Consider the following 57,671-nt stretch of genomic DNA (forward strand, 5'->3'; position numbering starts at 1 on the left):
ACAGATGATTGCTTCATATTTTTAAAGAACAGTGTAACTAACCTTGGTTAGCTACCGCAGCGCTTTGCTGCGAAGTGGAGCGCCATATTAACCGCTTCATTTTTAAAGTCAACTAGAAAATTTAATTTTTTAAATCAACCTTTCAATTTAACTTTGCCCTTCACTTTGCATCTCGCTGTTGTGCGTGTCGCTCCGTGTCAGTGGGTGCGCATTATAGGGAACTCCCGAAATAGTGCAAGCACTTTTTTTATTTTATTGACGGTGAGTTTTACAATAGCTTTGAGGGTAGTATGAATGTCTAAAACAAAACCAGAATCGTCAACTTACAACGCGGTATTCATCTCGAATTTACACTATCAAGCAGATTATGCTTTGCTAGCGTTTCTGCGATTAACGTTAAATATTCAGTAACACATAAATAGGCACTTTTAACAAAATGCCTCTCTATAAAAATAATGCTTTCTTTTAAGCTTGGTATCACCATTGGTGATAATCTCCATGGCACCCTCATTATCAAGTGCAACATTGAAATCCGTTATCCCTCGCTTTATATCTAGCTGCATCTCTAGTTCAGCTTGCGACCAAGATTGGCCAAAACCAACTGACAAGTTATCTAAATTTTCGACATCTTCGTTCAACCTATACGCCGACCCCGGAAATATCTGAGTTAAAGTGAGTGCAACAATCTGCTTTTCATGCAATAAAAAAGCGAACATTGGCTTATCTGTTTTATTGATAAATGTCACAGTAACTTTTGCAGACATTGCGATTCCCTCGTTCTGAATAATCTATGTGCAACTATAGGGATATTCAGATTAAAAGCAATTACGGGCCATTACAGTCCATTGTGTAATATGAAGTAATCCGATTGGCTGCCATAGAAATATACAGAGCAGCGAATTACTGGCTTTTCTACAACTGCTTTAAAAATCACTTCAATCAGTGAGTCAAAGTTTGTACAATCAACATTCACGCCGAACGCCAGCTCAACACACCTGGACATTAAAATAAGGTATAACCTGAACACTTTTGCTTCAGAAAATGCCATTCATAAGGGATCACATGACTACAACTACTTTAGAAGCCTCATCAAAAGAAACGACCATAATTATTGCATTGGTCAGTGCAATGCTCGTTTGGGGCTCAAGCTGGATATCAGGGAAAATAATTGCTGATATGGCACCTTCACAAGTCACGGTGTTTTATCGAATCGCATTGGCAGTACTGAGCATGTTGCCAACTTTATATCTGATGCAGAAATTCAAGTTAATTGAATTGCGCTATTCAAATAAAGCACTATTGTGGTCACTACCAGCCGGGGCGTTAATGGCAGTTTACAATCAGTTCTTTTTCATGGGCCTATTAGACGGCCTACCTGGTAAAGGGGGAATGCTTGTCACCACCACCAATCCCATTTTTACTTTTATGCTTAGTTTCATATTGTTTCGTATGACTCTTGCAACGAAACAGATTATGGGACTCGTATTTGGGTTTATTGGTGGTTTATTGATGATTGAGGTTTGGCACTTTAATACCGCAGAGATATTTGCATCAGGTAACGCTTTTTTCTTGCTGGCGTCAATTACCTGGGCGGCGTTAACTTTAATCAGCAAGCAAGGTACCAAATTCTCGGACTTTTTAACTTTTAGTACATTAATGTATCTGTGGGCAACCATACTTAGCTACATATTTGCTTATGAACACAAGCCGTTTAGCAACATCAGCAGTTACTCTAGTACCTATTGGTATCACATGCTGTATTTATCTATTGTAGTGATTAGTATTGCGACAACCATTTTCTTTTTGGCAACGCAAAAGCTAGGGGCAAACCGTTCAAGCTCCTTTATCTTCATAGTACCAGTAACAGCGATGGGTTTATCTGTGTGGTATTTTGGCGAGCAGCTCAGTTTGGCCGTTTCAGTAGGCGGTGCATTTGCGTTATGCGCAGTTTACCTATTGAACCAGCCTTCAAAAAATAAGTGAGCCTAAATACTGACTTTTCGGGTGATGATATCCCTAAACATCACCCAGTCTGCGAAAAAGCTATATAAAGGGTATGTGAACGTCGCAGGTTTGTTTCCCTCATAACAAAAATGACCAAACCACGCAAAACCATAACCGAACAAAGGCGCAAGCAGTATCAAAGCCCAATATTGTGTCATTAAGCAAATTAACAGTACCAACAATACACAGGAAGAACCGATAAAATGCATCCGCCGGCAGTACCGATTCTGATGTTGTTGCAAGTAAAATGGATAGAATTCCCCAAAGTTTTTGAACTTGCGCATCTATTTACCTCGCTAAAATAAACAAAAGCCCCAAATAAGGGCCCTTGAAGTGCCTTGATTCAATGACTATCCACCTGCCCTAGCAGCCCTGCGCGAGAAAAATGCATAGAAGCATGGAAGGACATACAATGTAAATAAGGTTGAACTTATTAACCCCCCAATGACAACCACGGCAATCGGCTTCTGCAACTCCGAGCCAACCCCTGTAGCCAATAACATAGGTAGCAGGCCCAAAGCAGAAGTTAGCGCAGTCATCAACACTGGCCTCAATCGTGAAACCGCACCATCCAGTACTGCATCATGAACATGCTGAGTACCACAACGGCCGTTTATGCTCTCCACCAAGACTACCCCATTGAGTACAGCAACCCCAAACAACGTAATGAACCCTACAGAACTCGCAACTGAAAGGTGTAATCCAGAATAGTACAATGCGAGAATACCTCCAACAGCAGCCAAAGGAATATTGACTAGTATCAGGGCCGATTGCCCAACGGATCCAAATGCCAGCAGCAACAGTAATGCAATCAATAAAATGGACAATGGTACAATCAACTTAAGACGATTTTGCGCTCTTTGTTGACGCTCAAATTGACCGCCTATCACCATCGTATAACCTGCTGGTAAGTCAACGTTATTCGCAACCAACTGACGAATATCCTTTACCACTGAACCCATATCACTACCATGCACGTTTGCTTGAATAACAACTCGCCTTTGCACATCATCGCGCCTAATTTGTGGGGTTCCAGTTCCAAACTTAATCTCAGCAACATCTCCCATTCTAACCCAAGCCCCAGTGGGTGACAGCAAGGTTAAATCTGCAATCGCCGCAGGAGTATTACGAAACTTTTGCGCGAGGCGCACATATATATCGTAGCGTTCATTGCCCTTGACAACCTGACCACTGTGTTGGCCTCCAATGCCCTCATTGACTATCGACATAACATCTGCAACCGATAGCCCAAACTTTGATAGTGCTTGCCGATTTGGGGTTATGATTAGTTGAGATTCGCCTGTAATTTGCTCTAACGCAACGTCCGTAATCCCTTCGACTTCTCTGATCACTTGTTCCAGCTCAGCCCCCTTCAAAGCCAAAACGTCTAAATCAGGACCCAATAATTTAATCGCTAACTGGGCTTTAACACCGGAAAGTAGCTCATCAACACGTGTTGCGATGGGCTGCGAAAAGTTAAGTAAAACTCCAGGAAATACGCTCAGGCTATTTTTCATTAGTCCTTGTAATTGCACTCTATTAGTCGCACTTTGCCATTGCTCTTGTGGCTTAAGGCCTATGTATATCTCAATATTGTTGACAGGTTCGGGATCACCGCCAATCTCAGCGCGTCCGATTCTACTGAGTGCATACGTTACTTCAGGGAATGCCAAAAGCTTTTCTTCCAATTTTGGCGTCAGCGTTAACGCAGTATCAAGGCTTGCTGAGGATGCTAAGGTAACACGCAAATTAATCGTGCCCTCTTCTAATTCAGGTACAAATTCAGTCCCAATTTTAGATGCTAAAGAAATACTGATAGTGAATAGCATACACAATCCTAATATCAGTAACTTTTTGTACGCGATCACTTTGGACAAACTCGCGCGATAGTTTTTTTCTAACCAGTCTACAAGCCAGTTTCGCTTTGCTCTGAAACCTCGACGATACGCAATGCTTGCCAATGCAGGAATACCAAATAGCGCAATAATTATCGCAAAGACAACCGCTAACATAATACTCATCGCCATTGGTTCAAACATCTTCGCTTCTACACCTTCAAAGCTGAATAATGGCGCAAATACGATGAGTATAATCAACGACGCAAAAAAAATAGACCGAGCAACTTCATGCGCCGCGCTAACAATCAACTCCGATAAATTACACTGCTTACCCGGCTCTATATTGCTTGATGCAGATATCTTTTTGATCACGTTTTCCGTCATAACCACAGAGCCATCTACTAGCATGCCTATAGCAATTGCGATTCCACCCAATGACATTAAATTCGCTGACATCCCCAACCATACCATTGCCATCAACGCCAAACCGACCGACAATGGGATAGAAATAAGCACCAGTAACGTGGCTCTCAGATTTAATAAAAATAACGTAAGTACAATCGTGATAAAGATAAATGCTAACCCAAGTGCTTTGACGACCGTCATAACCGCCTGCTCAACTAGATCGGCTTGATCGTAAAATGGGGTTAGTTTCACTCCCTTAGGTAATGCGCTTTCTATGTGTGCTAAACGTGCGTAAATAGCATCAATAGTTTGTTTGCTATTGGCCCCACTACGCTTAAGAACCACACCAGAAACCACTTCTCCCAGCGCGACAGGCTGACCATTTTCATCTCGTTTAGTCATTGTCACGGCACCTTGGCGAATTTCAGCACCAAACTGCACTTTCGCAACGTCTGAAATAGTCACCACCGCACCATTTACAACTTTAACCGGTACTTGTGCTATTTGTTCAAGCCCCTGCTCACCACTTTGAAACCAACCCGCACCTCTTATAACCAGTTGCGCTTGTCCCCTATCCATATACCAACCACCAACATTCACATTGTTGTTCTGCAATGCTGTTTGAATATCAGCCTGACTTAGCTGATATGCTAACATCCTTCTAGGATTCAAGTTCACTTGGTACTGTCGAACTTCACCACCAAAAGATAATACCTCTGTTACTCCTTCGATTGGCATAAGCAGTAATTTAACCAGCCAATCATTCAGACTTCTTAACGCCACTTGGTCGTACCCTGAGTCTGATTCGGCGAGTAATAAATACTGAAAAACTTGCCCTAGCCCAGAGGTATTTGGCCCCAGTTTAGGTGTCCCTAAACCCTTAGGAATGGCTTCTCTGGCATCTTGCAGGCGTTCAAAAACTAACTGCCTTGCAAAATATACGTCTGTATCACCTGTAAAAACTACCGTAACACCTGAAAGCCCCGTTTTAGAGATCGATCTGACTTTCTCTACATTCGGTAACGCATACATAGCGGCCTCAATCGGGTAAGTAATTAGCTGCTCTACCTCTTTGGCAGCAAGCCCCGGTGCTTCTGTGTTCACGACCACTTGAACATTGGTGACATCTGGGAATGCATCTAGATTTAACCTTTGAATAGAAAACGCACTTAAAATTGCCATCAAGACCATCGCAATGACGACTAGATAACGATTTGTGACCGACCACAGAATCAGTTTATTTAACACTGTTTCACCCCTTAATGATTGTGCGGATCAAAGCCGCTTTTTGCGAACTCAGAAGCGATGAAAAATGCACCTTTCACGGCAATTCGGCTCCCTTCGGGTAAACCATTAATTATCCGTAATTGATTAATTTGCGTTCCTAATTGAACGGGTAATGGTAAGAAGGACTTATCCGGCTGTTCAACAAAGACCACCCAATTAAGATCAACATCTTTTATGACCGCAGATTCAGGCACTAGCATCTCTTTGTGTTGAGATGACACAACAAAGCTCACATCCACAAACATGCCCGCATGTAACGTGTCACCTTCATTGGCAACAGAAAGCCTCACTACTTTAGTGCGTGTTTGCGTATCAATCGTGTGTGTTTGTTGTATGATCTGAGCAGCGTAATCACGACTTTCTAAAGATACGAATGCACGCGTTACTTGCTCTAAATTTAGTGTGGTATTTACAGATAGCTTAGCCTCAACCCACAGTGTCTTTTCATCTGCCAATAACATGAGCTCACTGCCAGCTGAAATCCGTTGCCCCTGTGAAAAACTGTCTTTCAAGACCACACCGGCCTGCTTTGCAACAAGCGTGTATTGACCCAATGTATCACTTGCTGGTGATGTTAGTTTTTGTATCGCGGCATCACTCAGCCCCAACGCAACTAGCTGGCCATATGCTGCATTAAATCGTGTTTTAGCAGCCAAACGTTCGCGTTCACTCACCGTTTCAGGGCCCAGCCGAGCAGTTCTTTGCCAGTCATTTTTTGCCAGTAAGTAATCAGCTTGTGCCCGTGCCATTTCTTGGCTAAACAAGGTAACAAGCTTTTGGCCTGTCTCAACTTTCTCTCCTAACACCACATAACGACTCACGACCACTGATTCCGTGCGGGGAGACACGATATAACTGGTATATCCGTTTGCCTTTACTTCTGCAGGTGCAGTATATATTTGCTCATAAAAGTTCGCGTTGATTGGTGCAACTTCAACCTCAGCCAACAATTTTTGCTCTTTACTCAACAAAATACTTGAGTGTTGCACTTGCTCACTGTGGTCGCCTTCTTCGTGAACATGTTGAGGATGCTCTGCGTGTTGTTGATTTTGTTCAGGGTGACGCGTTAATGAGCTTTCATGCTCATCTAAATTTGCTAAAGAAAATGTGCTGTGTATCAAAATAAAAAATATGAAGCATCGCTTTAGTTTAATGCTCATGAGTAGAACCTCCATTTTCCCCCTACAAAGCAGCTTTTGCCAATAAGACTAACTGCAGCCCTTTGGGAGGAATGAAAATCATGCATAACGTAGTCTCTACACCACATATACTGTGCTGCGCTAAGGCATGATTATTTGTACGAACGATCGTTCGTAACACCTTATGTTAAGTCGGGCATAGTTTCTTGCCCATCACTCAACTTTTAAACCATTACTGAGATCTCTTTCCACTTTAAAGGAGATGCTGCGCAGCAATGAAAAAATACAGATGTTAGGACAAAATTGGAGGCTTGAATTTGGACTCAATTCTTTTACGCACCTGTCTATCAGGCGCACTAAATATCGCGAATGAAATATCCAATGAAGAGTGTGTTTGGGTCTCGAAACTCACCCAAGAGGTGTGACTACCGGAACAATGTCCACAATGATGACAATCTTGAACAGCATGTCCATGCTCATCAAATTTAACAGAGGTGGAAATTTGTTCATCGTGCTGGTGAGTGTGACTAGATTGCAGGTGCTTTGCATCAACTGGGTGGAATTCAGAGATAGATGCGACAGACAAAACGGATTGCAATGCAACCACGGTGATAAGTATCGCGTAAATTAGGGCTCTGAAGTTCAATCTCACACCTTAGTATGAACAAAAAATGCAATGCAAATATAAATAGCGATTACCATAAAGTCAACCGGATCGTGTTTAAAAACTCCAGCAAACCATTGTTATGTAATAACATTATCCATAAACTATTGCGTGAATTAAAATATCCTCACATGTTAGCGACACCTCAAAACCCGTCAACCAAACATGCATAACTCACGTATTGACTGTCTGGGCCCAGAATACTCAACGCTTCCCCTTCGCTGGTATTATTTACAAATGGAATGTATCTAACAACACGATCTAACCTGCGCATACCTTTTACGTGTATATTAGGTTTGATCGTACAGAGGGATAAAATGGCTGTATTGCATTACATGTAAACTGCACTATCTCAATACATGCACCAAAATAAAAAAACCTGACGTTGCTAACATATGTAAAAACCTATCTAACTTGAGTTGCTTTTGTGGGCTCGATTTAATGTATAGTACAAAACACTATAGAACCGATGACCACACTCATAATCGAACATTCATCAGTAGTACGCGATAACCTTTTGAGTCAGCCTCAAACATAGGCTCAAACCCAAGTTTTCGATAAAGCCCGCCCGTCAAATCCTCAGTTTGCAAATATAGTGTCTCAATCCCCTTATCTTTCGCGTGCTCAATTAAAAATTGCACCAAGCGGTGCGCTAAGCTTTTGCCCCTTGCTTTAGATGCAACATATACCCCACCAATCCAATGTTCGAATTGAAGATATTCTTCCATTTCATGTAATTTGAGCTCAGCGGTCCCCAAAAGCTCGCCACCTTGGAGTGCAATTACATTTATGGGTAAAGTGCCTTTTTTGAGCGCACTTTCTAGCTTATCAGTCACTTCTTGAAGTGAATATCGGCCACTTTGCTCGCACCATTCTCGATAGTACCACATGGCAATTTTCGGAACATACTGTGGTTTTTCTGCCAAATTACAAAAAACTATTTCCTTGTTCATAAATTAATCCTATCAATTTACTCTAACCATTTGTACATAATATAGCTATCAACTAAACCAAGGCGTGCATGACGATATGCGTTGGGAATTGTGCCAATGATCTCAAACCCTAACTTTTGCCATAAAGAAACGGCTATTTGGTTACTTGAAACAACCGAGTTGAACTGCATGGCACGAAACCCAAGCGCTAATGCCTGCTGCTGAGAATGTTCACACAAAGATCTTGCTAAGCCTTTTCCCCGAGCTTTAGGAGAGACCATATAGCCACAGTTGCAAATATGATCACTCGGCCCCATCCCATTGGCCTTTATGTAATAACTTCCCAACACTTGATCATTTTCTGCATATACGAATGAATTGAGGGATTGTTCACACCACAGGCGATACGCGAAAGCTTCATCCATTTGTGGATCAAATGCGTAGGTTTCTTGCTGGACGATAACCTCTTTGAAAGTTGGCCAAAATGCAGCAAAGTCTTGCTCCGTCATCACCCTAATCATGGTTAAATACTCCTAAATCCAATAAAATTATTACTGTGCTATTTGCGCAGTTCAGACTAAATAATGCACATAGAATCAGATAAATGGCAAGAAACAAAGCGCGATATTAGGAGAGTGCAAACAACCTGCATAGGTGGTCAAGTTGCTTGCTTAAAAAGCGGCGTTTATTAAGTCTGGTGCTGTTGTAACCATCTGTCCAAACAATTGGCAAATTGCTGTTTTTCCCCTTGGCTTAATGGTGGAGGACCGCCAGTTTGTACGCCACTACTTCTGAGGGTATCCATAAAATCACGCATGTTAAGGCGACCACGAATATTTTCAGGTGTATACATTTCACCTCGAGTACTAAGTGCCAGCCCCCCTTTCTCAATGACTTCAGCAGCAAGAGGAATATCACTCGTCACCACTAGATCGCCAGCGGCCATACGCTTAACAATCTCATTGTCTGCCACGTCGAATCCTGCACTCACCTGTAACTTACAAATGTAAGGAGATGCGGGTGTTTTTAAATATTGGTTGGCAACTAGAGTTACTGTCACTTTCGTTCTTACAGCAGCTCGAAATAACATTTCCCTTATCACAACAGGGCACGCATCAGCATCAACCCAAATAGCCATACTTTTTCTCCTCTACAAAAGCGGTGGGCTGTAATTTATCCGGCATGATACGCATATTTGTAACATCTGCATATAGTCGCTTTATCGCGTCATAAGGTGAACTTCGACAGTAATGCCTCCTGTTCATGGGATTGTTCTGCCAATTCTTGACTCGCTTGATACTGCTGACTGGCAAAGCTGTCCACTTCCACGCTGATATCATTAATGTTTGCCGTGTTTTTATTTATCTCTTCTATGACAACACTTTGCTCTTCAATTGCTGTCGCGATCTGAATATTCCTATCCATGATGTCTTTCACTGATTCAGAAATTTCATTCAGCATTTGTGTGGCATGTTCAGTTTGTTCCACACATTGAAGTGTTTTATCTCTGCTTGCCCCCATGGCATTTTGTACTTGGTTTGAAGATACTTGTATTTGCTCAATCATACTCTTAATTTCGGTAGTAGACTCTTGCGTTTTGGTCGCCAAAGACCTGACTTCATCTGCAACGACTGCAAACCCCCGCCCTTGTTCACCAGCACGTGCGGCTTCAATGGCTGCGTTTAAAGCCAGTAAGTTTGTTTGCTCTGCGATACCATTAATCACAGATAAAATATTTTCTATACTATGGCTATACTCTGCTAGCTGAGTACTCATTGCATGCGATTCATTAATTTCTTCAGACAGCGCTGAAATTTCGTTTTTAGTTTCTAAAAATACCTGTTGGCCGTCTCGAGTCTTGTCATTGACAGTCGTAATTGAGCTTGCCGCATTTTGCGCACTGCCTGCTATTTCACTAGATGTCGTGCTCATCTCATGCATCGCTGTAGCCAAGCTTTCTACGAGACCTACCTGTTCCTGTAATCTGGAACTAGATTGTGTTGACAACTCTCTCGCCGCTTCACTGCTAGATACCACAATGTCGGTACCTTGTTTCACCTGCGTCACTAACTGATGCAACGATGCAAGAAACACATTGAACTGCCTCGCTACTTTGCCGCATTCATCATCATTTTTTATTTTGAGCCTCTGCGTTAGGTCGCCACTGCCCGATGCAATATTCGTAATCGCCGCCTCAAGCTCTTTGAGTGGCTTCAATAGATGAACCGCCAGTGCTCGAATACTCAAGGACCCTAGAACAATGCCTAATATAGCGATGATAAATGTGTTAAATGTCAAACTATTGAGCGCTTTATAGACTTTGTTTTTGTCCAACATAACCGCCAAATACCACTCGTTTCCATACTGATCATCCAATGGATAGTAGTACATAATTTTATCGTCTCCAGCCACCTCAACTTCTAGCACGGTCTTAGTTTTAGATAGTGATAAGTTGGGTGAGATATCCTTGAGAGTTTTGCCGTTTAAGTCTGTCTGCTGGTGAGAGATAATAGTGCCTTCTCTATCGACTAAAAATGCAAAGCCCGTATGGTCAAAATCTACGGCATTGATACTGTTTGCGATGGTAGCTAGGCTAAGATCACCACCAATCACGCCTCGAAACGACCCAGTATGATTTACTGGAGAAACAACCGACAATAGCAATTCTCCCGTTGCCGCATCGATATAGGGACTGGTAAATACTGTTTTGCCACTTTGACGAGCGAGCGAATACCATGGACGTTGACGAAAATCGACTCCGGGTGGGTTTTGTCTGTTGGGATTATTCGATCTCAGCCCTGTTTCATCTTCAACCGTGCCGAAAGCCAGTAAAAATGAGTCTTTAAAAAATGGTGTATCCAGCGCCAATTGAAACTTTTCTGTACTGAAGTCGGCATCTAGTTGTGTTTTAACCACATGAATTTGCGATGCCTTTTGAGATAACCAATTGTCTATGCCTATTGCCAGTAGCTTGGTGGTATCTGCCACGTATGCCGCTGTTTTTTGCTTCATGGAGTCATTGATAAACCAATAGGTCGTGCCACTGATCACCAGAATAATGAGAAACACCACCAGCGCAGAAGCGACTGAAAACTTGGTTCTAATCTTCATATTTGTTCGCCAGAAAAAAAATCAGTCAACACCGCAAAGTGTTGTCTATAATTCGCTTTATCGCAACTAATTGGTTTAAAGACTATGAAAACAGCGACTCGCTCTCTTATTGCCGTTTTGCTCTCATCTTCATTGGTACAACAATCTCTAGAAGCAAAAGAAAATAGCCCAGTCACCATGGAAGACATCAAAGCACTAGAAGCCCAGCTCGCTGAACTAAAACGACGATTTTTACAACAATCTCCTCAGAAACCTGAACCACAACCAAAACCAATCAAAACCAAACAACCCTCAAAGACACTCCATTCAGTTGATGTATACGCCACTATGCGTCCTACATTTGGTCGCATTGAAGACCGTGGTGAAAATCAATACGACGTTAGAGATGCACTGTCCCATGCTGGAGTCAAGGCAACGCACCGATTCAACGACGACTGGGCAGCGGAGTTACATGGAGAATGGAGTATTGATGTACAAAACACAGGCGAATTTGGCCGCTCTAGACGCGCTTATACAGCCCTGATTACCCCCATAGGTCGTTTCGGTATAGGTAAACAACGCCCGGCCCAATATTTGTTTATCGCCGAGTATGTAGACATATTTAATCATGCCAATAGCCCCTACGCGTATGACCCTGAAAGTATCTTTTTTGTTGATAACTTATTGAGCTATAGAGTAGAAAGTGGTCCTCTGACTTTTGTGGCCGTTGGTCAGTTTGATGGCGCTGGCAATGACAATAACAATGATCTGTTCAATGCGGGATTAAGCTATGACAAAGATGGGCTGCACGCCGCTGTTACATACCAAATGAATGAAGTATACGATCAACAAACACACCTAGGAGAAAACGCTATCTGGGCCGCCGCATTTGCCTATGATTTTACCGATAGATTCTACGGTGCAGTTGCCTATCAAGATAAAACCTACGAGCGTCACAATACCGCAGATAGGGATGGCTCTACGTTTGATTTATCATTTGCTTATAAACTCAGTAAATTTTACAAACTAAAAACAGGCTACTTTGATTTTGACGATGGCTTTGGCGATGGTGACCCGAATAACCAAAGCTTTGACGGGTTTAATATCACTTTAGAATGGTTGCCCACACCGCCACTGCGTGTCCACCTAGAATACTTAACCAAGTCATATGCCAACGATCAAGACTTTGATTCATTGTCAGTTGGCTTTAGATATGATTTTAGGACCTCTATACAATATTAAATACGTATTTTGTTCGGCTGTGGTCCACTATAGGCGTGTAGATCAAGCACATTAAATTTTGCTGCGTATACTTACCCATGGATACCGGACACAGTAAAAGTATCCGATTTAACAGGCGCGCGGCCTATGGCGCGCCTTACGATATAGAACTTCCTTGCCTATAAAAGCTGCGCCCACGCGCATGCTTCTGGCTGATTAGTCAAAAGGGACAATAATTCCCCTTCAATTACTCTCTCTTGTTCAGGTGGTTTTTCATTTCTCCACATACCCTCTTAACTCAGTGCCACACAGGTGCGCTAGACCAAGTCAAACCGAATTAATTATCGGATATGGTATCGCATGCTATCAGTATTATCGTTTTACACCACATTTAATGCTCTCAGTGAAGGCTGTGGTTAAACAAAGTTAATCGACGACACCCAATGCACACACTCAATCTCATCGGCCCCTGAAAAAATTAATAAATGCGTAAGAAAATCAGGTCAATGCCCTGTGACTTTTGTGCGTTTTACGCCAAGCTGCTGGCGTCAGTCCCATATGTTTTTTAAACTGGCGAATAAAGTGAGTGGTATCACTCCATCCCAACTGCTCTGCAAGTTGACTCACAGGAAGCGATGTATGTAACAGCTGTGCGCATGCTTGAGACAAACGTTTTTGCGTGATCCACTCTCCCACAGTAAACTCTGTTTCACTTTTGAATAATGAAGCCAAGTATGGCGCACTGAGATGAATTGCGTCACTGACTTCTCGAAGCCCGATCGGCTGCAAGTAATTCGCCTGAATGAAAGCCATAGCCTGCTCTATTTTATCGTTGTATCTGACGTGCTGTACCTCTGAAGCACACGCTTGGCTTAACTCATTCAAAAGCAGAATCACAAAACTTCGTTGTACCTCTAGGCTTAACATCTGATTGTGTACTGTTATTAACTCTTTAAATAATGACTGAATAAACTCGCGTCGTGAAGGGTCTGTGTTAAAAGCCGGCAATGCCCCACGCTTGACATTGTCATATGGCACCATCAGATCACTTTGCGCCAAATCCAAACAATCAGGGCAAAAACTTAACCACATTACATGTAACCCTTGCCCTTTAAGTAACGAATGAGGCACACCAGGCGGGACCACGCTAAACATCCCTGACGAAACTTCAAAAGGTTGGCGATGTGCAATGGTCAAAGATCCTGACACTAAAAACGATAAAACGCATTCGGCATGTGTACCGTGCTTTTGTGACACAAGCGACGCTAGTCGCTCTTCACCAACAGTCAGTGCATGCATGCTCACCTCCAAAATATTAAAATAAGCCGATCACTGCCAAAAAACAGCCATTTTTTACCCTATTACGCGAGGATAAAATCATCACATCTTAAAAAAAGCTGATCTAAAGGTATATTATGCTGGATACATCAACAACCATAAACTTCTCTATTGCGCTGATGGGACTCACCTTACATATTTTAATTTGGGAAAAGCTACCTGAATGGGGAAGCTGGTTTAATAGGCTTATTGCACATTTGCCCAAACCACTAGCCTATCTTTATGAATCTTGGCATTACCCCTATTGCTTTGGCTTTTGGGCAGCATTGGCGCTGCATATGCTTACAGGGCAATACACGCTAAACTCGCTTCAAGCATCGCCTATTTATTTAGGTGTAGCAACACAACCAATAGCTTTGTTTCTCGATGCGTTAGTGTCTGCCTTGCTAATCTTTGTGGGAAGTCTACTCATTAAAGCGCTCTCTGGACCCGCACTTGAGGGCCATCAAAAAACGATGGCATTTAAACAGGTCCAGCGTACACAAAACAACTAAATTTAAACTATCGACAACATTATCGTGCAGTATGACCGTTGCTGCCACGATACAGGAGGCACGGTATGAACACGCTCTTTTCAACCCCTCGTCTGGATTTTTATTGTTGTAAATCTTTACTTTGCAGGCCGGGTAACGCGCATTACATCACCAGTATATTGTCAGCGCGAACGACGGCTTTTCTACCCAAAGACTGGCAAACTAGTCCAGAGGCGGACAAAGCGTTTAAGTGGTTAAACGAGAAATTGCTGGATAGCGAAATTTTTATCGCACTGCCTCGTAATACACTAAGTAACAATGCAAAAACTTTGAATGCACCACCTCTCGGTTTATTCATTGCCCACATTGAGCAGGCGACCGCACACATTGGTTATTTGATCCACGCACCGTTTTGGCAACAGGGATACGGTAGCGAGTTACTTTCAGGATGTATCGACTATTTTCGAACTCACGCCCTAGCCAAAACCATCTATGCTGGGGTCGCCCCCAATAATCAAGGCTCAATTCGAGCACTGCAAAGGTGCCACTTTACGTTAGTCAGCCAAGGTAACCAAGACACAAATGCCTTTTACCAATTACAACTATAAAGCATGCAAAGCTTGAGACAGGGCAACGCATTTGGTACTTTGCCAACGTTAAACTGCCTACTTAGGAACAACCTTGCACTCTTTTAATCGCGCACTCACCATCACGGCAACGACCAACATCACAATAGACAAGCTGTATGCTGACTATTTAACACTCGATGATGATTATCAGATACTCGTTCAAGTTTTAGCGGTCATTTTTAAATCTGCTTCCACAATCAAAATCAAGCAAATACTGAAAAAGCTTACCGAAGAAGGGGTTATCCAACAAGGTCGACCAATGTCTGCGCTCAGCTCAGAACTTGGCACTTATCTAACGCAAAAACAACTCGCCAGTAGTGACCATTTAAACCTTCAAATTAACCCTTTGGTTGCTAACCTCGTCACCCAGCATGCTCAAAAACTAGGGCGTTTATTACCAATATTAAAGTGTGCTGAGGAATATATCCCCGTCCTCAATGCGTATGAATGGGAAAGAGATACAGAAGACGAAAACCGACTCACCCGCGACTTTTTACTGCTGGGACAATACCCCAAAGCGAAAGCGAGGCTTGGGTTTAGTAAAAACCCACAATCACTAAATATTCAAAGTAACCTCCCCTTAGCGCACTTTGTATTCTTGCCATTTCAATTAGGCTCCTTCAAAGAGCTACCAAATGACATGCAGTATCAAGCCTTTGCAACACTGTGCACTCTCCAGCATCAGTATGGCGCTGATATCAGCCTAGTCAGTGATATGCTGAAGCTTGCCGTCGAACACAATCCACGTAACCAAAACCTGCGGCTGTTACTCGCTGAGCAACTACTACTACAGGGTGATATTGACCAGGCAAGCCACTACACCAAGCCCTGTGATGTCTCCAGCTATGGACTGCAGCTAAAAGCGACCCTGTTACTTTTTAACAATGAAATGGCCTCAGCGTGCACACAGTTTAATGCCGCTTTGCAAGCACAACAAAAATACTCAAAAAAGAAAGGGCCTTATTTGAATGGCGTATTTGGCTGGTTTCATATGATTGCCTTACTCGCAACTGCGAACGGCGAAAATGATCATTACGACAAAACGATGCAACTGGCCAGTAACCAACTGACCGACAAGAAAGGCACAAAAGCTAATTACTATTTCGGTCAAATTTTTGAATGTCTTGCTGAGTCACTGTCGACAGGTGCACCTTTCATTCTCCAGTTACAAGAGCATGAACACGCGTTACAAAATAGTCCCTTTGATTACTATTCAAGTCGGTTATTTTCGTTACTCTCACTCCACTGGTGTAAACACACACTTTCAGCTGAAAATAAGAATTTATTGGCGCGATGCACTCACTTTTACCGTACAGCCAAAATACATCTACTCGAAAGGATCTCCTCCCAACTCATACCACAGGGGGATGTAGTTCAAGGTCAAATGAAGTTACTTGTGGACTTTCCTGCGCTTATTCAGCAGCAATCAGAATGGGATTTAGCGTTAGATAGGCTCTTAGCTTTGGCGCCCAAGCCTCACCATGATACTGAAAATGTATCGGTATACTCACAACAATTAATCTGGTTATTAGACGAGCACAATGGCCAAGTGAGTTTTTCCGCCAAAGTTCAAAAACGCATTCAATCAGGCTGGAGCAAAGGTAAAGCAATTTCTCTCGAAGCACTGTATTTAAACCATGCACAGATGCCTTACTTATCGGAGAGTGATATGGCGTTTGTGCAAGCAATTGACGTGGAGAAAAATTGGCATCAAACCCTCTATAGTCTTGGTGGCGTGCCCGCACTCAAAGCAGCACTACACGCTCAAAATGTATACTTGCCCAACGATTTACTTGAACCTTTAGAGATAGTTGAGCAACCTGCTCAACTATCTTTATCGCAACAAGGTGAACAACTATATTTGACGCTGCTAGATCTGCCCGATGATTTTAGGACTCGTAACTGCGTATATACGTTCAAATTCAGCGCTAGAAATAAGGGAGTATTCACTCACTTTGATGCTAAACATCTCAAGGTCGCACATATCATCGGTGAAAACGGACTACTCATTCCCGTTGCTGCAAAAGCCAAACTCATGGCGAGCATCCAAGCCGTTGCACCATTGATGAATATACAATCAGAAGTCAGTGATATAGAAATCGGCCTAGAAACTATAGAAGCTCAAACGGAACTTGTGATCAACATTAGCCCCTATTTACAAGGACTTTCTTTTTGTTGCTTCAGCATGCCTTTTGGCGAAAAAGGTCCTGCATTTCACCCCGCCGTGGGCAACGCCAATATTAGCGCAGAAATCGATGGCAGGCGTGTGGCAACAAAGCGTAATCTCGCCGCTGAGCAGGATCTATTAGACAGTCTGGATGCAAGATGTCCTGCCTTTTTAGCCATGGCAGACAATCAACTTAGTATTGCTGATTTGCAAGATGCATTAAACGCGCTTGAGCAACTAGAGCAAGCAATTAACAGTGATGCCCCTATAGCCTTTAAATTACGCTGGCCTAAAGGCAAAAAAATACAACTTTCCAAGCCTCTAGAAGCGCATCATTTGCAATTGGCCATATCAAAAAAGAATCAGTGGTTCGATATTAATGGCGAGCTGCAAATTAATGACCAACAGGTTATTGAGTTAAAAACACTATTAAAACTTGTTGAGCAAAGTCATGGTCGTTTTATTGAGTTGGACTCGCAACAAGTCGTTGCCCTATCTCACTCTCTCCATGAGCGCCTCACCCAGCTTAATCAAGGCACCGAACTCGGTAAATTTCACCCATTGGCGAGCCCACTCGTCAGCGAGGCTGTAACGGGAATGAGGATGAAAACGCTCCATGCATGGGAGCAGCAATCACAGCGAATGCAGCAAGCAAACACCTTGAACATCACCCCACCCGCAGACATGCAAGCCACTTTAAGAGATTACCAAATAACTGGGTATGATTGGGCTATGCGCCTTGCACATTGGGGCGCTGGTGCATGTTTAGCCGATGACATGGGGCTAGGTAAGACATTGCAATCGTTAGCCGTTTTATTGGCAAAAGCTAACAAAGGCCCTAGTTTGATTATTGCACCAACTTCTGTTTGCTTTAACTGGCAGCAAGAAGCAACCAAGTTTACCCCGACTCTACGGCTATTTACATTGGCGCACTTTAAATCAGGTGAACAAAGAACAGGGTTATTTGAACAGTTAGGCGCAAACGACGTACTCATCGTCAGCTATGGACTCTTGGTGCAAGACCTGACTCTACTAAAATCCATTCATTGGGAGAGCATCATAGTAGATGAAGCACAGGCGATTAAGAACCCGCTGTCAAAACGCGCTCAAGCAGCATGTGCTCTGCGAGGTCAGTTTAAAATGATCATCACGGGCACACCGATTGAAAACAACTTAACTGAACTTTGGTCGCTTTTTAGGTTTGTAAACCCGGGTTTATTAGGCAATTTAAAGCGCTTTACAGAACGCTTTATTCAGCCCATTGAAAATCGAGCAGAAAAGCCCATCGCAGCAAGGTATGCCCAACAAAACCTAAAAACACTCCTACAACCTTTTATACTTCGAAGAATGAAACACCAAGTCCTCACGGAGCTGCCAGCGCGTACGGAAATCAATCTCAACATTGAATTAAGCGATGAAGAGCAAACATTGTATGAAGCATTGAGACAAAACGCCATTGCCAATATAGCCCTCGCAAACGAACAAGAAGACGCCGGTTCTCAACACTTAACCATGTTGGCAGAGCTGACAAAGCTTAGGCAGGTGTGTTGTAATCCAAACCTCGTTGCACCAGAGTTAATGCTCAATAGCGCTAAATTAGCCAAACTTGAAGCGCTACTTGATGAGCTACGAAGAAATGGCCACAAAGCCCTAATTTTTAGTCAATTCGTTGGTCACTTACAATTGCTCAAACAGCGCTTAGATGAATTAGGGTTAACTTACCAATACCTTGATGGCTCAACTCCCGCAAAACAACGGCAACTAAGCGTCAACGCGTTTTCCAAAGGTGAAGGTGATGTCTTTCTTATTAGTCTTAAGGCAGGTGGCTCGGGGTTAAACTTAACTGCTGCAGATTATGTTATCCATATGGACCCCTGGTGGAACCCTGCTGTAGAAGCGCAGGCTTCAGATAGAGCGCATCGAATTGGCCAAATCAGACCAGTCACTATTTACAGAATGATTGCATCAAACACCATTGAAGAAAAAATACTCGCCATGCATGACCAAAAGCGCGACTTAGCCCATCAAGTGCTCTCTGGCAGTGATGCAACTCAAAAGCTCTCGGTGAAAGAAGTATTAGAGTTGCTCAAAGATACACTGTGATCAAGTGCAACGTGAATCTGAGTAGTTTGAATTGGATTGCAATAAAACTGGCGCCTGTAAAAATAAGCGCCAGTCTTCAACGATACTCAGCGCTTAGGTAAAGGCTGAGTTCATTTAACCTGTTTAAGGGAATGTCACCGTCAGAGGCGCTTGTTTAAATGCACCTGCTTTCGCTTCTTCTAGCCCTGTCATTGTCACGGACGCTAATTGCGATTGCAGCGCATATTCCGCTTCGCTATAGCCTTGTTCAAGTGCATCCTCTAAGTGACCTAATCGATTTACTTCAAATGCAAAATTCATCATCAGGTAAGTGTTATAGTCACGCATATAACTCGCAGGGTCTAAAAACTCTCCGTGTTCCATTGGAATATCCCATGCGATGTTGGTAACCACTAAACCCGTCACAGGATCATTGGTGTAACTCAGTGTGAAAAACCGCGACAAAAATGCTTTAGCGTTGCCCCGTAATGCCCCAAGCTCAAATAGACCGTCAAAGGAACTCCACAAACTAAATTCAGTCGGCGCCAACCTCATATCAGCCGTTATATCCTCTTTAAATAGTATGCGAGTGATGTAACCATCTACCGAAAACTGACCTTTAAATGGCAGTGCAATACCAAGATCGTTAAAAGTAAAATCGTGATAACGCGGATGATCCTCGATTGAGTAATCACACTCCGAAAAATTGCTATTTAAGCAATATATAATCCCCTGTTCAACGCGCCCATTTACTAGATCAATTGGATGTTCAATGGCGAGGTCATAAGGTAAACCAAGAGAAACATCTTTTTTCAAAAGCTTTTCAAGTGCTGGTTTATGATATTTTAGGCGAGAAAAAGAGCGCTTTTCTTCACCATTTACTAGGTGAATTGAATACATTTGAATTGCAATGTCATTGCTCGTTTCCAAATGAGATAAGACTTCCTCAACTGGCATATTGATAGCCCAAGATGACCTTTTATGCTCCCCCCCTCCAAAAAGACGTCCACACATCAAGCTTGTTCTGTCAGTCCTAACAAAGCCGAAACCCATTTTAAGATCTTGCGCCGCAAACCTCGCGCTTAAGTGCTTAACGCCTGCTACATCAACAATATCAAAGCCTAAAAATCTCACTCCGTTCTCAATTATCTGCGTATTACTCAATTCAATGCCTGTATCTAAAAGACCTTCATCAGTATGTAAACCACTGGCAACCCTAGAACATTGATTATCAACGATGGTTAATTTGGCATGCCCAAACTTCGCAAAGAATAAAAGAGAAAATATAAAAATACCCTGTATAAATTTCATTGTCTGATCCTTGTATAAAACACAAATAAAATTTCCATAAGTGCACTTTACTACCGCACTCCCATCTAGGGTACAGAATTAAAAACCCAAAATACACATTAAATACATATTATATTAACCAAATTCATACACTGAGTTACCGCTACTAAAGCGCTTGACAAACAATCTAGCGGACGCACAACATTTGCTTTAAATCAAAAGCTTACGCTAGCAGAGTTCCTACCCAACTGATGCCCGCTGACAAAAGTAATAGAGAGGCGTACAGGCGCAGAGTTACATTCAGGACCGAGCGAACCTGAAACTCAGTTGCTGTGTCAGGCCAAACCATAGTCATATGACCATATTAATAAATTTTTAATTTATCCTGACCAATTTAAACTCAAGTGTTGAATTTTGATTCACTTATTGAAACAATAAAGAACAAAATAACAATTATTCCTATTCTCATGAGCCTTCTCGCTATTATCCCTATCTGGATTGCATCAATGCTGTTGTACTTAGCTAGTCCAAAACAGTACTTGCTGAACAAGCCACTTCCCAAATGGCCAAGCTATTTCATGGCCCTGGGCCTATATGTTTTTGCCAATATGCTCTTTGTGCAAACTTATCCTTTGGTATCCGCTTTGCTCGCCAGCTTCGTCGTATTGATGATGGGGCTTGTCAGCGTCACCGTTTTGGCCGGTAAATCAAAACGCTTGTTTGTAACAACATCCATGTTGCTGCTGATAATATGCTCAACCGTTGGGGGCATCAACTATGTGGCCTAAAACCTTACTCGGCTTTCTATTTGGTTTGTTGATCTCAGTATCTGTGGCACTGAACACCAACCTTATTTTACCGTTTGCAGAAGATACGCGACTGTTGATTGGCCTTATTTTGGGGTTCCCTATTTGGGCCAGCATTATGGTGTGGGTGTATGCGTTTGAAACAGCTCGTAAAGCGACAAAGTACATGCTCTTAGTACTCTTACCATCAGCGCTCCTCAACGTTTTTTTAATGGTGTAACGCAATGAAAAGCCAAACCTTGAAATCATTAACAAATGCACATGCATGGATAGGACTGATCATTTCATTTGTCTTATTTATAGTGTTTATAGCCGGTTCAATCAGCTTATTTAGAGAAAACATTGAAACTTGGGAGAAGGTCACTCTGATTGGTGAACATTCTCCTCATACTAGTCAAGTTTCATATGACACCGTGCTCGCTAAATTAGACGAAAAATACGAGATTGATACCCATCATCTTTTTTATCTTTATCAACCGACAGAAAGAAACCCCTTTCTGCAAGTCTATTTTGCAATTGAACTAGAGGAACCTCACCCAGTCACAGGTGAAGATCATCAAGACATGTACCTATTGCTAGACCCAGTCAATGGGGACATCATTGCCGATGCCAACGAGTTTCAATTTGCTAACTTTGTCTACCATTTACATTACGATTTGGGCGCTGGGCGAATTGGTTTATATTTTGTTGGTATTATCACCCTATTCTTTTTTGTTGCGCTGATAAGTGGTGTGGTTATTCATTGGCGCAAGCTATTCAAAAATTTCTATCAATACCGTTTAGGGGCCAACAAAGATAAGTGGCTAGATGCACACAACCTCATCGGCACAATGGGCTTGCCTTTTCATATTATGTACGCATTTACAGGGCTAGTATTTAACCTAGTGATCATTTATCAAATCTCATATGCAGTATTACTGTATCAAGGAGATCAAAGCAAAGTACTGCAAGCGGCAGGCTTTAATGAGCCACATATTGAAGAAGTGGATATCAGAATGCCTATGCAAGGTATAGACGAGCTATACACTAAAGCAATGAATGAACTGGGCGATGTCACCCTACGTCGTATGATGATTGAACACTTTGGCGACCAAAGTGCCGTCTTGGTATTTATGGCGAAAAGTAATGATGAATTCTCAAATGACGTGGAAGTGCGTTACGCCATCAAGGATCAGCAACAAGTTTATATTACGAGAGATAATTACGACAACAATTTGAGAGGTGGCTTAGCGACCATCGCAAGTCTACACTTTGGTGATTTTGCGGGATATGGTATGCGCGTAGCCTTCTTTATTCTTGGTTTAGCCACTGCCTATATCATCATTACCGGAAACTTAATGTGGATAAGTAAACGCGCAAAACAGAAAAAGCAGAGTAAGCGTAGTCTAGCTTTTGTAACACGATTGACATCAGGCGCTTTTATTGGATGCATGCTGGCAATCGCACTAGGTGCCGTTGCTGCTAAATTAATCCCTTTGGACGTCGCGGGTCGTATGTCGACAATACACTCTATTGTGTATGTAAGCTTCTTTTTGTCTACTTTAATTTCGCTGTTTATTAAACATCAAGACCTGTTTTGCAACTACTTACTCAAGTTTTCAGGGTTGGCTTATGCCATTGCCGCACTGCTGAATATACCTAATTATATTCAGTTTGGCGGTATTCTATCTGGTCATGTTGTTGCTGATTTGGTCATCGTTGACATTATGCTTTACACCATCGCAGCACTTTGCTGGTACAGTGCGCAAAAGTTTGAAAAGCGTGCAGAGCAGTTACAGCAGGAAATTAACACAATGGGCTCAGAAACAGCTTTGAACTCATAAAGCAAGAGAGCAATTAAAGTGAGGGAGCCTTTGAGCTTCCTCACTTTGATTATTTACAGCGCATTACCTGCTTTGTTAACAGCGTCAAATTGATGGCCATCAGGTCCTCCATCTCTGCTAGGAATAAGAGCATTGATTTCATTACTGCCGGCTAGTGCTTTAGGATCCGTTAAAGCACGCAAAAATGCAGCCAGGTAGCTTACCTGCTGTGGCGTAAAGCCACGAATAATCGCATCATCACTTCTGTCAGACGCTGCACGATTTTGTGCATTGAGGGCCAATACATAGTCATCTGCATCGCCTACAATATGCGCACACTGCTCAGCATTTAAATGCTGAAACTGTGGTAAACCACAGGTTTCATTTTCACCATAAAAGCGCTCTAATGAGCCAGTAACATCAGAGTAGTGCTCAATGACACGCTCCAAACTAGCAAATACCCCTTTATCACCATACGGTGCGGTAATACCAACATTCAGTAAACTTGGCATTCTAAACTGGTTTTTAAAGTTACCATCAGCGACACCGTGCGCACCAATTTGAGGGTATAAAGGCCCTCTTGTCCGCTCTGGCGTGAACATCACACCATCATGGCAGTTGGCGCAACCTGCACCCGTATAAAAGAATAGAGCACCGCGTTTTTCTTCTTCACTTAACTTATCATGTTGACCTTCAATGTAGTTGAAGAAAGGGTTGTCTATAAATAAGAATGACGCTTGGTACGCTGACATGGCTCTTGCAATGCGCAGGAAGCTCACCTGCTCATCACCAAATGCGGCTTTAAAATATGGCTGCCACTGCTCACTCAGTCTCTGAGCAATAAATTCTCGATATACTTGGGGAGACTCAAACCCTGAAGGATCCCCCATTTCTGCCGGTGTGGTGATTGGAAAGTGAGCTTGCGCCATCAGCAGTCGTAGTGGATCCGTATTTGCAACCTCATCATTCATTAACCGAGTGACTTCCAGCTCTGGCGTCTGAATATCAGCGGTTGAAACAGTGCCAACTTCACTGTCTCGATTTGCCTCACGAAGACGCACACGCTGATCCCAAAACATGCTATCTACCCACAGTGCTGAGTTACATATTTGTGGTGAGTTTCTACCCACACTTGGTAGCACAGTACCATCGCTTCTACCCAAGCCCATTAAGTCTGTATTTTCGGCATTGACGCCAATAGATAAAGACAGCCCATCGCTACCACACCCTTGCGCGGGATGATGACAAGATGCGCAGGATGTGTCGTAGTTTTGGCTCAGCGCTTTGCTAAAGAATAAGCGCTTCCCCAATTCAATTAATTGCGCATCTTCTTGACGACGATAACGTGCTACATACGCCTGCATATCTTCAAGTCCTTGCCGAAGGGTATAGTGATCAATGAGCTTATCCATACACACATCCAGCTCACTGTCGGCTATCGTATCCAAATCATTGGTTCCGCAGTGATCAACTAAACGTGCAATCCCCACTCGGATAATTGATCCATTACGCATGCCATCATTGACATCAGAGCCAAGTGTTTTTGCGATATCCTTGTTAGAAGGCAGACTAGATAGCTTATTTTTGCCTCTGGTAAATGCTGTTACATGGTAAACATACTCAGTATTGGGGGCGGCTGTCATATCAATGTAAAATGTGACCTTTGTCCGGCCAATGCGCTTGCCATCACGAAACACTCTATAACCGGCAATGTCCTCAACATCCGTTGGGGCTTGCCAACTCAAACCAACTTCGGTAGCTGAATGAACTTTTGCAATCAGTTGCTCTGGTGCAGATACCTCAATAGGCGTGCTGGCAAACGCATAGGTAGATATCATTATTATTGGAACCAAGGCGAGGTGCCTTAGCAGGTGCCGGTAGCTATTTCCAAACATCGTATTTCCTCCGTAACGACTTATGTACTCTTAGAGAGTGAGGTAATGGTCTACCAGCCCGTGTGCCCGCCACTTAATAAGACAACAAATAACCGCCCCCTTTAAAAGGAACAAAATTACTTAAAATCAAATAATTAGACTGGTAGACGCATTACTAGATAGCTTGAGTCTGAAATAAGGAAAAAATATGGAGAAAATGAAAAATAACAACCATAAAGAATTAGATAAAAAGTATTTAGTACGTAAAAAGGTTCTTACTCCGACATAAATAGCACAACGAAGTTATGAAAAAATTGAACACGTATCACCCTCAACGATTAAAGCTCTACTGGAAACAACAGACCATCTTATGGAATAATGGCCCTATATAAGAAACTAAAGAACACCCTTGCAACATGGAATTGATACACCATAAGGATTCAGCACTCGCACTGGTGTTGTTGCTGTTTATCGTCACACTGCTTCCAGCAAAACTCACAATACGTTTTATTGACCCTGATTATGGGAGCTTAGCACGCTGTGCTGTGGCAGTGCTCATTATGACAATTACCCTGATTTTCTCGCTACAAGCCCTCGAGTCATTAGTCAGTATCACATTAGTATTTTTATGGATAATGTTTGTTTGTAATCGAACTTTAGGATTATCAAAGTCTTGGAGCTGGATATTCACGCTTTGGTTGGGGTTAATCCAGCTTGCAGCCCTGCACGGGCTGCAACAAGTTGGATTTCATATTTAGACTAAAAATGAAGCAATGGTCGCATTAGTTACGGTTAAAGAAACGATAATAGACAAAAACATACGACTTATATTCCGGTAGAGAAAGCCTAAACACATCCTGTCTAGAAAACACAAATGTTCGATACGCGTTCAGTTGGGCAAGATGGCTGTGAGCTAGGTCTTGAAAATGAAATTCTGCCCAGGTTTTTTTACCCGTTCACTGATATCCATGTAAGTAAATATTTAACTGACCGCAGACAAATGTTTTGCATTTTCTGGGATACTCCCTTTAAATAGTCCGTTTTCATCTGTCTGGGTGTACAGCCTCTAGTTGAACAGATTTGTCAGCTGCTTTTTAAATTATTGATGAAAGTGAATTATTCTCTGGAGTAGAGTCCGCAGATGAGCCACCACATCCACTTAAAAAGAATAAGACGGTGGTGCTAATTAAAGAGCGATATAGCATTTTGCTTTTCATTATACATCCCCATTTAAATTACCGCGCGATATTAGCATATTCAGTGTCGTAAAAATTTTCCAAGACGAAAATACTCCTTATTAGTATCCTCTCTATGTAAACAAATGTAGCGCAGCAAGAGTAAATTACAGATGCCAACATAATGATCTTTGATTGGATACTATAATTGCCTATTCATTTTTTTGTTGCCTTACATTGAATGTTCAACACCTGTCCACTGTCCGGCTAAATTTCACTGTCCGCGTACTGTCCGCTGTCCGTCCGCCCATTACTAAAACCATTCAAAAAACAAACAAAAACATCATAAAATCATAAGCTTAAAAGTTGGCACATGTTTTGTTCTATGGATTGAAACGATTTTAATTTTTCAAGGAGTTTGATGCCATGATCCGAAGTACATCCAATCAAGACAAGGTAATCACCAAAAAGCCAACCTCAAAAAAGTGGCTAATAGCCGGTATGACAGGTATTGGACTGTTAAGCGCTGTCGCATTATCTCTAGATAACTTTTCACAATTGTTTTCTGCTGAGCAAGTCGTTTCAAGTCAACAACTAAAGACTGCAAAAGTGAAGCGTGGCGATATCATTCAGGATGTGCGCGTCGAAGGAAGAACCCTCGCTGCAGTCAGTCCATCACTTTATGCTATTGCATCTGGTACGGTGACCCTACATGTTAAAGCCGGAGATACAATTAGTGCAGGACAGGCGTTAGCAAGCCTCGATAGTCCTGAACTTCGCAATCAACTGTTACAAGAGAAAGCAACATTACAACGATTGGAAATGGATGTTAAACGTCAGCAAATTGCGATAAAGCAACAGCGGCTCGACAATACTCAAGCAATGGAGCTGGCAAAAGTCGAGTTAGAAGCAGCCCAGAGTGAAATGGCGCGTGCAAACGCCAGTATTGAGAAACAAATCATATCTAAGCTAGAGCTTGAGCAAACTATGGTAGAGCTTAAGCGCGCAGAATTGAACGAGCGCCATGCAATAGACAGCTTAACGTTGTCACAAGAGCAACTTAGCTTTGAACTACAAAGTACCCAGTTGGATCTAGATCGCCAACGCCACCTAGTTTCAGATTTACAGCGTCAAGTCGATGCTCTCACACTCACCTCTCCTCTCAACGGTATTGTGGGTAATTTAAATGTGCAACAGAAACAGCATGTACAAAGAGACACAGAACTCATGTCACTGGTCGATTTAAGAGAACTCGAAGTCGAAGCTTATATTCCAGAGAACCTTGCCGATGATCTAGGCATTGGTTTGGCTGCACACGTACAGATTAATAATCAATACTACCCTGCAACATTGATGGCTATTTCCCCAGAAGTCGAAAATGGCAGAGTGTCTGGTCGCATACGCTTCGAACAACAACCAGATAACTTAAGGCAGAACCAACGGGTGAATGCCCAAATCATCATTTCCCAAAAACGTAATGTGCTGAAAGTAGAACGCGGCGCATTTGTCGAAACGGGTTCTGCCAGATTGGCATACCGCGTTTCTGATGGCAATGCGTATAGAACCTCGATTCAACTCGGGATCAAAAGTATTCGAGAAGTTGAAGTGAAAGATGGCTTACAGGCTGGTGATACCATAGTAATATCTAGCCTATCTCCATTTGGACAAGCCCAACAAGTCATCTTAAGCGAATAAAAATAAAAGGAAAAACCATGCTAAAAATGAATGATATCAGCAAAATTTATCGTACTGACTTGGTGGAAACACACGCGCTTAGCGGCGTAAACCTAACAGTTGAAGAAGGCGAGTTCATTGCTGTAACGGGCCCATCGGGATCGGGAAAAACCACTTTCTTAAATATCACAGGGTTGCTTGAAACCTTTGAAGAAGGGCAATACTTTCTAGACGGTGAAGATGTGAGTCAGTTATCTGATAAACACTTATCTCGCTTACGAAACGAAAAAATAGGATTTATATTCCAAGGCTTTAACCTGATCTCAGACCTAAACCTCTATGACAATATAGAAGTGCCCTTAATTTTCCGAGGTCTCAATAAGCAAACTCGTAAACAGCGCATTGAAGAAAGCCTTGAACTCGTTGGCCTTGGCAGTCGAGCCAACCATTTTCCAGCACAATTGAGTGGTGGACAACAGCAACGCGTAGCCATTGCACGCGCACTTGCAGGAAAGCCACGCTTTTTACTTGCAGATGAACCAACCGGCAACCTCGACACCATGATGGCCCGCCAGGTCATGGCATTATTGCAAGAGATAAACCGTCAGGGAACCACATTAATTATGGTGACCCATGACAATGAATTAGCACAAAGAGCCCACCGTAACATTCAGATATTAGATGGTCAGTTAAGTGATATTGCCAAAAGTCAGCTTACTGATTTGGCTGTGTAAAGGAGGGCACTATGAATGACTTACTTCACCTTGCATGGCAAGGGTTTAGACAAAAATCGAAATTAACATCCTTGATGATAGCGAACCTCGTGATCGGCATTACCTTGCTGTTGACCATGGGCACAATCATTGCTCAAAGTGGACACTCCGCAATTTCGCACAAATTGAACCAGCTACACCATATCAGCTTGAACTTTATGGATGCTGAGTTTGATAGAAGAAACGCGTTTAGAACACCTCCATTGACGTATCGCGATACTCAAGCATTAACGCACGCATATCAGCAAGATGATTTTGAACTGGAAAGCTTAAGTTTCAGCTATACGACATCGTTTGTTTTGGATGTAGAAGACGACACGGCAAGACCCATGGATGCCACCAGTTCAGCTGTGGACAATGCCTTCTTTCCCATGATGCAAATTCCCTTTTTATTTGGCGCTGCGTGGGGTGACAATATGTCAGAAGAGGCAATTATCGTGCTAGATAAAAAAGCCAATGATCACCTTTTCGCTGGGCAAAACTCAGTAGGCAAGCGTGTCGTTATCAATAATCAGTTACTCGAAGTAGTTGGCGTTGTAGACTTATCCAGCCACACATACCGCTTTCAAAATATCAGCTTCAGCAACCGGGAAAACGATCTTGCCTTTGTACCGCTGGGCTATGCGATTAACCACAACCTGCCCCGTGTCGGTTACATGCCCTGCAAGACGAAAGAAGAACCAGCACGTCCTAGCTACCGTCAAAGTGATATTAACGGGCTAAAAACCGCAGAGTGTGGCTTTATTCACGCATGGGCCGACGTATCTTTATTGAACAGTGATGAACAGCTTGAGAATTTAACATTGTGGCTCAGAAACTATACAAAGCAGCAAGCTTCGCAAGGTCGATTCACACACCTTGAGAGCTACTACGTTCAGTCACTAAGGCTATTCCATGACACAATTTATGGGTTTATGGACTGGGAGCGAGTGTACCTTAACTTTGCCTATTTATTATTTGCCATTACTTTGGTGAATACTGTGGGTATTTTACTGGCTAAAAACCAACATCGCGCTAAGCTGGTGTCTCTTTATCGTGCCTTGGGTGCCAACCGTGCCTACATTACCCAAATACAAATCATCGAGCTATTTATAGCGGCTTCTATTGCCATCACTCTAGGCCTAGTTGGTGCTCAGATTGGTTTGTACGTCATGTATTTACTCGCATTATATCAAATGGATTATGTAGGTGTTGCCGACCAAGTACTCAAACTGTACTCAATGGATATGTTGTTTGCCCTCAAAGCAGCTGGCGCTATTTATCTGACAATTATAATCGCAGGCTTGTACCCTATCATTAAAGCCAGTCGCATTGCACCAGCTTCACAATTACGAGGGTAGTATCATGGCAATCAAACATATCTTAAAATTGATCTTTAAACACAAGAGTATTTCGCTGTTGATCACTTTGCAAATTGCCATAGCGGTGACCATTGTAGGCAATACCAGTTTTATCAGCTACCGTACACTCCAAAATTGGCTCATTCCGTCACATATGGCTGAAGAGCAAATTATCAATGTTTACACTCGTGTTTTTGATAAAGACTTAGATCAAGGCGCATTAATAGAACGAGACCTACAAAATCTGCGCGCTTTGCCAGAAGTAGAATTCGCAAGTTATGCGGCAAACGAACTCGTCCTCGCAACGGTTAATGGTCGCAACTTTGTGCACAATAGCTTAGATAGAGAAAAACAAGGTGAGCGCCTTGCTTTATTTGCACAAACACCTCAAGGGGTAGAAGCGCTGGGCGTAAAGTTAACCCACGGGCGTACTTTCTACGATACCGAATACATGTTCACATCAACGGGACCACAAGCACAACGAGCAAGTGTTGTTGTAATTAGCAATACACTTGCACAAGCCCTCTTCCCTGAGCAAAATGCACTTGGTCAAACGCTTTTCCTGCACACTGAGCGGCTGCCCTATCAAGTCATTGGTATTTATGAAGACATGATGCTGGGAGAAAATGCTGTCTACAACAATAGCTGGTACCACTCAGCCATCATTCCTGAAGCGCACTATGGGCAAAATAGTCAAGTTAACTATATATTGAAAGTACATACCGACGGTTCAAAACGTACGCTTGAAAATATAGAAAACCTGTTGTTCAAAGAAGAAGGCCGCATTGTTAAGCAAGTCGAATATGCTGCACGTGCTAAAAAACGCCTGTGGGACGGCCGCAGTACTTTTGCGTTTATCATGATGGGGATTAGTGGCATCGCAATTTTGGTAACGGGTGTCGGGATCATTGCGCTCGTTTCATTTTCTATTTCCGTAAGAACGAAAGAGATAGGTGTACTGCGGGCACTTGGCGCAAGCCAGAATAGGGTTTTACGCACACTACTACTTGAAAACAGTATTTTGGCATTTGTTGGAATTGCCGTCGGGCTGTTCGCGGCATTGTGGCTCAACCAGTATTTTGTGACCAATTTGAGGATCCAAGGTCTGATTGTGCCATGGCTCGCTGCAATTGTTGCGATTGCCGTTTGGCTGCTAAGTGCTTGCGCTGTCTATATTCCGGCTCGTAAAGCCGCTAAGATAGCCCCTGCTCAAGTAACAAAAACGAGTTAAAAAATAATAATTAGCCAGTACATTAAGTGCTGGCATCAGAGTAACGACGTTATGCAACATAGAATACTTGTTATCGATGACAACCGAGATGTTATCAAAGCCCTTAAACTGCTCTTTTTGCTCAATGATATAGACTGTGACGGCGCAACCTCTCCAGAGCAAGGGCTTGATATGCTAAAAACATCTTCCTATGACCTTGTCATTCAAGACATGAACTTTAGCTTGGATACAACCTCAGGCGTCGAAGGTAAAGCCCTGTATCAAGATATCCGACAGCTCAATTCCGATTTACCTATAATTCTGCTCACCGCATGGGGTAATCTAGAAATGGCTGTCGAACTCATCAAAGATGGTGCAGCCGACTACTTAGAAAAACCATGGCGTGAAGAAAAGCTACTTGCATCAGTCAATCAGCTGATGGAAATGTACCGATTAGAAAAGGCACAATTTAAGCAGCAAAAGCAGTCGCTGGCACGCACGACGAAGTTAGCCGATAAGTTTGATCTTGCGGGCCTTGTATACGCAGATCCTGCCATGCTCAGTTTACTCGAAGTCGCCACGCAAGTTGCCCACTCTGATGCCCCAATCTTAATCACTGGTCCAAATGGCGCAGGAAAAGAAAAGATAGCCGAGGTCATTGTCGCCAATAGCCCTTATAAAAACGCACCGTTTATCAAAGTCAATGCAGGAGCCCTGCCTGCTGACTTAATCGAGGCGGAACTATTTGGTGTCGTCAGTGGCGCCTACACAGGCGCAACAAAAAGCCGCATTGGCCGCTTTGAAGCCGCTGACGGAGGCACATTATTTTTAGATGAAATAGGGAACTTACCACTTTCAGGTCAGCAAAAACTGTTAAGAGTATTGCAAACGGGTGAATTCGAACCTGTGGGCAGTAGCCAGACTAAAAAAGTAAAAGTACGCGTCATAAGTGCCACCAATGCCGAGCTCTCTAAGGCTATTTTACAAGGGAAATTTAGAGAAGATTTGTACTATCGGCTCAACATGATTGAGCTTAACTTGCCACCATTGACTGAACGACCCGAAGATATCCTCCCCCTTGCAAAGCATTTTATCGGCGAAGACAAACAACTGAGTTCGGGCGCTATACAAACCCTAAAGCGATATAATTGGCCGGGTAATGTACGAGAACTGCAAAACGTGATAGGCAGAGCAAAGCTGCTCGCGCAGGGTAATATCATTGAGTCAGGTGACCTAGGGCTCAATATCAAACAATCAAGTAGTGCAGCAGCATCTGAATTTACCGCCCAGGATATTCAGGCTGCGTTGAGTTCCCATGATGGAAATGTAACGCATGCAGCTAAGAGTCTGGGGCTAAGCCGACAAGCAATGTATAGGCGAATGGATAAATTTGGAATTGAACGCGAATGAAACTTAATTGGTGTTCACTTTCTGGCAAAATGGCTTGCTTTAGTGCTGGGTTTGTTTTGATACTGGTGGCGATGCAGTTTGGGCTTACCTTACTTGGTGTACCTTTTGAAATTGCGACGGGAGTATCATTACTATTGGTTCTTCCGGTTGTTTTTGTTTGCTGTGAGATGGTTTTTCGACAACATAAACGAGCCATAGATACACTCACTAATGGACTAAAGAGCATTCAAGATGGTGACTTCTCAATTCGGCTTTCAGCTCAACACAGTGCTGATTTAAAAGAGGCACTTGTAATGTATAACAAGCTAGCCCAAAGCATAAAACAGCAACGTCAATCGATAAATCAACGAGAACTCTTACTCGATAGTATTGTTCAAGCCTCTCCTATGGGCATTGTTTTACTCGACACCTTTCATCACATTGTGTATTTCAATAATGAAGCCACTCAACTATTGCAACGTCCCAAGCTCGATGGCATACCTTTGCATCAGTGCGTAGACAAATTACATCCCAATTTGCAAAGGGCTATTGCAGAGCGGCAAACAGGGCTTGTCAGTTTTGAGCAAAATGACCGTAAACAAAGTTATTACTTAAGCTTTAAAAAGGTTATGTTGAATCAAAAGCACCATCAACTCTTGGTTTTTAAGAATGTTTCCAATGAATTGATTCAAGAAGAAATCAACATGTGGAAAAATGCGATTCGTTTGATTAGCCACGAATTGAACAATTCTCTCGCACCAATTAGCTCCCTTACTACTTCGGCAAAAACGATGGTAGAACAAGGCAAACATTTAGATATGTTGCCAGATATTTTGCACACCATCGACCAGCGTACTACGCATTTAAGTTCATTTATCGCAAAGTATGCACAATTTGCGAGGTTGCCTAAACCTAATATGAACTATCATGAGCTTACACCTCTTTTTGAACAAGTGCGCCAGCTCTATCCGTTTCAATTATTGGCGCCCTTGCCAGCTGAACGCGCCTTTTTCGACTTAGCTCAAATGGAACAGGTATTGATCAATATTCTAAAGAACGCACATGAGTCAGGCAGTAAATCCGACGACGTCGCAATCAAGGTCGTCAAAGATTATGCTCGCCTTCGAATCGCTGTTGTTGATCGCGGCTCTGGGATCCTCGATGGTAACCACCATCAGGCTTTACTGCCTTTTTACTCAACAAAAACGAATGGGACAGGTTTAGGTTTAAGTCTTTGCAATGACATTATATACGCACATCAAGGTCACATTAAGCTCAAAAACCGCCAGCAAGGAGGGTTAATGGTTGAATTTGATATCCCGTTGCAGGACACTACTACCATATAAAGGATTTGCACCTGTCTTTACGTTTGGGTGCCTTCACGGGAAAGACTATGACACCAATATACCGCCAGGGAATTGCATGTATAAGTTTGCTAATACTGATGGGTTGCCAAGCAACACCCAAACTTGACATCAAACAAGTACAAAAACCACCGGCACCCTGCTGGTTGCAATCACCGGTTAGTCAAAATCAAGTGGGTTTTATCGGTACTGCAGCACCTTTAAGCGCAACACAATATGGTTCAATCATCGCCAGCAGACAACGTGCATTAACATCACTGATCACACATTATAAACTGCCACTCATTGAACTGGAAACCAACAAAGTGACTCACACAGCGTCGAAAATCACGCTGAACAATGGAAAAGAAGTCTACTTTTCAGAGCCATACTCAACCGCTGATACACTATATAGCTACGCCAGCACCACGCCGATAAAAACCAATAAACAGTGTCTCGAAGTTCAATGTAATTTTGTCCAATGTCAACCATCATGGTTGTGTCAAGGTGCCCAAAATAGTGTTATAGGCGTGAGCTATTATACCGCTTTTGCCCACCAAAAGCTCCCAATGAGTGCGCATAATGCTAAGACACTTGCCGGCTATCTTGCACAGGCTAGAGTTAACATGAATGAACAATTAAGTGAAAGCTTCAAAACGAATGAGCTAGCAGATAAGCAACATGCCTTTACGCTCTCTCGCCAGGGAGATATCACTGGAAGCAAGTTTGAAGAACAGCTGCTTATGACAAATAGCTGTAACTATGGTTCAACACTTTTTGCAAACTATCAACTCTCAGAAAAAGTCACCCCTACGGTACAGCCCATTAATTGGCGAGACAAACAGTTGCACGAGGGTAAAAGCGTTGTGTTGGGGAATTTTGGTGAAAATGGCACAATTGCGCCTGATAATTTGTTAAGCAGTGCCATTAAATACGCAATACGAGATGCATTAGTTGAACTTGCCAAAGTTAAAGGTGTAGAGGTGTCATCTCACAGTACACTCGTGCAAAACAATGGCCGATACTACTTGAATCACGCACATTACACCATTCAACAAACCGTATCAGGTCGATTGCTCGATATTCAAATAAACTATAAAGACGGTCTGCCAAACGTCTATGTTTGGTTACTTGAAGAGAGCTGAGTCATCGAGAATCAACTCAGTAAGGTGCCAAAATGTCCCTTACTGAGCTCCTTGCGAAGTTACCTTCCACCGCTACACATTAAGCTCAATCCTCTACAGCTATAACTAACCTCTTCTTCCTCTAAACCAGAGAAATCCAAAATACTGTAACCACCATCTGTTGGCGTAGAATGAGATGAGTTGCTCGTATCGCACTCCCCCTCTACTTGCCACATAGCAGGTGAATTCGTTGGGCTCATATTTTTATTCCAATAATGCGCAGTGTATATGATGCCATTAAACGTAACCCGCTCTCCACCTGAATATGGTTTGTTTTGATACCACTCCTGAGGACACGCCGGGGCTCTGCCTGCATGCAAATATTCAAGCGCTTTGGCAAAATTAGGCAGGCCGTATCCATACACATTGTCTTGTCCTGACGTGCCTAAATCGTAACTCGTCTCTTTAATGGCATTAATAATTTGCGTGCGACTCCACTGAGGGTTTTGAGACCAAAGTCGCGCAATGCCACCAGAGATGATCGCAGTCGCTTGGGATGTGCCAGCACCTACCACATAATTACTGTGGTAACTGTCTAGCTTTAATGTGACATTTGAAAAGTCGCTGACACCGGGCCATTGATGAACCAATAAGGTTGGAAACTCAGTGTAATGATCTAGCCCACCCACATAACCTACTGTACTGTGGGGATAATTGACGACCATTACCTTACCACCCGCTGATTTACAGCTATTTTCGGCATGATTCAGAGCCACCCGAGTATCGTACGATAATGTGCGATTGGCTCTTTGCAGCTGCGCATCTGCTGTCGACAATGTGTAGACACATTGCTGAGGTAGCGCGGTTTGCATGGCGTGGCTGTGTATGCCAACGTCTACTTGAGTGTAGCTCAATGGCGCTTCTGCTAATGCGCCTTGCTGTAACGTCACTTTTTGTATCGCATAGTAACTACGGTTAGCAGTAGAAATAATCTTACTACCAGGCGCGACTAAGTCAATTTCCTGATTCGCGGGTGAAAAAGATGCTGCAATACCATTCGTATCGAGTGCACCAATAGAAAGTACGTTGTGATAAGACGCAGGGTAATGTAATGCATCATTATGCAAACCACTCAACTTCTTTATTTGAGAACCATGGTTTCCAGCGGCTGCAACAAATATTACACCTCTATCATAAGTTAGCCTATCAATAACAGACATCGTCATCGGAGAGTATTGATCTCCGCTCAACGACATATTGATGACTTTCGCACCTGAGTTAGCACACACTTCAATTGCTTCAATTAAACTGCCACCCGTTATCGATGAGTTTTTACCATGTGCAGTTCTGATCAGTTTATGTACCTGTAATTTTGCAACCCCTTCACTAAGTGCACCTTTTACGCCGATGCCATTACCTTGTGCTGCAATAATCCCCGCCATATGCGTGCCATGACTCAACGCATCCTGATTCCAAAAGCCTGAATAAACACTGTGATATCCATTTATGTCACTTGGTAAGTCAGGGTGTGCGCTGTCTACACCTGAGTCGATAATACATACTGGAATTTCATTGAGTGCGACAGGTAAGTCGTTTATGCCAGTTGCACGCAACCAATAGGGTTCAAGTTCACTCGTATTGAGTGCTTCCAGACTGTGTGTGTGATTACGAAGGTAATCGAGAGAGTTATTACTTAGCGACAAACCATAATCAGGTTCAAGTACGACCCCTGCAATTTGTTCTAACCCACTTACCTGCTGAGCAGATAAGTAGCCTTGTGCGATAAAGTTATCGCCATTACGCCCAATCACTTTTAAAGAGCTAAGTACATTGGATGAAATTTGACCCTGGGCATACTCAACCAAATAATCGCCACTGGCACCTTGCGCATGTACAGATGCCATCAGACTCAGTCCTGCTGAAACACCAGCGATTAAAAAACTTTTCTTCGAACAGACCATACCACCTCCTAACAAAGCGATGTTGCTACTTTTATTTATTATTTTGAACTTGTTATATTTTTTTATCTTTCAACGCTGCAATTGTTCTTACCGGCAAAACAATCCGTTTCAATGTGTCTGTCTCAATCGCACCTTTTCTATAACGCCACACAGCTTTTTAATGTCGCGTTCTCATGTCGCTTAGTGCTACTTTAAGTACAATCTATACCTAACCCATCCTGCTTTAGACACCTTACTATATAATTGCAAATATCGTGACAGAGACAGGCGGGATTTTTAACATTATTTAACTAAACAGCCCAACTTGACCAACTCCTTTTTCGCTCTTTTGTTGCTGTTCTTTATTTCATAACCGAAATTCTGCCGTAAAAAACAAGTTCCCTATACTAACAAACGAAAAATTGATTAAAAAATAACAAAACAAACTCATTCAGCGTAAAAAAGAGCAAAAAAAGGTAGCTTTATAAAATATTTCATAGTAGGAAATTTAAAATCTAAGCTTTATCATGCACTTTACTAAAAAGATGCTTAAAGACAACCGAGAAAATCCCACAAACTTGAATAATATTCATAACTATTTGTACGATTTGCTAAATTTAATTTTTTCATCGCAAATGTTATTTTTTGCATTGAATCGAGGTTGTAATAAGAAGTGAGCTGTAGAAAACACGATGGTGCGATGACTCTACACGAATTAGTCACAAATCAGTTGCGCACAACAAGCGCAGTACTAAATAATAAGAGCAAAAAATGATACACATCCTTTTGTCTGATAAACGTTATACCTATAGCCCTGAGTTCAGATTTATAAAACCTAAAGATCAACAAAAGGTGAAGGTTAAGTTCGCTAACGATTTAGTACTCGCGCTGGGATATAAATTTAAGGAACAAAACAATTATTTTACGATGGCAGCAGAAGCTGCTTTTATGTCCCTAAACCCTCTTGATAGACAACAGCAACAGTTTTTTATCGAACTCAAGCTCACGTCAAGCAACCAAGAAACCATCAACCTGCAACAAGATAGTACTAGCATTGGCCTAGGCTATGCACTGGGATGTGCTTTAGCTTATCGCAGCCACCTTAACAAGCATGTTCAACTGAACGAAACGCTATTTGCAACAGGGGAAGTCTCTCCCAGCGGCAATGTGCATAGTATTGGCCACATAAATAGTAAGATAAAAGGTGCTCTCTATGCGATGGAAACGCGACACGCTGGTCCCTTTACTATTTTCTACCCCACAGCCAACCACAGTGACATTGAAGCAAAACTGGTCGACCAAGTTGCAGATAGAGGTGGCAAGCTATGCCCTATCGACCACATAAATCAGGCACTTTTTGAGATTCTGGGCGAAGACTTTGACGGCGAACAACACAATGGCACATTAACATTCAAGGGACTTTGCAGTTTTGACCCACATGACGCGTACTATTTCTTTGGTCGTGAAGCGCTTACAGCCAAGCTCCTAAGCTTATTTAAGGAAAACCCTGCGCTGATAAAGGTGCACGGTGTTTCCGGTAGTGGTAAATCAAGTTTAGTGAAAGCGGGCCTTTTACCCGAACTAATCAAGCAACAAGATAACTTAAAATGGCAAATAGGCTTACCAAAACAATTCTCAGATAGCCAATCGTTACTCGCCCACTTTATCCATTCTGATGACGCGGGATTTTCAAGTGTGCTGCAAACCATGGCGGTAGACCCTGCTAAGTTTATCGAAGAATTATTGCGACTCAACAAAACTTATCTTGATGAACTATCACTGCACTTAAGCGCTCATAATGCCACATATGTGTGGTTTATCGACCAGTTTGAAGAAATCTACGAAATTGATCCCAACAACCGTTTGCTGCAAAGTTTAGCTTTACTGGGAGAGCACACGCCCATCAAAATTGTCACCAGTATTCGAAGTGAATACCTGCACCAAACAGATATGGTAGGCAGAGACTTTTATGTTCCTCATAGCTTATCAGCTCAAGACTGGCTGAAAATCATTAATAACCAAGCACTTGCGCTTGGGATTGTATTGGAAGATGGACTCGCTCAAGCAATTCAAACGGAAGCACTCAAGCTATCTCACGCCCTGCCAGCGGTTGAATACTTGCTCGCACAAATGCATGCATTGGCCATCACCAGTGAGCAGCCCAAAATGCTTACCTTTGCCCAATACAACCACCTCAATAAACTGACCGGAGTAGTTTACAAACAAGCTGAGCATATTCTTGGACAGTTTGAACCCTTAACGGAACAATTTTTTGAGTTATTTGTGGGTGTGAATATTAATGGCACGTGCTACGCCAGGCATGTGGATTTTATCGCCCTAGAGAAGCAAAACCCAGAGCTACTTGAGCTAGTCAATGCCCTAATTGAAAAGCAGCTCATCATTCGTCATCAGGCACAAAAGTTGCCACCTTATGTCAAACTCACCCATGATTGTTTGATAACGATTGCTGATAACTTATCTCTCGACCAACAAATTTGGCCACGTTTTTACATTTGGCTTACCGCTCGAAAAGAGTACTTACAATGGTTTCATGGTGTAGAAGCCAAATATAAGCAGTGGAAAAACTTCACCCATCGACCAGAAGAACAATGTCAATTCACGCTCACAAAACATGAGCTATCCGATGGCACGAAATACCTTAGCCAGCCCGGAACAGTCGCTGTTGAGGCCGTTAAAAACTACATTATTTCGTCACAAAGCCAATATCAATCCTCGCTTGAGCTACAAAACAAAGCGCAAAAACGTCGTTTGTTTACAACCAGTATATTGTTTGTCTGTGCGCTTAGCACCGCAACCTTTGCCTATTTCCAAAAACAACAAATTGAGCAAGAACAAACTAAAACAGCGCAAGCGTTAACGCATTTAAAAAATAATGTTTTACTTAATATAGATTCTATCGAGCCTATTCTTGCGCAATACTTACCTACTTTTCAGCGCAAATACCTCAATACCCATCTCTCAAAATTGGTGGATAGTGTCGATAATATTGGACTGGATGAAGTTGATAAACTCAGACTTTTGCTAATAAAAATAAAGATTCTTCGTCAAGATGATTCAACTCACATAGATGAGGTCATTAGCACCGTCAGCGCCCTTGAGAGCAGGTTAGCCTCCGTGAGTGAAAAAGGCGCAAAAGAGCAGCGACTGGTTATCGCATTTAAATACGAACTAGGTGCCTTGCTACTTAAACAAGGTAGAACAGAGGAAGCTAAATCATACTTTCAACGTGCTTTAAAGCAAATTGAATATTTACCAGAGGACGAATCGCTCACACTCACCAAAGCCAAAGCTACTTCACAAATCGCATCTATCGCGTTAGATGCAGGTGAAGTGCAATTTGCACAAACGCAACTCAATCAGTCACTGCAAATATTGAATAGTTTAGTGCCTTCGCAGCAGTTAGAGCAAGCCTATAATATATTAAGGATCAATGTATTTAGAGAGTTGGCTAAGGCTTCTGCATCGCAACAAAAATCGAGTGACCTATTGCTTCAGGCCAAAACCATTCTTGAAAAGCAGCTGAGCCAAGACCCCAATCATTTAGTGTCACAGTACAACTTACTTCGTACCTATATCAATTTGGCTGAGTACAGTACAAGTCGAGCGCAAGCAATGAACTACTATCATCAAGCTGACGAGCTGGCGCGTAAGTATGCCATTAAAGACCCTGATAATGTATACGTTCAAGTTGCTCAACTTCTTTTGGCTAGTCGATTAGGAAAAAGTAAATTAGCACAGGGTTACCTCGTCGAAGCACAAGAACACTTTTTAGTTGGCCTTGATATCACAAGAAAATTGCGCCAATTGAACGCGCAAAACACAGATTGGCAAGGCCATAGTATTGAACTGTACACAGCTTACGCGGGTTACTTTGAGGAGTCTGACCAACCAGAACAAAGCACTGTGTACTATGAAAAAGCATTACAAGCGGCCACCCAGCTGGCTGCCCAAGATACTGACAATTTGGACTTCAAGAGCCTATTGCAAGGAGTACATTCTAAAGTTGCCTCTCATTTGTATGACCTAGGCGATAAAAACGGCGCACAATCGCACTTAGAGCATGCTCGGCAGCTTGCTTTTGCTTTAACGCAAATACGCCCGAGTAATCATGGGTACCAATTGAGTTATCGTAAGAAGTTATTCAACCTTGGTTATGTAGCCTCTGAGCTAGATGAGATAGAAGCCGCGTGCAATTACTTCAAGCAAGGAAAAACATTTTCAGAAGCGTATCTAAAGTCAAATACGAGTATTAAATGGCAAAAAGCAAAAAACAAGTTTGAACATTATATTGAATTATTGAAGTGTAACTAAAAAAGCAACAAACTTTGATAGCATTAGTTGGAAGACGTAAAACATTGTGCTGAAACTTTATCAAAAGTTGTTATACCGCAATTAGTTATGAAGTGACTCCTATTAGAGTACGTCATACAATAGGCGGCCATAAGGATACAACAGCAACGACAAAGGGGGTATTGATGTGGTTTGATAACAAACAAGCCGTACAAGAAGCGTATAGATTTATTAAGTTTTTACTTAGAAAAAAGGCAATTACGGACCATCGAATCGATACCGAAGCACTTATTCAAGAGACTTTATTGAAAGTGATTAAAGCAACTAAGCAAGAAGTCGAACTGAATAAAGAGTCGCAACCGGATGCGCAGAAGCTCAATGCCCAAAGCGATTTTAATCACGTTTTGAAAGCGTATACATACCGCGCTTTTGAAAGCGTTTATTTGGATATGGGTAGCAATGTAACGTATAGAAAAAAATCGGCTTCCGAACAGGCAAAAGCACCTGATGAAGGCCGGTCAGTGCAAATCATTCATTTATATGAAACCAGTCAAGGCGATGACAAGGCGAGTAACATTTTTGAGTTGATGCCGAGCAGCCAACCAACGCCTGACCAAGTAACCAAAATGGATAAAAATGCACGATTATTTATAAATTTATTGTTAGAAACAATTGCGCAAGAAGAAGACAAACAAAAGCAAGCGCTATTCTATGACTTTTTTTCCTTATCTTTTAGGCAAAATGCGCTGACGCAAAAGCAGCTCGGAGAGCGACATGGATTTAAAGGGAATGCGGCAATTACATATATTTCTAGATTTGTAACAAAGTTGGCAAAACGCGTTGAAGAGTCGGGACTAAGCCTAGAGTTAGGTGGCAATCCACAAACAGATTTCGACGTTTACTTTCTCACTCACAGCAATACATTAAATGAGACGATATCAGTATGAATAAGGTTAAGATCACAGACAAGGTATTAGAGTCGCTAGAAGATCACCTCATTGCAAAATCAATTACCGAGTTTGAGTACGAGGATAACAGTGCACTCACGCCGCAAGAAATGGCAATTATTGAACACATATACAGTCAGAATAAAACTACTCAAGTAGCCGATCATGAGCGCAGCTTCGAAGTACAGTTACTTGCTGCCAGTGCAGATCAAGTGAGTGTCGATAAACCATGGTGGGACTTTGACACCATTATCAATGACACATTTCAACTCGCCGTATTTAGCTCTTATGGCCAAGATCTCAGCAAGTATGTCGACTTTGAACTCAACCCACTTAAAGGTAAAGAGCGGGAGTTTAATGACTACTTCGATACATTTAGAGGCACGAAGCAAGGCATTCGTATTTATTGGGCTAAGAATCGCCGTCAAGTGGTGATGGAAGGCGAACTCGTGCACTCATTTGAAGGGGACTGCGTCAGCGGGCAAGGTAAAATTGTATCTAGTGAGTACTTTGGCAATGGGCATTTTAAGTTAATGTTAGAATTTTTCTCCTTAGCAGGCGAAGAACAGCCATAGTGCCCATTTGCTGTGAGCACCTTATTCATTGTGGGCACTGCCGCCCACAACGATGTGTCACTTGTCATTTCTGATAAGTGACTCTCTCCTGCCGACAAGCGGTATAACCGCTTCTGATAACGTACGATGTAACTCACGCGCCCACGCTTCCAAATACGTATCGATCCTAACCGCGACATACACATAGATACAGCACCCAGCCACAATATTTGGTTTGCCCCCTATTTTGAGTTACCAATAAAGAGAAAGCCGCGTAATGCCGCACAGCACTGTTAGATCAAAAGGTGTTACTGAGTTTCTGATCTCCTTTACAGCCTCATACGCTGCTGCTTACCATAACACTGCGGTTGACACTAAGCCCCCCAAAATGCAAACCCACAGGCTGCATAAAAGATATGTTGCCACACCATTGCGTCTAAGAATGTGTCCATCAGCATGCTTATTTAGCGTTATTCGCGGGCTTTTGATAAAGGGGGAAACTCAAGGTTTCAGCATGATACACGCGTCGACGATAAAACCATACATGATGATTAAGCGTCAAAGCTCACATGTTATCTTGGCGGAAAAATGCATCAGATATTTGAAAATTAGAATACCGCAGAAAAACTAATGAACAAGCCAGTTGAGTTATTGAATAAGTAATAATCTGTGCTTAATTATGAAGCAGATGGTGCCCGGGGCCGGACTTGAACCGGCACGCTGTTACCAGCGAGGGATTTTAAATCCCTTGTGTCTACCAATTCCACCACCCGGGCATCGGATGTCTATAAAATAGATACTGTGGAAGTAAATGGAGGCGGAACCCGGAGTCGAACCGAGGTAGACGGATTTGCAATCCGCTGCATGGCCACTCTGCCATTCCGCCATACTCTTAGAAAAGAGTTGGAGCGAGTAACGAGGTTCGAACTCGTGACCTCGACCTTGGCAAGGTCGCGCTCTACCAGCTGAGCTATACTCGCATTTTCACTTGTAAACAAGTGGTGCCCGGGGCCGGACTTGAACCGGCACGCTGTTACCAGCGAGGGATTTTAAATCCCTTGTGTCTACCAATTCCACCACCCGGGCATCGGGTCGCAAAAGCCAACCTTAAAGTAAAGTTGGAGCGAGTAACGAGGTTCGAACTCGTGACCTCGACCTTGGCAAGGTCGCGCTCTACCAGCTGAGCTATACTCGCACAATAAATGGTGCCCGGGGCCGGACTTGAACCGGCACGCTGTTACCAGCGAGGGATTTTAAATCCCTTGTGTCTACCAATTCCACCACCCGGGCATCGGGTTGCTTTCGCATGTGGATGTTGTTGAGAAAATGGAGGCGGAACCCGGAGTCGAACCGAGGTAGACGGATTTGCAATCCGCTGCATGGCCACTCTGCCATTCCGCCATACTCTTCAAAAGAGTTGGAGCGAGTAACGAGGTTCGAACTCGTGACCTCGACCTTGGCAAGGTCGCGCTCTACCAGCTGAGCTATACTCGCATTGCAATTAAAACCTTTAAACTGGCCTTAACAACATTTCGTTTTGATGACTGTTGTCTCTCAACACGGACGCATTCTACAGAACTTCTTGGATGCGTCAATATAAAAAATGAATGTTTTTAACTGTTTGCTTATTTTTTATCTAAAGCGTACTGTAATTGCTCAAGATCAGTTAAGATTTAAGCAACTCACCTCTGGCAGCAAACAAATATTGCAGCATAGACACAATGGTAAGTAAGGTCGCTATCGCTAATAACGCATAACTTAGCATAATCATCCAAGGTGCAAATTGCCAAATCAGGCCAATAATTGCCAGCATTTGTGCTGCTGTTTTGAATTTGCCCAAATTCGATACCGCCACACTGGCACGTTTTCCAATTCCAGCCATCCACTCTCTCAAAGCTGAGATGACGATTTCGCGACTAATAATAATAACAGCAGCCAAAGTAACAAGCACATTTTGATAATGTGCAGCAATAAGTACCAGCGCAACACTGACCATGACTTTGTCAGCAACAGGATCTAAAAACGCACCAAACGGCGTAGATTGATTTAATTTTCGAGCCAAGTATCCGTCGAGTATATCGGTGATAGACGCCAACCAAAAAATAAAGGCGGCAGCAAAAAAGGCCCATGAGTATGGCAAATAAAACACCACGGCAAATACGGGGATGAGAAACAACCTAAATGTTGTAAGCGTGTTTGGAATATTCCACATAACTACTTAAAGAATTCTTTTTTTATATGTTCGCACGAAGCATTAAGCTTTGTCATGCAAATGATTAAATATCTTTTCAGCCAACTCAGGGCTGATCCCAGGCACTTGCCCTATTTGTTGTAGATTTGCTGATTTTACTCCCTGCAATCCCCCTAAATATTTGAGTAAGGCTTGGCGCCGTTTACTGCCTACCCCTGCAATCTCCTCTAATACTGATTGCGTTCTTTGTTTCTGTCGCTTGTTGCGATGCCCAGCGATAGCAAATCGATGCGACTCATCTCGAATATGCTGTATGAGATGCAAAGCAGGTGAATCGCTTTGTAGATTAATGGTTTTACGCCCACCGTCAAATAACAAAGTTTCTAAACCTGGCTTACGGCTCGTCCCTTTTGCGACACCGATCAACATGGGTAGCTTGTCCAAATGCCACCCTTCAAAGAATGCTTCCGCCCTAGCAAGCTGACCTTTACCACCGTCAATAAAGACAATATCAGGCACCTTTTGCTCATCAGTAATTTTGGCGTAACGTTTATTCAAGGCAAAGTCCATTGCTGCGTAATCATCGCCGGGCGTAATCCCAGTGACATTATACCGACGATACTCTTTTGTATTGGGGCCTTGTCCATCAAAAACAACACATGATGCGACAGTATTTTCACCCATTGTATGACTGATATCAAAACACTCCATACGATTGATGTCGCTCAGTCCTACGGCTTCTTTCAACAAAGAATATCGCTTGCTAATTGCATCTTGCGCACTTTGCTTAACCATAATGCTATTGTGTGCATTTTTATTGGCCAATGACAAATATTGTGCCCGCTCTGCACGAACATTAACCCTTAGCTGTACTTTCCTTTTCGCTAGCTGAGTCAAACCATTCGCCAGCTCGGTGCGTTCCTCAACATCAAACGGCAATACAATGTCATTGGCGATACGAGCATTCGACCCGTTAGAGATATAATATTGGCCAATAAAAGACGTCAGGATTTCATCATCATTGGAATCTTTGGGTACCTTCGGAAAATAAGTTTTGCTACCCAATATTTTATGATCTCGGATCATCAGCATATGGATTGCACATAACCCATTGTGTTGTACAAACCCAATCACGTCCATTTCAGCAAAGTTACCCGCCACAGACTGCTGTTCTTGCATTTGCCTAAGTAACGCAATTTGATCTCGATACTTTGCCGCTTCTTCAAAGTTTAACGATAAGCTTGCCTGCTCCATCTTTGTGACCAAGGCCTCGATAACCAAATGAGACTTACCACTGAGAAACTGCCTGACGAGATCAACTTGATTTTTGTACTCATCGTCGCTCACTTTCTCTACACAAGGCGCTGAGCAACGTTTAAGCTGATACTGCAAACAGGGACGACTTCTGGCACGATAATAAGCATCTTCACATTGGCGAACAGGGAAGATTTTTTGCATAAGCCGCAAACTTTCAGATACAGCGCCACTGCTTGGAAATGGACCAAAGTACTCGCCTTTCTGCTTGCGCGATCCTCTGTGGAATGCCAACCGAGGATGACGATGATCGGTCAATAAAATATACGGATATGATTTGTCGTCGCGCAGTAAGATGTTGTATCTGGGCTGATACTTTTTAATAAGATTGTTTTCTAACAGGAGCGCTTCGGTTTCGGTGTTTGTTAACGTGACTTCTATGTTGGCAATATTACTGACCAAAACCTGCGTTTTGCTGTCTGAAATATTGCTACGAAAGTAGCTGCTAACACGCTTTTTAAGGTTTTTAGCTTTACCAACGTAAATAACCTGATGCTCACTATCGTACATTCGATATACACCAGGCTCAGTTGTCAGCGTCTTTAAAAACGATTTATGATCAAATACAGCCATTAAATGGTTAACGAGAACTATCTATGTCGATCATTTTATGACGAATTGCCAAATGAGTCAGTTCAACATCACCACTGACATGCAGTTTTTCAAACATTCTGTAACGATAGCTGTTTACTGTTTTAGAGCTCAAATTTAACCGCTCAGCGATATCTTGTGCTTTTTCACCCTTGGTGATCATCAACATTATTTGCAGCTCTCTATCAGACAGAGACTGGAAAGGGTTCTCATCTATCTTACCGCTAAATTGTGCTAACGCGATTTGTTGGGCAATTTCAGGTGCGATATAACGCTGACCCGAATTAACTGAACGAATGGCATTGATCATCTCATCGGGACCTGCACTTTTAGTCAGATACCCATGCGCACCAATCTGCATTACTTTGCTTGGGAAAGGATCTTCACAGTGCACAGTTAAAACAATCACTTTTACATCTGGACAGTAGCGACAAATCTTTTTCGTTGCTTCTAACCCGCCGATCCCCGGCATGTTCATGTCCATTAATACGATGTCAGGTTCATTCTGACGGCAAAAAGTAACCGCCTCTTCCCCAGTTTTAGCCTCTCCGACCACCTTGAAACCACGCACATCATCTAAGATGCGTTTGATCCCAGTCCTCACAAGTTCATGATCATCAACTAAAAGTACGTTAATCAATGGAACATCCTCACGCTAGCCCTTGGTAATTAAAATCTTTGCGATTCGCTTTGCGAGATTAACACATAATTCCGCAAAGCATAATCAATTACATCATTCCATTTTATAAATATACGAATTTACTATTAATTCGTCGTTAAACATCTATCCCTTTTCGGAAAAGCGGTTCACCCATAATGCGATAACACCGTCACCCGTTACATTACATGCAGTGCCAAAGCTGTCCTGAGCAAGATACAACGCAATCATTAACGCGATAGCACTCTCGTCAAACCCTAACATGGATGTCAGTAAACCCAGTGCAGACATCACTGCACCACCCGGTGCACCCGGTGCTGCAATCATGACTACGCCCAACATGAATATAAATGGCAGCATGTCAATCAATGATGGTACAGCCATGGTCGGTGACAAAAACATTACAGCCATTGCACAGGTCACAATTGTGATTGTGGAACCAGATAGATGAATTGTAGCACATAAAGGAACTGAGAAATTCGCGACTTCTTCAGATACACCGTTCGATTTACTGGCCCTTAATGAGACAGGAATCGTCGCTGCGCTCGACATCGTACCTATCGCTGTAAAATAAGCAGGCAGCATATTTTTGACCAACTCAATTGGGCTACGTTTCAACATTATACCAGTCACAACAAACAGTGTTGTTAACCACAACCAGTGCATCGCCACAGCAGCAATTAACACCACACCAAAGGTGCTTAATGTATCAACAACCGTGCCAGCTACGGCCATTTCCGCAAACACACCCGCAATATAAAACGGTAATGCAGGGATAATCACCTTAGCCAACAATGCATCAATGACATCGCGGCCTTGATCGACAACATCTTTTAACTGCACTAAATTTAACTGGCTGATGCCAATACCAAAAATAAACGCCGCAGCAAGCGCCGTCATGACACCCATAATTGGTGGGATCTCTAGCTGGATATAGCCTTTGAGTTGCGCACCCTCTGCTGCTTCATAGGCAACGCTACCTTCGAAAAAGCCCGTCGCAACCAAAACTAACAAAACGGCCAATGTCCCTGCAATCACCGTTGAGCCATATGCAAAGCCCACAGTTTTACCCAGTAAATGCCCTGATGTCTTAGGTAATCCAGCAATACCAGAAGCGATAAAGAACAAAATAATTAACGGAATAGTAAAGCTAATTAATTGACCAATAATTACTTTTGCGGTGTAAAGTAATTCAGTTATACCCAGAGGCAGATACAAACCCGCCAAAATACCACCTAATATCCCGGCGATAAGTTTTATTATTAGAGACATGTTTTGCCCGATTCATATTAGTTTGAGGCCCTTTTTATCATGTTTTTACCTCTAAGGTATACAAATACGATACTTTATCTGCATATGGTTTACCTCATTTCACCTGAAATTAACGCAATCTAACGAGAAAGAATTGTCGCACTTATACTATTATTATTAAATTAACACCTCGTTCGACTGAGTATTAGTTTTTCATCATGTTAAGAAGTACTAGCTACATCTGTGCGCTTGTGTTGTCAATGAGTGTATTCGCAGAAAAAGCAACCATAGATATCCCCTTTGTACCAGAAGCCGCAGTGATTGATGGCCATGTACAAGAGGCAGTATGGCAAAAAGCAAAGACAATCCAAATTGACAACGTCACTTGGCCTCACGATAACATCGCCAGCCCAGTAACAACCAAAGCCCTAGTCTATGAAAATGGCAATTCGCTATTTGTCGCATTTATTGCCAAAGACCCAAACCCAGAACAAATTAGAGCTCACTACCGGGACAGAGACAAAATTTGGAATGATGATCTTGTTGGGCTCAAGATAGACTCTCTTAACACTAGTCGAAACGCCTATCAGTTTTTTATCAACCCATTAGGTGTACAATTAGACTCAATTGAAGATGAACTCACCAAAAATGAGAACGCGTCATGGAATGGTATTTGGTCTAGTAAAGGCGTGATTTCAAAAGCAGGCTATACCGTAGAGGTTGAAATACCTTTGCGCGTCCTAAATTTTGACGATAGCCAAAAAATCAAAACCATGGCGATGGAATTTCTGCGCTTTTTACCCAGAAATGAACGCTTGCGCATTTCAAATATGCAACTAGACCACAGCAATAGTTGTTGGATATGCCAAATGCCTCTGTTCAGTGGGTTTGAGAAAGCCAAGCAAAGCAGTAATATCACCGTCACGCCTGCGCTTGCCATCGCTAACACACAATCTCGAGATATTGATGGCGATACGGTACCGGATTTCACTGATGAAACAGACTATGAACCAGGCCTTGACGTAAAATGGGCGATCACCCCAGATACGACCTTAAACTTGACGCTCAACCCCGATTTCTCACAAGTCGAAGCAGACACCGGTCAATTAAGTGTAAACAATAGCTTTAGTTTATTTTTTCCTGAGAAACGGGCCTTTTTTCTTGAAAATGACGATTATTTTTCATCTCATCTGAATCTAGTACATACCCGTAATGTGGCCTCACCAGACTATGGCGTTAAACTCACGAGCAGCAAACAAGGACATACTTTTGCCGGATTTGTGGCCAATGATGAAATCACAAATGTATTGATACCCGGTAACTTGGGTTCGAGTATTGTTTCACTTGAACAAAAGAGTGAAAACGCAGCGTTTAGATACCGCTATGATGTAGATAACACCCTGTCTATTGGCGCCACCAGCACGGTGAGACAAAGCGAAGATTACCGCAATCAAGTAGTCAGTATAGATAGCAAATATCGTCCAACTAAACATGACACGGTAAAGCTGCAGGCAACCGCGACGGATACGGAATATGACCAACATTTTATCAACGAATTGTGCGACGATGACCCTCTAGAACAATGCGACAAAGACGAAAGCGTTTTACGCGTGCTCAATGATGAAGACAAGCAAGGTATGGGATACCTCGCAAGCTATGAACATAACCGTAAGCACTGGCGTGCATTTGCATCTTATAGAGCATATGAATCTGCGTTTAGGGCAGATATGGGATTCTTATCACAGGTTGACTTCAACAAATTTGTCACGGGTTTTGAGTATCGCTGGTATGGAGAAGACAATCATTGGTGGAATCGTGCAAATTGGTATACAGATTGGGACATCACACACAATGAAGACGGCGAGTTACTTGAAAAAGAAGTACAGTCGAGTTTCAAGCTACAAGGTCCATTACAAAGCATCATTGAAATTGGTGTCGATCATCGTAAACGTACCGGTCTAAGGCATGATGAGTCTTCACTGGCCATCGATGGCAATACCGATTTATTCACTGAAAATACCCAATGGGCGTACTTTGAAATGAAGCCCAAAGCAGGTGTGTTTGCAGCGCTAACCCTAAATACAGGTAATCGAGTGGACCTAGCAAACAATCGGTTGGGACAAAGGTACTTGGTCAAGCCCACACTTAACTTTAATCTTGGTCGACATTTCGAAGTAAAATTACGGCATACCTACGAGCGCTTCAAACATCAAGGAGAAGACGTTTACACGGCAAACCTGTCTGATGTGCGCTTCACCTATCAATTTGGTATCAATAGTTATGTCAGGCTGGCGGTTATCAATTTGGACATCGACAGAAATCAACAAAAGTATATTGACGATGTTGATAGTACTTACAAAAAGCTGAGCACACAGCTGCTCTATTCTTATAAGTTAAACCCAGAAACAGTGCTTTTTGTTGGTTATTCAGACAGTGGATATCAGGATGATGACCTGACAAGTATCACCACAGACAACAAAACCTTTTTCGCCAAATTTAGTTACGCTTGGTTACTTTAAATACAACACGCTGTTAATTACGCTGAGTAATTAACAGCTTATTTTATATTCATTCTAGCTATAAGCTTTTTTAATATATCTTATAGCCATTCTTTACTTCTTGTTTTGTTTTCTGACCAGTAAAGTGTGACTATATTCATTATTACTTAATAATAGTCCTAAGCTTATTCAAGGGAACACTATGTCTAAAGTATTTTCAGATAACAGCCTAGCGATAGGTCAAACGCCAATCGTGAAATTAAACCGTGTTACGGGTGGTAACGTTTACGCCAAAATTGAATCTCGCAACCCAAGTTTCAGTGTAAAGTGCCGTATTGGTGCGTCGATGATTTGGGAAGCAGAAAAGCAAGGTCTTTTAGGAGAAGGCAAAGAGCTTATCGAGCCAACTTCTGGTAATACCGGTATCGCACTTGCTTTTGTTGCTGCATCTCGTGGTTACAAACTGACACTGACTATGCCAAATACAATGAGCCTAGAGCGTCGTAAGCTACTAAAAGCCTTAGGTGCTAACTTAGTACTAACTGAAGGTGCTAAGGGTATGAAAGGTGCAATTGAAAAAGCAAACGAAATCTTAGCAAGCGACCCTGAAAAGTACGTGTTACTGCAACAATTCGAAAACCCTGCTAACCCTAAAATTCACTTTGAAACAACAGGCCCAGAAATCTTTGACGCACTAGAGGGCAACATCGACTATTTCGTAGCTGGTGTTGGTACTGGTGGTACAATCACGGGTGTAAGCCGTTTCTTGAAACAAGAAAAAGGCCTAGATATCAAAGCAATTGCTGTTGAACCAACGGATTCACCTGTTATTTCTCAAACACTTGCTGGCGAAGAAACTAAGCCAGGTCCACACAAGATCCAAGGTATTGGTGCTGGCTTTATCCCAGGTAATTTAGATCTAGAATTAATTGATGGTGCCGAGCAAGTATCTAACGAAGATGCAATTGCCATGGCACATCAACTAATGAAGGACGAAGGTATCCTCGTTGGTATTTCATCTGGTGCCGCGGTTGTTGCAGCGAAACGTATCGCTGAAAAGCCAGAAAATGCGGATAAAAACATCGTGGTTATCCTACCGAGTGCAACAGAGCGTTACCTATCCAGCCCAATGTTTGCTGATGAGTTCAGTGACCAAGAATTGGTACAATAATAATTCTCTTCTAAGGCCAGCAAATTGCTGGCTTTTTTCATTTTATTTGCAAAAAACTCGCTCGCCTTTTTCGGTTTTCTTACTAGACTAAACTATATCCGCTCAGCCTCATATATCGCGATTGTAGGGTGAGACGCATGTGCAACAACAAATCATACCAGTATCTGGTCAAAAATTTGGTTAAATCATGACTCATTAAAGCGTACGTGTAGTATCTCGCGTCAATCGCAATATAAGATCAAGCAGACGGGCTGCTGATTTAAGTACCTTATTTGTGTAAGGATAAATAAAAATGAAAATGCTAGTTTATCTTATATTAGGTTATATGGCCCTATTTGCATCGCCTTCCCATGCCAGCCTCCAAGTTGGTTTTTTTAAAGCTGGGCAATATCAGATGATCATGGGAGAACCACATAAAAATGGTTATTTGTTCAGCAAAAACCCTTCTAAAGAACAACTCCATTTGGTCACTTTAGACTGGCCACCTTACATCGGTGATCAGCTTTGTAATAAAGGATGGGTTTTCCAGTTTACGGTATCTTTACTCGTCAATCAGGGCTACCCCGTCTACATTGAATTTTTGCCTTGGGCAAGAGCTGTCAAAGCAGCTGAATCGGGTAAAGCTGATTTACTGTTTCCCGAGTACTTTATTGAAGATGCGTCTCCTTCAGATAATTTTGGGGGTAAAACGCGACGAGAGTTACTGGCGTTATCAAATGCTTTTCCAGGCGGTGAAATTGGCTTTCTCAAAAGGCGCGGTGAAGCCGACAAGTTTGAGGGCAATCTTAATGATTTGAAAGGCACCACCATTGGCGTAGTCCGAGGATATCAAAACACCCCAGAATTTGACGCCATGATGGACAATGGCGAATTTATTATTGTTGAAGCGGTTGATGATTTGCAGCTGGTGAAGTTACTGGTTGGTAAGCGCGTTGATCTCATTATTGGTGACCCAAAGGTTTTGCGCTTCACGGTAAGCTACTCTGAATTATCAAAATCTGAAAAAGTGACGCTGCTACGCGGGCTTGAGGACGTAAAACCAGCACTGCGCTACAACAACTTATTTTTTGCACTGAGTAAAAAGAAGCCTAAGTGGCGTGCAGTGCTCAATGATATCAACAAAGGGCTCTACTTATTCAATAACAGTGGCGAAACTGAACGCATTATTGAAATTGGCAGCACGGAATGTTATTAGCATTAAAGGGCATGAACATGCCGCCCTTTAATTGATTCCGATATACTTATGTACCTGAATAGACAACCGCCAATTCTTTTTTACACACGTGTCTATGGCCAGTTTAGTCGCTTTTGCTTTTTGGCTGATTGGCTGTAGGTATATCAGTTTTGGCCGCACACCGGTTTGCTCGAACAAAGCTTCTAATTCATCAATATGTTTTTGCATCGCTACCGGGTGCTTAATTTCATCGGCACGCTGCATAGCAGACGTCAGTACTTCATATCCGCCACGCATGTTGATTTTTGGTGAGACCGTCACCCAAGTCTCCTCAGGTACGAGAATTTCAAAGGTGCCACTGGTCTCTACTTGTGTTGAATACCCGGCTTTGTGGAGCGTTTCACATAGTTCCGTTAAATCATACATACAAGGTTCACCGCCGGTGATCACAATATGCTTAGCAGTGTATTCACGCGCATTGAATAGCTCTACAATCTCTTGGGCAGTCGCATTTGCCCACCACTCAGAGTCAGATTTTTTTTCTACCGTTTTGTCCAAGCTTACCAAGTAGGTCGGATTTACGTCCCACGTTTGCTTAGTATCACACCAAGCGCAACCCACAGGGCAGCCCTGTAAGCGAACAAAGATTGACGGCGTCCCCGTAAAACTTGCTTCACCTTGGATGGTTTCAAAAACTTCATTAATTTTGTACAAACTAGCTCCAGACTACTCAATATATTTTGCGAAAATAACCTGCTAAAATTGTCATTTTTTCAGCGGCCGTGTAGTATATCGCGCCCTGAAGCAAACCTCTATTAAAATCGAGGCAAAACCTGAGGCATTCATCCGAGGTACCCCTTATGAGCGAAAAAGTCGTTGTTATCTACTCTGGAGGCATGGATTCTTACACTGTGCTTAACAAAGCCCTAAAACAGGGTCACGAAGTCTATGCGCTGTCTTTTAATTATGGGCAACGACATGTTAAAGAGCTAGAAGTAGCAAAAAATGTCTGCGATGACTTGAATGTGCCACATAAAATTGTTGATATTTCAGCAATCAATCAGTTATTGGCTGGTTCTTCTTTGACGGACGACATTGAAGTGCCAGAGGGACACTACGAAGAAGAGAGCATGAAAAGCACCATTGTGCCAAACCGCAACATGATTTTACTCTCTCTTGCAGTAGGTTATGCCGTGTCACTGAAGGCAAACAAAGTATTTTATGGCGCCCATTCCGGTGACCATGCTATTTACCCAGACTGTCGGCCAGAGTTTGTGAAAAAGATGGATGACGTATGTCGCATCGCAAACTATGACGAAGTGGAAATTGTTTGCCCATATTTAAATAACAGTAAAATTGACATTCTTACTGATGGCTTAAAGATGGGCCTAGACTACAGCCAAACTTGGACCTGTTACAATGGTCGCGAGAAGGCATGTGGAAAATGCGGTGCTTGTCAGGAACGTTTAGAAGCGTTCGAGCTGAACCAGGCCACAGATCCTCTGTCGTACGAATAACCTTATCTGCGTACCCAATAACTCTTTTGGGTACGTTCTTTTTCTTGCCCTCTTGTCGCCTCTTCAACTTATGCGCCTTATCGCCTTACCTGACAGTTGTCACTATACCTACAACAATTATCAACTATGATTAGAGTAGATAGGCTTAAGGAGATATATGTATGTCGGGCACGACGATGGTATTTTTAATCGTACTTGTAAGCGTTGGTTTTGGTGTGATAAGAGACTTGTATAGTAAGTACTTACAAGCTAAAAAGATGAGTGGATTAAACAAACAAGAAAGTGAACAGCTAAAAACTGAAATCGAACAGCTTAAAGAAAGAATTGCGGTTTTAGAAAAAATTGTCACCGATGAAGGCTATCAGGTAGACAAAAAGATTAAGAGTCTCTAGTTGTATTAGTGGCGCCAGTTTAAACTGGCGCCACACGTTATGAAACTGTCTGACACGTGGACTTTCCTATATCGGCTTTATCTTGCTTAGATACACCAAATAGGATACACAATACCTTAATACGTTTAATCAACTCAAACCCTATCATGCACCCAAGTACAGTCAATGCAGTGATGATGATGCTTTCAATACTCGGGGCGATCTCGAATGGTTTTAGCCAATAAGCACACACAATAATTAATGTTTGATGCAGCATATACCATGGTAAAATCGCCGTTGTCGCGTAGCGTAAGGACGGACTTGGACGCGTCAAATAAGTCGCGCAATAACCGATTAATGCCAAAATCCAGGCCCAGTGGTTTATACTCACAATCATGCCATAAAAACTTTTCACCCAGATATTGGTCTCGAAATGTTGAGACAAGAAATACAAATACTCATACTTGTCCAATAAAATAAGCGTATAGCCTATGAGTGCAACAAACATCAGTTTGTGTCGATTTTTTACAACACTCACTTTTAGATGTCTCAACAATGCAAAGAGATACCCCATCAGAAACACTGAAAAAAACTTGCCATGATTATACCAATCATCGAAAAGCCCATGAGTTGAAGGATATGCATGTTTTAGCGTCATCCAAACCACAAACAAGGTGATAATTGCCACCCCCAATGCCATTACGGCAGAACATCTAGCTTCAAGTATCGTCAAGAACGCTCCCATGGGGACTACTCGTACCCCGAATAGCAGCACCAAGCAATAAACCCAAAGATAGGCTAAAAACCAGAGATGATTCCAAGTCAATAACCCTATTTCTGATTGATATTGCGCCAACAAAGATGTATTGGGATTGATGTAAGCAAGCCAAAAATCAAAAAAAGACATCGAGATTTGCCCTTTATCTAACAGCTCAATGTACATTTGCGGTGCCACCAACACATACATACCAAAGAGTAATGGCACAAATAGGCGTAGAGTTTTCGCCTTGACTAGCTGCCTAGTGCCCATTCTTTGGTGACAAAAAGCTAAGACAACCCCGGAAATGAAAAATAACAATGACATACGCCATTGATTACTAAGCAGCATGAAGTTTTGTAGTAACTCTGACGTGTATGGGCTTTTTATGTGCCAGCTCCAGTCTGCCACATAATACATGCCGACGTGATACAAAATGAGTATACCGAACACCAAAACCCGTAGCCAATCTAAGTCCCATTGGCGCGCAAACTGCGAATTTGTCATAGTCACTCCTAGCATGTTATTTTTTTATTGTGTTTATGTAGTAAACTCAGTTAACCACCCATGCTATTGAAATTCATGAATATAGTGATAAGAGGTGGGAATAAGGGACGAACTGTAATGTGGTTAGAAAAAACAATACAACAACATACGACACTGTGTGGGTACATTGCCGCTACGATATACATATTTATCAACAACACGGTGAATGCTTTATCTACTTGGACCGAACACAACCGTAAAGGCATATCGACGACACAGCTATGGGAACCCTTTGTATGGGAGTACACAAGTGCACTTTCACTGCTTGTACTTATCCCAATGTTAGTTGTCATATTTCAGCGCTACCCAATTAAAACAACGCCCCCTCTGCAGCAAGTGATGATCCACATTGTCTCATCGTTGTTATTTTCTTCATGTCACGTCCTACTTATGGTGGGGCTGCGCCACTTGGCATATATGTCGATGCAGGGAAACTATGATTTTGGCAACTATTATCAAGAGTTTTGGTACGAATACCGAAAAGATGTACTGTCGTACTTATTCATATTCTTTATTTTCCATAGTGCAAGGTGGGTACTTGAACCAACTCCAGCCTATGAACAAAGCCCGGCTACGTCACATCAACCTCCCACTCAGTTTTTAGTCAAAAAGCAGGGGGAGGAACATGTTATCAAAGTCTCCGAAATAGAGTGGTATGAAGCTTCTGGAAATTACGTCAACTTGCACAGTAACGGTCGGATTTACCCGCTACGTGAAACATTAAGCAGCCTTAGTAATCAATTAGCCACTGCACAGGTGACTCGCGTACACCGCAGATTCGCCGTTAACAATCACAAAATTAAGTCTGTTC

The 57,671-nt window shown here is 42.5% G+C and carries 45 protein-coding genes and 8 tRNA genes (1 of these 53 running past the window's edge); 24 read left to right on the plus strand and 29 right to left on the minus strand.

Annotated features, from left to right (window positions below; translation table 11 throughout):
• Positions 1–428: 428 nt before the first annotated feature.
• Positions 429–764: a hypothetical protein gene (locus L1286_RS01755; protein ID WP_235405217.1), complete on the minus strand. Its 336-nt coding sequence runs from the start codon at positions 762–764 to the stop codon at positions 429–431.
• Between the two features lie 298 nt (positions 765–1,062).
• Between L1286_RS01755 and L1286_RS01760 the strand changes: the two genes are divergently transcribed.
• Positions 1,063–1,983 carry a DMT family transporter gene (locus L1286_RS01760; RefSeq protein ID WP_235405218.1) on the plus strand — a complete coding sequence of 307 codons (921 nt, stop codon included), beginning with the start codon at positions 1,063–1,065 and terminating at the stop codon, positions 1,981–1,983.
• Between the two features lie 2 nt (positions 1,984–1,985).
• On the opposite strand, the gene L1286_RS01765 is transcribed toward L1286_RS01760, so the two are convergent.
• From L1286_RS01765 to L1286_RS01800, 9 genes are all read right to left on the minus strand, one after another.
• Positions 1,986–2,288 carry a DUF962 domain-containing protein gene (locus L1286_RS01765; protein ID WP_235405219.1) on the minus strand — a complete coding sequence of 101 codons (303 nt, stop codon included), beginning with the start codon at positions 2,286–2,288 and terminating at the stop codon, positions 1,986–1,988.
• A 66-nt stretch (positions 2,289–2,354) separates the two neighbouring features.
• Entirely contained in the window at positions 2,355–5,495 is a 3,141-nt protein-coding gene (locus tag L1286_RS01770; protein ID WP_235405220.1) for an efflux RND transporter permease subunit, read from the minus strand.
• 11 nt (positions 5,496–5,506) lie between these two features.
• Positions 5,507–6,694 (minus strand): efflux RND transporter periplasmic adaptor subunit, encoded by a 1,188-nt coding sequence (locus L1286_RS01775; RefSeq protein WP_235405221.1) that lies wholly within the window; start codon positions 6,692–6,694, stop codon positions 5,507–5,509.
• Between the two features lie 271 nt (positions 6,695–6,965).
• Entirely contained in the window at positions 6,966–7,319 is a 354-nt protein-coding gene (locus L1286_RS01780) for a hypothetical protein (protein WP_235405222.1), read from the minus strand.
• Between the two features lie 163 nt (positions 7,320–7,482).
• Positions 7,483–7,611 (minus strand): hypothetical protein, encoded by a 129-nt coding sequence (locus L1286_RS24070; protein WP_268831907.1) that lies wholly within the window; start codon positions 7,609–7,611, stop codon positions 7,483–7,485.
• Positions 7,612–7,816: 205 nt separating this feature from the next.
• Complete coding sequence (locus L1286_RS01785; protein WP_235405223.1) at positions 7,817–8,290, minus strand: GNAT family N-acetyltransferase; 474 nt, start codon at positions 8,288–8,290, stop codon at positions 7,817–7,819.
• A gap of 17 nt (positions 8,291–8,307) precedes the next feature.
• Positions 8,308–8,790 carry a GNAT family N-acetyltransferase gene (locus L1286_RS01790; protein WP_235405224.1) on the minus strand — a complete coding sequence of 161 codons (483 nt, stop codon included), beginning with the start codon at positions 8,788–8,790 and terminating at the stop codon, positions 8,308–8,310.
• A gap of 167 nt (positions 8,791–8,957) precedes the next feature.
• The gene (locus L1286_RS01795; protein ID WP_235405225.1) at positions 8,958–9,407 is read right to left on the minus strand and encodes a YaiI/YqxD family protein; all 450 of its coding nucleotides are present in this window, start codon (positions 9,405–9,407) and stop codon (positions 8,958–8,960) included.
• A gap of 89 nt (positions 9,408–9,496) precedes the next feature.
• Positions 9,497–11,380, minus strand: coding sequence for a methyl-accepting chemotaxis protein (locus L1286_RS01800; RefSeq protein ID WP_235405226.1), 1,884 nt, complete (start codon positions 11,378–11,380; stop codon positions 9,497–9,499).
• An 84-nt stretch (positions 11,381–11,464) separates the two neighbouring features.
• Between L1286_RS01800 and L1286_RS01805 the strand changes: the two genes are divergently transcribed.
• Positions 11,465–12,601, plus strand: coding sequence for a porin (locus L1286_RS01805; RefSeq protein ID WP_235405227.1), 1,137 nt, complete (start codon positions 11,465–11,467; stop codon positions 12,599–12,601).
• 477 nt (positions 12,602–13,078) lie between these two features.
• Here the strand turns inward: L1286_RS01805 and L1286_RS01810 are convergent, their stop codons facing one another.
• A complete protein-coding gene (locus tag L1286_RS01810) occupies positions 13,079–13,879 on the minus strand; it encodes a helix-turn-helix transcriptional regulator (protein WP_235405228.1) in 801 nt (266 codons plus the stop codon).
• A 116-nt stretch (positions 13,880–13,995) separates the two neighbouring features.
• Between L1286_RS01810 and L1286_RS01815 the strand changes: the two genes are divergently transcribed.
• From L1286_RS01815 to L1286_RS01825, 3 genes are all read left to right on the plus strand, one after another.
• Complete coding sequence (locus L1286_RS01815; RefSeq protein ID WP_235405229.1) at positions 13,996–14,412, plus strand: hypothetical protein; 417 nt, start codon at positions 13,996–13,998, stop codon at positions 14,410–14,412.
• A gap of 65 nt (positions 14,413–14,477) precedes the next feature.
• Entirely contained in the window at positions 14,478–14,999 is a 522-nt protein-coding gene (locus L1286_RS01820; RefSeq protein WP_235405230.1) for a GNAT family N-acetyltransferase, read from the plus strand.
• A gap of 73 nt (positions 15,000–15,072) precedes the next feature.
• Positions 15,073–19,290 (plus strand): DEAD/DEAH box helicase, encoded by a 4,218-nt coding sequence (locus tag L1286_RS01825; RefSeq protein WP_235405231.1) that lies wholly within the window; start codon positions 15,073–15,075, stop codon positions 19,288–19,290.
• A gap of 123 nt (positions 19,291–19,413) precedes the next feature.
• Here the strand turns inward: L1286_RS01825 and L1286_RS01830 are convergent, their stop codons facing one another.
• Together L1286_RS01830 and L1286_RS01835 are read right to left on the minus strand one after the other, a co-directional pair.
• A complete protein-coding gene (locus tag L1286_RS01830; protein ID WP_235405232.1) occupies positions 19,414–20,580 on the minus strand; it encodes a hypothetical protein in 1,167 nt (388 codons plus the stop codon).
• 604 nt (positions 20,581–21,184) lie between these two features.
• Positions 21,185–21,334 carry a hypothetical protein gene (locus L1286_RS01835; protein WP_235405233.1) on the minus strand — a complete coding sequence of 50 codons (150 nt, stop codon included), beginning with the start codon at positions 21,332–21,334 and terminating at the stop codon, positions 21,185–21,187.
• Positions 21,335–21,336: 2 nt separating this feature from the next.
• Here L1286_RS01835 and L1286_RS01840 point away from each other — a divergent pair, with 2 nt between their 5' ends.
• Complete coding sequence (locus L1286_RS01840) at positions 21,337–21,585, plus strand: hypothetical protein (protein WP_235405234.1); 249 nt, start codon at positions 21,337–21,339, stop codon at positions 21,583–21,585.
• A 4-nt stretch (positions 21,586–21,589) separates the two neighbouring features.
• Positions 21,590–23,188 carry a PepSY-associated TM helix domain-containing protein gene (locus L1286_RS01845; RefSeq protein ID WP_235405235.1) on the plus strand — a complete coding sequence of 533 codons (1,599 nt, stop codon included), beginning with the start codon at positions 21,590–21,592 and terminating at the stop codon, positions 23,186–23,188.
• Between the two features lie 53 nt (positions 23,189–23,241).
• Here the strand turns inward: L1286_RS01845 and L1286_RS01850 are convergent, their stop codons facing one another.
• Positions 23,242–25,005: a cytochrome-c peroxidase gene (locus tag L1286_RS01850; RefSeq protein ID WP_235405236.1), complete on the minus strand. Its 1,764-nt coding sequence runs from the start codon at positions 25,003–25,005 to the stop codon at positions 23,242–23,244.
• 452 nt (positions 25,006–25,457) lie between these two features.
• Between L1286_RS01850 and L1286_RS01855 the strand changes: the two genes are divergently transcribed.
• The 8 genes from L1286_RS01855 to L1286_RS01890 all read left to right on the plus strand — a co-directional run bounded on the left by L1286_RS01855 (position 25,458) and on the right by L1286_RS01890 (position 35,090).
• Positions 25,458–25,799 (plus strand): hypothetical protein, encoded by a 342-nt coding sequence (locus L1286_RS01855; RefSeq protein WP_235405237.1) that lies wholly within the window; start codon positions 25,458–25,460, stop codon positions 25,797–25,799.
• 843 nt (positions 25,800–26,642) lie between these two features.
• Positions 26,643–27,911, plus strand: a complete 1,269-nt coding sequence (locus L1286_RS01860) for an efflux RND transporter periplasmic adaptor subunit (protein ID WP_235405238.1) — start codon at positions 26,643–26,645, stop codon at positions 27,909–27,911.
• Positions 27,912–27,928: 17 nt separating this feature from the next.
• The gene (locus L1286_RS01865) at positions 27,929–28,624 is read left to right on the plus strand and encodes an ABC transporter ATP-binding protein (protein ID WP_235405239.1); all 696 of its coding nucleotides are present in this window, start codon (positions 27,929–27,931) and stop codon (positions 28,622–28,624) included.
• A gap of 11 nt (positions 28,625–28,635) precedes the next feature.
• The gene (locus L1286_RS01870) at positions 28,636–30,003 is read left to right on the plus strand and encodes an ABC transporter permease (protein WP_235405240.1); all 1,368 of its coding nucleotides are present in this window, start codon (positions 28,636–28,638) and stop codon (positions 30,001–30,003) included.
• A gap of 4 nt (positions 30,004–30,007) precedes the next feature.
• On the plus strand, positions 30,008–31,234 hold the full coding sequence (locus L1286_RS01875; protein ID WP_235405241.1) for an ABC transporter permease: 1,227 nt from the start codon (positions 30,008–30,010) through the stop codon (positions 31,232–31,234).
• A gap of 51 nt (positions 31,235–31,285) precedes the next feature.
• On the plus strand, positions 31,286–32,623 hold the full coding sequence (locus tag L1286_RS01880) for a sigma-54-dependent transcriptional regulator (RefSeq protein WP_235405242.1): 1,338 nt from the start codon (positions 31,286–31,288) through the stop codon (positions 32,621–32,623).
• Positions 32,620–33,948: a sensor histidine kinase gene (locus L1286_RS01885; protein ID WP_235405243.1), complete on the plus strand. Its 1,329-nt coding sequence runs from the start codon at positions 32,620–32,622 to the stop codon at positions 33,946–33,948. Before L1286_RS01880 ends, L1286_RS01885 begins: the two co-directional genes overlap by 4 nt.
• Positions 33,949–33,995: 47 nt before the next feature.
• Entirely contained in the window at positions 33,996–35,090 is a 1,095-nt protein-coding gene (locus L1286_RS01890) for a hypothetical protein (protein WP_235405244.1), read from the plus strand.
• Between the two features lie 59 nt (positions 35,091–35,149).
• Here the strand turns inward: L1286_RS01890 and L1286_RS01895 are convergent, their stop codons facing one another.
• Positions 35,150–37,030 carry a S8 family peptidase gene (locus tag L1286_RS01895; protein WP_235405245.1) on the minus strand — a complete coding sequence of 627 codons (1,881 nt, stop codon included), beginning with the start codon at positions 37,028–37,030 and terminating at the stop codon, positions 35,150–35,152.
• Between the two features lie 750 nt (positions 37,031–37,780).
• On the opposite strand from L1286_RS01895, the gene L1286_RS01900 reads away from it, so the two are divergent.
• The 3 genes from L1286_RS01900 to L1286_RS01910 all read left to right on the plus strand — a co-directional run bounded on the left by L1286_RS01900 (position 37,781) and on the right by L1286_RS01910 (position 42,842).
• Entirely contained in the window at positions 37,781–41,341 is a 3,561-nt protein-coding gene (locus L1286_RS01900) for a tetratricopeptide repeat protein (RefSeq protein WP_235405246.1), read from the plus strand.
• Positions 41,342–41,505: 164 nt separating this feature from the next.
• On the plus strand, positions 41,506–42,267 hold the full coding sequence (locus L1286_RS01905; protein ID WP_235405247.1) for a hypothetical protein: 762 nt from the start codon (positions 41,506–41,508) through the stop codon (positions 42,265–42,267).
• The gene (locus tag L1286_RS01910) at positions 42,264–42,842 is read left to right on the plus strand and encodes a hypothetical protein (protein ID WP_235405248.1); all 579 of its coding nucleotides are present in this window, start codon (positions 42,264–42,266) and stop codon (positions 42,840–42,842) included. The genes L1286_RS01905 and L1286_RS01910 overlap by 4 nt, the downstream gene beginning before the upstream one ends.
• Before the next feature lie 668 nt (positions 42,843–43,510).
• Here L1286_RS01910 and L1286_RS01915 read toward each other — a convergent pair.
• The 12 genes from L1286_RS01915 to L1286_RS01970 form a co-directional block, all read right to left on the minus strand.
• Positions 43,511–43,597: transfer RNA gene (locus tag L1286_RS01915), tRNA-Leu, on the minus strand.
• A 36-nt stretch (positions 43,598–43,633) separates the two neighbouring features.
• Positions 43,634–43,707 (minus strand) — tRNA-Cys (locus L1286_RS01920).
• 18 nt (positions 43,708–43,725) lie between these two features.
• Positions 43,726–43,801 (minus strand) — tRNA-Gly (locus L1286_RS01925).
• Between the two features lie 19 nt (positions 43,802–43,820).
• A tRNA-Leu gene (locus L1286_RS01930) sits at positions 43,821–43,907 on the minus strand.
• 33 nt (positions 43,908–43,940) lie between these two features.
• Positions 43,941–44,016 (minus strand) — tRNA-Gly (locus L1286_RS01935).
• Positions 44,017–44,024: 8 nt separating this feature from the next.
• Positions 44,025–44,111 (minus strand) — tRNA-Leu (locus L1286_RS01940).
• Positions 44,112–44,148: 37 nt separating this feature from the next.
• Positions 44,149–44,222 (minus strand) — tRNA-Cys (locus L1286_RS01945).
• Positions 44,223–44,239: 17 nt separating this feature from the next.
• Positions 44,240–44,315 (minus strand) — tRNA-Gly (locus L1286_RS01950).
• Between the two features lie 172 nt (positions 44,316–44,487).
• Positions 44,488–45,033: a CDP-diacylglycerol--glycerol-3-phosphate 3-phosphatidyltransferase gene (gene pgsA / locus L1286_RS01955; protein WP_235405249.1), complete on the minus strand. Its 546-nt coding sequence runs from the start codon at positions 45,031–45,033 to the stop codon at positions 44,488–44,490.
• A 42-nt stretch (positions 45,034–45,075) separates the two neighbouring features.
• Positions 45,076–46,899 carry an excinuclease ABC subunit UvrC gene (gene uvrC / locus L1286_RS01960; RefSeq protein ID WP_235405250.1) on the minus strand — a complete coding sequence of 608 codons (1,824 nt, stop codon included), beginning with the start codon at positions 46,897–46,899 and terminating at the stop codon, positions 45,076–45,078.
• A gap of 7 nt (positions 46,900–46,906) precedes the next feature.
• A complete protein-coding gene (gene uvrY, locus L1286_RS01965; protein ID WP_235405251.1) occupies positions 46,907–47,557 on the minus strand; it encodes a UvrY/SirA/GacA family response regulator transcription factor in 651 nt (216 codons plus the stop codon).
• 144 nt (positions 47,558–47,701) lie between these two features.
• Positions 47,702–48,847: a dicarboxylate/amino acid:cation symporter gene (locus tag L1286_RS01970; protein ID WP_235405252.1), complete on the minus strand. Its 1,146-nt coding sequence runs from the start codon at positions 48,845–48,847 to the stop codon at positions 47,702–47,704.
• Positions 48,848–49,044: 197 nt separating this feature from the next.
• Between L1286_RS01970 and L1286_RS01975 the strand changes: the two genes are divergently transcribed.
• The 3 genes from L1286_RS01975 to L1286_RS01985 all read left to right on the plus strand — a co-directional run bounded on the left by L1286_RS01975 (position 49,045) and on the right by L1286_RS01985 (position 53,690).
• Positions 49,045–51,345 carry a carbohydrate binding family 9 domain-containing protein gene (locus tag L1286_RS01975; protein ID WP_235405253.1) on the plus strand — a complete coding sequence of 767 codons (2,301 nt, stop codon included), beginning with the start codon at positions 49,045–49,047 and terminating at the stop codon, positions 51,343–51,345.
• Positions 51,346–51,526: 181 nt separating this feature from the next.
• Positions 51,527–52,495 (plus strand): cysteine synthase A, encoded by a 969-nt coding sequence (gene cysK, locus L1286_RS01980; RefSeq protein WP_235405254.1) that lies wholly within the window; start codon positions 51,527–51,529, stop codon positions 52,493–52,495.
• A 292-nt stretch (positions 52,496–52,787) separates the two neighbouring features.
• Complete coding sequence (locus tag L1286_RS01985) at positions 52,788–53,690, plus strand: substrate-binding periplasmic protein (RefSeq protein WP_235405255.1); 903 nt, start codon at positions 52,788–52,790, stop codon at positions 53,688–53,690.
• A 27-nt stretch (positions 53,691–53,717) separates the two neighbouring features.
• Here L1286_RS01985 and queE read toward each other — a convergent pair whose 3' ends face one another.
• The gene (queE, locus tag L1286_RS01990) at positions 53,718–54,383 is read right to left on the minus strand and encodes a 7-carboxy-7-deazaguanine synthase QueE (RefSeq protein WP_235405256.1); all 666 of its coding nucleotides are present in this window, start codon (positions 54,381–54,383) and stop codon (positions 53,718–53,720) included.
• Between the two features lie 146 nt (positions 54,384–54,529).
• On the opposite strand from queE, the gene queC reads away from it, so the two are divergent.
• Positions 54,530–55,186 carry a 7-cyano-7-deazaguanine synthase QueC gene (gene queC / locus L1286_RS01995; protein ID WP_235405257.1) on the plus strand — a complete coding sequence of 219 codons (657 nt, stop codon included), beginning with the start codon at positions 54,530–54,532 and terminating at the stop codon, positions 55,184–55,186.
• A 161-nt stretch (positions 55,187–55,347) separates the two neighbouring features.
• Positions 55,348–55,578, plus strand: a complete 231-nt coding sequence (locus tag L1286_RS02000) for a hypothetical protein (protein WP_235405258.1) — start codon at positions 55,348–55,350, stop codon at positions 55,576–55,578.
• A 37-nt stretch (positions 55,579–55,615) separates the two neighbouring features.
• Here the strand turns inward: L1286_RS02000 and L1286_RS02005 are convergent, their stop codons facing one another.
• Positions 55,616–56,821 (minus strand): acyltransferase family protein, encoded by a 1,206-nt coding sequence (locus L1286_RS02005; protein ID WP_235405259.1) that lies wholly within the window; start codon positions 56,819–56,821, stop codon positions 55,616–55,618.
• A 117-nt stretch (positions 56,822–56,938) separates the two neighbouring features.
• Between L1286_RS02005 and L1286_RS02010 the strand changes: the two genes are divergently transcribed.
• Positions 56,939–57,671, plus strand: the 5' portion of a protein-coding gene (locus L1286_RS02010) for a LytR/AlgR family response regulator transcription factor (RefSeq protein ID WP_235405260.1). Its footprint extends 113 nt past the window's final position; 733 of the gene's 846 nt are visible here — the first part of the coding sequence; the start codon lies at positions 56,939–56,941; its stop codon lies off the right edge, out of view.

The sequence above is a fragment of the Pseudoalteromonas sp. SMS1 genome (assembly GCF_021530565.1).
Lineage (GTDB): Bacteria > Pseudomonadota > Gammaproteobacteria > Enterobacterales > Alteromonadaceae > Pseudoalteromonas.

Excerpts from the sequence above, each read along its gene's own strand:
- L1286_RS01810 (WP_235405228.1), bottom strand. The coding sequence starts at position 13,879 with ATGCATGCACTGACTGTTGGTGAAGAGCGACTAGCGTCGCTTGTGTCA.
- uvrC (WP_235405250.1), bottom strand. The coding sequence starts at position 46,899 with ATGGCTGTATTTGATCATAAATCGTTTTTAAAGACGCTGACAACTGAG.
- L1286_RS01890 (WP_235405244.1), top strand. The coding sequence starts at position 33,996 with ATGACACCAATATACCGCCAGGGAATTGCATGTATAAGTTTGCTAATA.
- L1286_RS01830 (WP_235405232.1), bottom strand. The coding sequence starts at position 20,580 with ATGAAATTTATACAGGGTATTTTTATATTTTCTCTTTTATTCTTTGCG.
- L1286_RS01855 (WP_235405237.1), top strand. The coding sequence starts at position 25,458 with ATGGAATTGATACACCATAAGGATTCAGCACTCGCACTGGTGTTGTTG.
- L1286_RS01820 (WP_235405230.1), top strand. The coding sequence starts at position 14,478 with ATGAACACGCTCTTTTCAACCCCTCGTCTGGATTTTTATTGTTGTAAA.
- L1286_RS24070 (WP_268831907.1), bottom strand. The coding sequence starts at position 7,611 with ATGCGCAGGTTAGATCGTGTTGTTAGATACATTCCATTTGTAAATAAT.
- L1286_RS01905 (WP_235405247.1), top strand. The coding sequence starts at position 41,506 with ATGTGGTTTGATAACAAACAAGCCGTACAAGAAGCGTATAGATTTATT.
- L1286_RS01795 (WP_235405225.1), bottom strand. The coding sequence starts at position 9,407 with ATGGCTATTTGGGTTGATGCTGATGCGTGCCCTGTTGTGATAAGGGAA.
- L1286_RS01885 (WP_235405243.1), top strand. The coding sequence starts at position 32,620 with ATGAAACTTAATTGGTGTTCACTTTCTGGCAAAATGGCTTGCTTTAGT.
- pgsA (WP_235405249.1), bottom strand. The coding sequence starts at position 45,033 with ATGTGGAATATTCCAAACACGCTTACAACATTTAGGTTGTTTCTCATC.
- L1286_RS01910 (WP_235405248.1), top strand. The coding sequence starts at position 42,264 with ATGAATAAGGTTAAGATCACAGACAAGGTATTAGAGTCGCTAGAAGAT.
- cysK (WP_235405254.1), top strand. The coding sequence starts at position 51,527 with ATGTCTAAAGTATTTTCAGATAACAGCCTAGCGATAGGTCAAACGCCA.
- L1286_RS01815 (WP_235405229.1), top strand. The coding sequence starts at position 13,996 with ATGCTGGATACATCAACAACCATAAACTTCTCTATTGCGCTGATGGGA.
- queC (WP_235405257.1), top strand. The coding sequence starts at position 54,530 with ATGAGCGAAAAAGTCGTTGTTATCTACTCTGGAGGCATGGATTCTTAC.
- L1286_RS02000 (WP_235405258.1), top strand. The coding sequence starts at position 55,348 with ATGTCGGGCACGACGATGGTATTTTTAATCGTACTTGTAAGCGTTGGT.
- L1286_RS01850 (WP_235405236.1), bottom strand. The coding sequence starts at position 25,005 with ATGATATCTACCTATGCGTTTGCCAGCACGCCTATTGAGGTATCTGCA.
- L1286_RS01880 (WP_235405242.1), top strand. The coding sequence starts at position 31,286 with ATGCAACATAGAATACTTGTTATCGATGACAACCGAGATGTTATCAAA.
- L1286_RS01765 (WP_235405219.1), bottom strand. The coding sequence starts at position 2,288 with ATGCGCAAGTTCAAAAACTTTGGGGAATTCTATCCATTTTACTTGCAA.
- L1286_RS01865 (WP_235405239.1), top strand. The coding sequence starts at position 27,929 with ATGCTAAAAATGAATGATATCAGCAAAATTTATCGTACTGACTTGGTG.
- L1286_RS01845 (WP_235405235.1), top strand. The coding sequence starts at position 21,590 with ATGAAAAGCCAAACCTTGAAATCATTAACAAATGCACATGCATGGATA.
- L1286_RS01860 (WP_235405238.1), top strand. The coding sequence starts at position 26,643 with ATGATCCGAAGTACATCCAATCAAGACAAGGTAATCACCAAAAAGCCA.
- L1286_RS01790 (WP_235405224.1), bottom strand. The coding sequence starts at position 8,790 with ATGATTAGGGTGATGACGGAGCAAGACTTTGCTGCATTTTGGCCAACT.
- L1286_RS01975 (WP_235405253.1), top strand. The coding sequence starts at position 49,045 with ATGTTAAGAAGTACTAGCTACATCTGTGCGCTTGTGTTGTCAATGAGT.
- L1286_RS01760 (WP_235405218.1), top strand. The coding sequence starts at position 1,063 with ATGACTACAACTACTTTAGAAGCCTCATCAAAAGAAACGACCATAATT.
- L1286_RS01970 (WP_235405252.1), bottom strand. The coding sequence starts at position 48,847 with ATGTCTCTAATAATAAAACTTATCGCCGGGATATTAGGTGGTATTTTG.
- L1286_RS01985 (WP_235405255.1), top strand. The coding sequence starts at position 52,788 with ATGAAAATGCTAGTTTATCTTATATTAGGTTATATGGCCCTATTTGCA.
- L1286_RS01900 (WP_235405246.1), top strand. The coding sequence starts at position 37,781 with ATGATACACATCCTTTTGTCTGATAAACGTTATACCTATAGCCCTGAG.
- L1286_RS02005 (WP_235405259.1), bottom strand. The coding sequence starts at position 56,821 with ATGACAAATTCGCAGTTTGCGCGCCAATGGGACTTAGATTGGCTACGG.
- L1286_RS01895 (WP_235405245.1), bottom strand. The coding sequence starts at position 37,030 with ATGGTCTGTTCGAAGAAAAGTTTTTTAATCGCTGGTGTTTCAGCAGGA.
- L1286_RS01785 (WP_235405223.1), bottom strand. The coding sequence starts at position 8,290 with ATGAACAAGGAAATAGTTTTTTGTAATTTGGCAGAAAAACCACAGTAT.
- L1286_RS01805 (WP_235405227.1), top strand. The coding sequence starts at position 11,465 with ATGAAAACAGCGACTCGCTCTCTTATTGCCGTTTTGCTCTCATCTTCA.
- L1286_RS01840 (WP_235405234.1), top strand. The coding sequence starts at position 21,337 with ATGTGGCCTAAAACCTTACTCGGCTTTCTATTTGGTTTGTTGATCTCA.
- L1286_RS01800 (WP_235405226.1), bottom strand. The coding sequence starts at position 11,380 with ATGAAGATTAGAACCAAGTTTTCAGTCGCTTCTGCGCTGGTGGTGTTT.
- L1286_RS01875 (WP_235405241.1), top strand. The coding sequence starts at position 30,008 with ATGGCAATCAAACATATCTTAAAATTGATCTTTAAACACAAGAGTATT.
- L1286_RS01870 (WP_235405240.1), top strand. The coding sequence starts at position 28,636 with ATGAATGACTTACTTCACCTTGCATGGCAAGGGTTTAGACAAAAATCG.
- L1286_RS01755 (WP_235405217.1), bottom strand. The coding sequence starts at position 764 with ATGTCTGCAAAAGTTACTGTGACATTTATCAATAAAACAGATAAGCCA.
- L1286_RS01775 (WP_235405221.1), bottom strand. The coding sequence starts at position 6,694 with ATGAGCATTAAACTAAAGCGATGCTTCATATTTTTTATTTTGATACAC.